This window comes from Acidovorax sp. BLS4 (assembly GCF_032929295.1).
GTDB lineage: Bacteria > Pseudomonadota > Gammaproteobacteria > Burkholderiales > Burkholderiaceae_C > Paracidovorax.
The window spans coordinates 3,137,246-3,190,382 of sequence record NZ_CP136797.1; the positions used below are offsets into that span (position 1 = coordinate 3,137,246).

The 53,137-nt window shown below is 64.5% G+C and carries 62 protein-coding genes, 1 tRNA gene and 1 pseudogene; 44 read left to right on the top strand and 20 right to left on the bottom strand.

All coding sequences use genetic code 11. The features are described from left to right. Positions 1-79: 79 nt before the first annotated feature. Positions 80-1,906: a hybrid sensor histidine kinase/response regulator gene (locus tag R1Z03_RS14520; RefSeq protein ID WP_317352088.1), complete on the bottom strand. Its 1,827-nt coding sequence runs from the start codon at positions 1,904-1,906 to the stop codon at positions 80-82. 862 nt (positions 1,907-2,768) lie between these two features. Between R1Z03_RS14520 and R1Z03_RS14525 the strand changes: the two genes are divergently transcribed. Continuing rightward, positions 2,769-2,860: transfer RNA gene (locus R1Z03_RS14525), tRNA-Leu, on the top strand. A gap of 140 nt (positions 2,861-3,000) precedes the next feature. Next, positions 3,001-4,011 (top strand): site-specific integrase, encoded by a 1,011-nt coding sequence (locus tag R1Z03_RS14530; protein WP_317352090.1) that lies wholly within the window; start codon positions 3,001-3,003, stop codon positions 4,009-4,011. Here R1Z03_RS14530 and R1Z03_RS14535 read toward each other — a convergent pair. The 10 genes from R1Z03_RS14535 to R1Z03_RS14580 form a co-directional block, all read right to left on the bottom strand. After that, positions 3,977-4,210: a hypothetical protein gene (locus tag R1Z03_RS14535; protein WP_317352091.1), complete on the bottom strand. Its 234-nt coding sequence runs from the start codon at positions 4,208-4,210 to the stop codon at positions 3,977-3,979. The two genes, R1Z03_RS14530 and R1Z03_RS14535, sit on opposite strands and share 35 nt — an antisense overlap. After that, positions 4,207-5,061, bottom strand: coding sequence for a hypothetical protein (locus R1Z03_RS14540; RefSeq protein WP_317352093.1), 855 nt, complete (start codon positions 5,059-5,061; stop codon positions 4,207-4,209). Before R1Z03_RS14540 ends, R1Z03_RS14535 begins: the two co-directional genes overlap by 4 nt. Positions 5,062-5,071: 10 nt before the next feature. Next, a complete protein-coding gene (locus R1Z03_RS14545; protein ID WP_317352095.1) occupies positions 5,072-5,521 on the bottom strand; it encodes a hypothetical protein in 450 nt (149 codons plus the stop codon). Positions 5,522-5,565: 44 nt separating this feature from the next. Continuing rightward, a complete protein-coding gene (locus R1Z03_RS14550; protein WP_317352097.1) occupies positions 5,566-5,790 on the bottom strand; it encodes a hypothetical protein in 225 nt (74 codons plus the stop codon). After that, the gene (locus tag R1Z03_RS14555) at positions 5,787-8,261 is read right to left on the bottom strand and encodes a ParB/RepB/Spo0J family partition protein (RefSeq protein ID WP_317352099.1); all 2,475 of its coding nucleotides are present in this window, start codon (positions 8,259-8,261) and stop codon (positions 5,787-5,789) included. Before R1Z03_RS14555 ends, R1Z03_RS14550 begins: the two co-directional genes overlap by 4 nt. 2 nt (positions 8,262-8,263) lie before the next feature. Then, a complete protein-coding gene (locus R1Z03_RS14560) occupies positions 8,264-8,470 on the bottom strand; it encodes a hypothetical protein (RefSeq protein ID WP_317352101.1) in 207 nt (68 codons plus the stop codon). After that, the gene (locus R1Z03_RS14565) at positions 8,467-8,784 is read right to left on the bottom strand and encodes a hypothetical protein (RefSeq protein ID WP_317352103.1); all 318 of its coding nucleotides are present in this window, start codon (positions 8,782-8,784) and stop codon (positions 8,467-8,469) included. The genes R1Z03_RS14560 and R1Z03_RS14565 overlap by 4 nt, the downstream gene beginning before the upstream one ends. A 51-nt stretch (positions 8,785-8,835) precedes the next feature. Beyond that, positions 8,836-9,000, bottom strand: coding sequence for a hypothetical protein (locus tag R1Z03_RS14570; RefSeq protein WP_317352106.1), 165 nt, complete (start codon positions 8,998-9,000; stop codon positions 8,836-8,838). 174 nt (positions 9,001-9,174) lie between these two features. Continuing rightward, entirely contained in the window at positions 9,175-9,528 is a 354-nt protein-coding gene (locus R1Z03_RS14575; RefSeq protein WP_317352109.1) for a hypothetical protein, read from the bottom strand. After that, on the bottom strand, positions 9,525-9,836 hold the full coding sequence (locus R1Z03_RS14580) for a hypothetical protein (RefSeq protein ID WP_317352112.1): 312 nt from the start codon (positions 9,834-9,836) through the stop codon (positions 9,525-9,527). Before R1Z03_RS14580 ends, R1Z03_RS14575 begins: the two co-directional genes overlap by 4 nt. 131 nt (positions 9,837-9,967) lie before the next feature. Between R1Z03_RS14580 and R1Z03_RS14585 the strand changes: the two genes are divergently transcribed. After that, complete coding sequence (locus R1Z03_RS14585) at positions 9,968-10,486, top strand: hypothetical protein (protein ID WP_317352113.1); 519 nt, start codon at positions 9,968-9,970, stop codon at positions 10,484-10,486. Between the two features lie 34 nt (positions 10,487-10,520). On the opposite strand, the gene R1Z03_RS14590 is transcribed toward R1Z03_RS14585, so the two are convergent. Together R1Z03_RS14590 and R1Z03_RS14595 are read right to left on the bottom strand one after the other, a co-directional pair. Beyond that, positions 10,521-10,877: a helix-turn-helix transcriptional regulator gene (locus R1Z03_RS14590; RefSeq protein ID WP_317352115.1), complete on the bottom strand. Its 357-nt coding sequence runs from the start codon at positions 10,875-10,877 to the stop codon at positions 10,521-10,523. 105 nt (positions 10,878-10,982) lie between these two features. Continuing rightward, positions 10,983-11,357 carry a hypothetical protein gene (locus R1Z03_RS14595; RefSeq protein ID WP_317352118.1) on the bottom strand — a complete coding sequence of 125 codons (375 nt, stop codon included), beginning with the start codon at positions 11,355-11,357 and terminating at the stop codon, positions 10,983-10,985. An 80-nt stretch (positions 11,358-11,437) separates the two neighbouring features. Here R1Z03_RS14595 and R1Z03_RS14600 point away from each other — a divergent pair, with 80 nt between their 5' ends. From R1Z03_RS14600 to R1Z03_RS14785, 38 genes and pseudogenes are all read left to right on the top strand, one after another. After that, the gene (locus tag R1Z03_RS14600; protein WP_317352120.1) at positions 11,438-11,899 is read left to right on the top strand and encodes a phage regulatory CII family protein; all 462 of its coding nucleotides are present in this window, start codon (positions 11,438-11,440) and stop codon (positions 11,897-11,899) included. Continuing rightward, positions 11,896-12,189 (top strand): hypothetical protein, encoded by a 294-nt coding sequence (locus R1Z03_RS14605; protein ID WP_317352123.1) that lies wholly within the window; start codon positions 11,896-11,898, stop codon positions 12,187-12,189. Before R1Z03_RS14600 ends, R1Z03_RS14605 begins: the two co-directional genes overlap by 4 nt. A gap of 73 nt (positions 12,190-12,262) precedes the next feature. Further along, positions 12,263-14,947, top strand: coding sequence for a VapE domain-containing protein (locus R1Z03_RS14610; RefSeq protein WP_317352127.1), 2,685 nt, complete (start codon positions 12,263-12,265; stop codon positions 14,945-14,947). 409 nt (positions 14,948-15,356) lie between these two features. Continuing rightward, positions 15,357-15,698 carry a hypothetical protein gene (locus tag R1Z03_RS14615; protein ID WP_317352130.1) on the top strand — a complete coding sequence of 114 codons (342 nt, stop codon included), beginning with the start codon at positions 15,357-15,359 and terminating at the stop codon, positions 15,696-15,698. Beyond that, positions 15,685-16,119: a hypothetical protein gene (locus tag R1Z03_RS14620; RefSeq protein WP_317352132.1), complete on the top strand. Its 435-nt coding sequence runs from the start codon at positions 15,685-15,687 to the stop codon at positions 16,117-16,119. The genes R1Z03_RS14615 and R1Z03_RS14620 overlap by 14 nt, the downstream gene beginning before the upstream one ends. A gap of 103 nt (positions 16,120-16,222) precedes the next feature. After that, a pseudogene (locus tag R1Z03_RS14625) lies at positions 16,223-16,328 on the top strand. A gap of 13 nt (positions 16,329-16,341) precedes the next feature. Beyond that, positions 16,342-16,752, top strand: coding sequence for an HNH endonuclease (locus R1Z03_RS14630; RefSeq protein ID WP_317352135.1), 411 nt, complete (start codon positions 16,342-16,344; stop codon positions 16,750-16,752). A gap of 150 nt (positions 16,753-16,902) precedes the next feature. Next, a complete protein-coding gene (locus R1Z03_RS14635) occupies positions 16,903-17,379 on the top strand; it encodes a phage terminase small subunit P27 family (RefSeq protein WP_317352138.1) in 477 nt (158 codons plus the stop codon). Next, on the top strand, positions 17,339-19,129 hold the full coding sequence (locus tag R1Z03_RS14640) for a terminase TerL endonuclease subunit (protein WP_317352141.1): 1,791 nt from the start codon (positions 17,339-17,341) through the stop codon (positions 19,127-19,129). Before R1Z03_RS14635 ends, R1Z03_RS14640 begins: the two co-directional genes overlap by 41 nt. After that, complete coding sequence (locus R1Z03_RS14645) at positions 19,126-19,305, top strand: hypothetical protein (RefSeq protein ID WP_317352143.1); 180 nt, start codon at positions 19,126-19,128, stop codon at positions 19,303-19,305. Before R1Z03_RS14640 ends, R1Z03_RS14645 begins: the two co-directional genes overlap by 4 nt. A 1-nt stretch (position 19,306) precedes the next feature. Further along, complete coding sequence (locus R1Z03_RS14650; RefSeq protein WP_317352146.1) at positions 19,307-20,590, top strand: phage portal protein; 1,284 nt, start codon at positions 19,307-19,309, stop codon at positions 20,588-20,590. Then, positions 20,587-21,534 carry a S49 family peptidase gene (locus tag R1Z03_RS14655; RefSeq protein WP_317352149.1) on the top strand — a complete coding sequence of 316 codons (948 nt, stop codon included), beginning with the start codon at positions 20,587-20,589 and terminating at the stop codon, positions 21,532-21,534. Before R1Z03_RS14650 ends, R1Z03_RS14655 begins: the two co-directional genes overlap by 4 nt. A 63-nt stretch (positions 21,535-21,597) precedes the next feature. Next, positions 21,598-22,911, top strand: a complete 1,314-nt coding sequence (locus tag R1Z03_RS14660; protein ID WP_317352151.1) for a phage major capsid protein — start codon at positions 21,598-21,600, stop codon at positions 22,909-22,911. 65 nt (positions 22,912-22,976) lie between these two features. Next, entirely contained in the window at positions 22,977-23,294 is a 318-nt protein-coding gene (locus R1Z03_RS14665) for a hypothetical protein (RefSeq protein WP_317352153.1), read from the top strand. A gap of 3 nt (positions 23,295-23,297) precedes the next feature. After that, positions 23,298-23,849, top strand: coding sequence for a hypothetical protein (locus tag R1Z03_RS14670; RefSeq protein ID WP_317352156.1), 552 nt, complete (start codon positions 23,298-23,300; stop codon positions 23,847-23,849). Positions 23,850-23,861: 12 nt separating this feature from the next. After that, positions 23,862-24,200, top strand: coding sequence for a phage head closure protein (locus R1Z03_RS14675; protein ID WP_317352158.1), 339 nt, complete (start codon positions 23,862-23,864; stop codon positions 24,198-24,200). Continuing rightward, a complete protein-coding gene (locus R1Z03_RS14680) occupies positions 24,193-24,678 on the top strand; it encodes an HK97-gp10 family putative phage morphogenesis protein (protein WP_317352161.1) in 486 nt (161 codons plus the stop codon). The genes R1Z03_RS14675 and R1Z03_RS14680 overlap by 8 nt, the downstream gene beginning before the upstream one ends. Then, entirely contained in the window at positions 24,675-25,037 is a 363-nt protein-coding gene (locus R1Z03_RS14685; RefSeq protein WP_317352163.1) for a hypothetical protein, read from the top strand. The genes R1Z03_RS14680 and R1Z03_RS14685 overlap by 4 nt, the downstream gene beginning before the upstream one ends. A gap of 15 nt (positions 25,038-25,052) precedes the next feature. After that, positions 25,053-25,292 (top strand): hypothetical protein, encoded by a 240-nt coding sequence (locus R1Z03_RS14690; RefSeq protein ID WP_317352166.1) that lies wholly within the window; start codon positions 25,053-25,055, stop codon positions 25,290-25,292. A 39-nt stretch (positions 25,293-25,331) separates the two neighbouring features. Beyond that, positions 25,332-26,264 (top strand): phage tail tube protein, encoded by a 933-nt coding sequence (locus R1Z03_RS14695; RefSeq protein ID WP_317352169.1) that lies wholly within the window; start codon positions 25,332-25,334, stop codon positions 26,262-26,264. 95 nt (positions 26,265-26,359) lie between these two features. After that, positions 26,360-26,680: a hypothetical protein gene (locus tag R1Z03_RS14700; protein ID WP_317352172.1), complete on the top strand. Its 321-nt coding sequence runs from the start codon at positions 26,360-26,362 to the stop codon at positions 26,678-26,680. Continuing rightward, complete coding sequence (locus R1Z03_RS14705; RefSeq protein ID WP_317352175.1) at positions 26,644-27,114, top strand: hypothetical protein; 471 nt, start codon at positions 26,644-26,646, stop codon at positions 27,112-27,114. Before R1Z03_RS14700 ends, R1Z03_RS14705 begins: the two co-directional genes overlap by 37 nt. A gap of 2 nt (positions 27,115-27,116) precedes the next feature. After that, positions 27,117-31,841 (top strand): hypothetical protein, encoded by a 4,725-nt coding sequence (locus tag R1Z03_RS14710; RefSeq protein ID WP_317352178.1) that lies wholly within the window; start codon positions 27,117-27,119, stop codon positions 31,839-31,841. A 7-nt stretch (positions 31,842-31,848) separates the two neighbouring features. Continuing rightward, positions 31,849-32,784, top strand: a complete 936-nt coding sequence (locus tag R1Z03_RS14715) for a hypothetical protein (RefSeq protein ID WP_317352180.1) — start codon at positions 31,849-31,851, stop codon at positions 32,782-32,784. Continuing rightward, complete coding sequence (locus R1Z03_RS14720; RefSeq protein ID WP_317352183.1) at positions 32,784-34,169, top strand: pyocin knob domain-containing protein; 1,386 nt, start codon at positions 32,784-32,786, stop codon at positions 34,167-34,169. Before R1Z03_RS14715 ends, R1Z03_RS14720 begins: the two co-directional genes overlap by 1 nt. Further along, positions 34,169-34,444 carry a hypothetical protein gene (locus R1Z03_RS14725; RefSeq protein WP_317352186.1) on the top strand — a complete coding sequence of 92 codons (276 nt, stop codon included), beginning with the start codon at positions 34,169-34,171 and terminating at the stop codon, positions 34,442-34,444. The genes R1Z03_RS14720 and R1Z03_RS14725 overlap by 1 nt, the downstream gene beginning before the upstream one ends. Before the next feature lie 315 nt (positions 34,445-34,759). Next, the gene (locus R1Z03_RS14730; protein ID WP_317352189.1) at positions 34,760-35,266 is read left to right on the top strand and encodes a hypothetical protein; all 507 of its coding nucleotides are present in this window, start codon (positions 34,760-34,762) and stop codon (positions 35,264-35,266) included. After that, a complete protein-coding gene (locus R1Z03_RS14735; protein WP_317352192.1) occupies positions 35,266-35,706 on the top strand; it encodes a hypothetical protein in 441 nt (146 codons plus the stop codon). Before R1Z03_RS14730 ends, R1Z03_RS14735 begins: the two co-directional genes overlap by 1 nt. A 64-nt stretch (positions 35,707-35,770) precedes the next feature. After that, positions 35,771-36,193, top strand: a complete 423-nt coding sequence (locus R1Z03_RS14740) for a hypothetical protein (RefSeq protein WP_317352194.1) — start codon at positions 35,771-35,773, stop codon at positions 36,191-36,193. Then, positions 36,190-36,471, top strand: coding sequence for a hypothetical protein (locus tag R1Z03_RS14745; RefSeq protein ID WP_317352197.1), 282 nt, complete (start codon positions 36,190-36,192; stop codon positions 36,469-36,471). Before R1Z03_RS14740 ends, R1Z03_RS14745 begins: the two co-directional genes overlap by 4 nt. 2 nt (positions 36,472-36,473) lie before the next feature. Further along, positions 36,474-36,932: a D-Ala-D-Ala carboxypeptidase family metallohydrolase gene (locus tag R1Z03_RS14750; protein WP_317352201.1), complete on the top strand. Its 459-nt coding sequence runs from the start codon at positions 36,474-36,476 to the stop codon at positions 36,930-36,932. Then, positions 36,932-37,507, top strand: coding sequence for a hypothetical protein (locus R1Z03_RS14755; protein ID WP_317352204.1), 576 nt, complete (start codon positions 36,932-36,934; stop codon positions 37,505-37,507). The genes R1Z03_RS14750 and R1Z03_RS14755 overlap by 1 nt, the downstream gene beginning before the upstream one ends. A 100-nt stretch (positions 37,508-37,607) precedes the next feature. After that, a complete protein-coding gene (locus tag R1Z03_RS14760) occupies positions 37,608-37,814 on the top strand; it encodes a hypothetical protein (RefSeq protein ID WP_317352206.1) in 207 nt (68 codons plus the stop codon). After that, positions 37,811-38,062 (top strand): hypothetical protein, encoded by a 252-nt coding sequence (locus tag R1Z03_RS14765; protein WP_317352209.1) that lies wholly within the window; start codon positions 37,811-37,813, stop codon positions 38,060-38,062. Before R1Z03_RS14760 ends, R1Z03_RS14765 begins: the two co-directional genes overlap by 4 nt. Continuing rightward, positions 38,059-38,238, top strand: coding sequence for a helix-turn-helix domain-containing protein (locus R1Z03_RS14770; protein ID WP_317352211.1), 180 nt, complete (start codon positions 38,059-38,061; stop codon positions 38,236-38,238). The genes R1Z03_RS14765 and R1Z03_RS14770 overlap by 4 nt, the downstream gene beginning before the upstream one ends. A gap of 111 nt (positions 38,239-38,349) precedes the next feature. After that, positions 38,350-38,592, top strand: a complete 243-nt coding sequence (locus R1Z03_RS14775; protein ID WP_317352212.1) for a hypothetical protein — start codon at positions 38,350-38,352, stop codon at positions 38,590-38,592. Positions 38,593-38,597: 5 nt separating this feature from the next. After that, the gene (locus R1Z03_RS14780; RefSeq protein ID WP_317352214.1) at positions 38,598-38,966 is read left to right on the top strand and encodes a hypothetical protein; all 369 of its coding nucleotides are present in this window, start codon (positions 38,598-38,600) and stop codon (positions 38,964-38,966) included. Next, a complete protein-coding gene (locus R1Z03_RS14785; protein WP_317352216.1) occupies positions 38,963-39,232 on the top strand; it encodes a hypothetical protein in 270 nt (89 codons plus the stop codon). The genes R1Z03_RS14780 and R1Z03_RS14785 overlap by 4 nt, the downstream gene beginning before the upstream one ends. A gap of 426 nt (positions 39,233-39,658) precedes the next feature. Here R1Z03_RS14785 and R1Z03_RS14790 read toward each other — a convergent pair whose 3' ends face one another. Further along, positions 39,659-40,957, bottom strand: coding sequence for a Y-family DNA polymerase (locus R1Z03_RS14790; RefSeq protein WP_317352219.1), 1,299 nt, complete (start codon positions 40,955-40,957; stop codon positions 39,659-39,661). A 21-nt stretch (positions 40,958-40,978) separates the two neighbouring features. Beyond that, a complete protein-coding gene (locus R1Z03_RS14795; RefSeq protein ID WP_317352222.1) occupies positions 40,979-41,416 on the bottom strand; it encodes a translesion error-prone DNA polymerase V autoproteolytic subunit in 438 nt (145 codons plus the stop codon). A gap of 216 nt (positions 41,417-41,632) precedes the next feature. On the opposite strand from R1Z03_RS14795, the gene R1Z03_RS14800 reads away from it, so the two are divergent. Beyond that, entirely contained in the window at positions 41,633-42,265 is a 633-nt protein-coding gene (locus tag R1Z03_RS14800) for a DUF6806 family protein (RefSeq protein ID WP_272564201.1), read from the top strand. Between the two features lie 28 nt (positions 42,266-42,293). Then, positions 42,294-42,848: a M48 family metallopeptidase gene (locus R1Z03_RS14805; protein WP_284428902.1), complete on the top strand. Its 555-nt coding sequence runs from the start codon at positions 42,294-42,296 to the stop codon at positions 42,846-42,848. Between the two features lie 46 nt (positions 42,849-42,894). Here R1Z03_RS14805 and murI read toward each other — a convergent pair whose 3' ends face one another. From murI to R1Z03_RS14820, 3 genes are all read right to left on the bottom strand, one after another. Then, positions 42,895-43,827: a glutamate racemase gene (gene murI, locus R1Z03_RS14810; RefSeq protein WP_317352261.1), complete on the bottom strand. Its 933-nt coding sequence runs from the start codon at positions 43,825-43,827 to the stop codon at positions 42,895-42,897. Positions 43,828-43,957: 130 nt separating this feature from the next. Beyond that, a complete protein-coding gene (locus R1Z03_RS14815; protein WP_272564198.1) occupies positions 43,958-45,511 on the bottom strand; it encodes a fumarate hydratase in 1,554 nt (517 codons plus the stop codon). A gap of 73 nt (positions 45,512-45,584) precedes the next feature. Then, a complete protein-coding gene (locus R1Z03_RS14820; protein ID WP_317352264.1) occupies positions 45,585-47,804 on the bottom strand; it encodes an EAL domain-containing protein in 2,220 nt (739 codons plus the stop codon). A gap of 187 nt (positions 47,805-47,991) precedes the next feature. On the opposite strand from R1Z03_RS14820, the gene fumC reads away from it, so the two are divergent. Then, positions 47,992-49,377, top strand: coding sequence for a class II fumarate hydratase (gene fumC / locus R1Z03_RS14825; protein WP_272564196.1), 1,386 nt, complete (start codon positions 47,992-47,994; stop codon positions 49,375-49,377). Positions 49,378-49,432: 55 nt separating this feature from the next. Here fumC and R1Z03_RS14830 read toward each other — a convergent pair whose 3' ends face one another. Then, complete coding sequence (locus R1Z03_RS14830) at positions 49,433-50,581, bottom strand: DNA topoisomerase IB (protein WP_317352268.1); 1,149 nt, start codon at positions 50,579-50,581, stop codon at positions 49,433-49,435. Positions 50,582-50,862: 281 nt separating this feature from the next. Next, positions 50,863-52,947 (bottom strand): TonB-dependent receptor domain-containing protein, encoded by a 2,085-nt coding sequence (locus R1Z03_RS14835; RefSeq protein WP_317352273.1) that lies wholly within the window; start codon positions 52,945-52,947, stop codon positions 50,863-50,865. Positions 52,948-53,137: the final 190 nt, after the last annotated feature.

The following is a 53,137-nucleotide window of genomic DNA, read 5'->3' on the forward strand; positions in this document are numbered from 1 at the left end:
AGATACTCCTTAGCAAGGGACATAAAAGGATTTAGGTGCGAGCCGGGCCGGTCTCGTTGCGAAACTACCGTGCCAAACGTCATGCGGAGGCTCCAAACCATCGTGTCAGTACCGCATGCAACTGCGCGGGGGCGAGAGGCTTGCGGAAAACGAGGTAGCCTTCTTCCTCCGCCTGGGCGAGCGCGGCCGACCGGTACTCTCCGCTCACGAGCGCGCCACGCGCTGCGGGGCACCGCTGCAGCAACTCCTGCAGCAGCGCGAAGCCACTCTGACCTCCGGCGAGGCGTTGGTCGCACAGGATCGCACCGGGCGCGGGGCCGGCGTCCACGATCTCCAGCGCCTGCTGCGCGGTGATTGCCACATTGACCTCCAGTCCCCACGAGCGCAGTAGCGCTGCCACTGCGGGCGCCACCTGGGGGTCGTCTTCGACCAGCAGGCAGCGCCCCGACAACGAGTCCAGTCGCTCCTGCCATGACACGCCGCCCAGCGGTTCGGCATCCTGGAGCCGGTGATCCAGCGCCGCGTCGAGTGACACCCAAAAACAAGACCCCCGGCCCTCGGTCGACTGGAAACCATGGTCCGCACCGATCAGCCGGGCCGAGCGCGCCACCACCGAGAGCCCTAGGCCGTGGCCGGCCACCTCCTGTGTCCAGCGTGCGGTCCCGCGATAGAACGGGGCATAAAGGCGATGCTGGTCCTCCAGCGGCACGCCAGGGCCTGTGTCACGAACCTCGATGCGCCATTGCCCGCCGCGAGAGCGAACGCCGACCAGCACGCCGCCTCTGCAGGTGTAGCGCAACGCGTTCTGCACGAGATTGAAGACCATCTGCCGCAGCAGCGTGCCGTCGGTGTGCACGATGGGCATGCGCCGGCGCGGCAGGCTCACCCGCAGCCGCAGTCCACGCTGCTGCGCATCTGGACCGAACACCGTCGCCACGTCGCCGAACACAGTGGCCAGAGGGACGGGCTCCCGCCGCACTTCGTAGGTGCCCGACTCCAGGCGCGACAGGTCGAGCAGCGCGTCGAACATGAAAGCAAGCGAACGAGCGCAGTCCTGGATGCCATTCAGTACCGGTACGAGTTGCGTATCGGTATTGCGCTGAATCGCCGTCTCCATCAGCAGGCCCATGGCGTGCAGTGGCTGGCGCAGGTCGTGGCTGGCCGTGGCAAAAAATCGGTTCTTTTCCTCCAGCGCGCGCTCTGCCTCTTCCTTGGCCTCGCGGTAGCGTTCTGCGAGTTGCAATCGCTGGCGCTCCATTTCCACCTGTTGCACGACGAATCGGCGCGACCCCCAGGCATGCCGCAAGATCACGCCGCCGAAGAGGACCACTAGCGCGAGCATGGCCTGCCAGCGCTCGGGGAAATACCACGTCACGGCGGCCAGGATCGGCCCATAGGTGGCCACGAAGAACGGAAAGAACACGCGCGGCTGCGGCGCTAGAAAGGTGGTGCCCGAGGCGATGACCGCGCACATGACGAGGTATACCAAAAGCCGGAAATCCTGGGCCGCCCCCTGCGTGAGCGCGATGGGCACGACCCAGAGCACACCATCTGCCACCGCCAGCACCTGGAAAGTGCGCTCCCAGCGAGGCACCACCTCGACATCGGGCCGAGTGGCGTCTTGGCGAAAGCGCCACTGCATGGTCCACAGCAGGCTCGCAAAGGCGAGGAATGCACCCCACCACCAGAGCATGGGCCCGGATGGCGCTCCGCTGCGCGCATGCAGCCACGTCAGCACCCCCGGGATGACGAGCGCCGGAATCTCCGAGGCGCCGCCCCGCGATGCAAACGATTGGAGCAGCCGCCGCCGTACCGCCAGGTCGAGCGCGGCGTTGGACGTTTGGGCATCCGCCGCGGGCTCGGCGTTCCATGCGTCGGGATAGCGGCTGTCGGGTGTGATCGGCATCTGCGGGATGGGGGATTGGAGATGGGGTAAGGCGGAAAGGCGAGGGAGGGGCTGGAGTTTTAGGGGGCAGGACTCTGTCAGCCTAGCGTGGGGCAAGGCGGCTAGTCGTTGGTCGCCGCTTCGCATACCCCGATCTCCGCTCGGTGAGCCGCGAACTCTGACCTCGGCGCGGCGTCAGCCGGAATGCACGCTACGTGTCGCGCATGGCTTGCGGCTGCGAATCAATCGAACCTGCAGGGCGCCAACGTGCTGACCTCCGCGCTGCTGCATGGCCGCTGCAAGCCGGGCTTCGCGATGTCGGGGCGCACACAGATGTCAGCGGCACTGGGCCACCGTGCAAGTTGCTCACCCGTCGAAACTCCACATGCCGGATCCGGGCTCGGCCGTCTGTGCCCAAACCGGTGACGCACAGGCAGCCATGAAGCCCATCAAGAGCAAGGCAGTGGCAGACGGACTGTTCGATGGTGCGTATCGCATGGCATCCCTTTGGCTTTGGAAGAGCGAAGGTTTTTGGAAAGCAGCACTGGAACACGTCGATTGCGGATTGCCTATCCCTCCATGGTGGGGTAGGGCGCACGGGCGTTACAGCTCGTGCGCTGAGCCGGGTTTGGCCAAGCCCAAAAAAGTAGTACATAATGCAGGTTTTCTGCCCGAGGGGTGTCCGAAAAACCTCTTGTGGATCAAGAAGTTGGGTCGGAAGCGAGCATTCGTTTCCCGCTCCGTTTTGCAAGGGAAGCTTCGGCTTCCCTTTTTTATTGCGCGAGTCGGTTGCTCTTTGGATTGGCCGATCCGCATTGGCAGCGTTGCGCACCTGCGTGGCCCGGGTTACGCTTGAATGCAAGGTGCGCACCGCGCAGCCGGCGCCCCGATGGTGAAATTGGTAGACACTGCGGACTTAAAATCCGCCGCTTCCTGAAAAGGGGCGTGCCGGTTCGACCCCGGCTCGGGGCACCACCATACTGTTTTCGAATGTGCAGCCATTGCACAAAGCTAGACAAATCAACGGTCTAGCGGGGCTGGGAAAGTGTTAGAGTGCGCCCGCTGCACACATATGCACATGCGGCGCCCCCAAATTTCCCCCACCGATCCCCCCAATGGCAACCCCCATTAAGACAGCCGTAGGCACTTGGCGTATTCAGATCGAAGTGCGTGGCGAGCGTGACAGCGGCACTTTCCCGACCAAGCGCGAAGCGGTCGAGTGGGCTGCGCAGCGCAGCACCGAAATGCGTGCAATGGCTGGTGGCCAGGCCGGCACCATCAAGACTCTGGCCGATGCTCTGCTGGAGTACGCCGAGAAGGTTTCTCCCACCAAAGCCGGGGAGGTCAAAGAGGTCATCCGGCTCAAGGCATTTCCAAAGCAGGACTACTTTCCCGCGCGTGTTCGGCTTTCAGAGCTGACGCCGGCGCACCTGGTTGTTTGGAGAGATGCGCGCCTTAAATTGAACTCCCGAGGCGCGGTGCTGCGGGACATGACACTGCTGTCCAGCGTCCTCGAAATTGCGCGAAAGGAGTGGCGGTGGATTGCCGCTAATCCGATGAAGGATGTGTCCAGGCCTGCAGAGCCGGATCATCGCGAGCGTGTGATTACTGGGGTGGAGGTGCGCCGCATGCTGCGGGCACTGCGCTGGCAGCGGCGCAAGCCCGTGCGCAGCGTGTCACACGCCATCGCCAATGCCTTCCTGCTGGCTTTGCAAACGGGTGCACGTGCTGGGGAGATCTGTGGGCTGAAATGGACGGACGTTCGAGCCGACAGCTTTCTGGTGGACGGCAAGACAGGCAAGCGGTTCGTGCCTGCAGTGCCAATGACGATGCAAACCATCGAGGCGATGCGTGGCTACGATGATGAGTTTGTGTTTGGTCTCAAGCCGCAGAGCCTGGACGCCAATTTTCGAAAGTATCGGGACCGCATCGGCCTCAAGGGCTTTACGTTCCACGATGCCCGGCACACAGCTGCGACCCGCCTGGCACAGCTGCTCCACGTCCTCGATCTGTGCAAGATGTTCGGATGGACCAACCCGAAGCGCGCGATGGTTTACTACAACCCCAAGGCGGGCGAGATCGCGCGGCGCATCACTGGCGCTGCTCCCAGTCGATCACTTCACTGAGCAGCCATTTGCCGTCCTTCCCTGGCCTTGGGAAACTTTTGTCTGTGGCCAACCGCTTGGCCAGCGTATTGCGATGCACGCCCATGCGTTCGGCGAGCTGGCCGCGATCAAGACGCGTGCCCAGCATCGACGCCATGTACTGCACGGCCTTTGTGAGCTTGTTGACTTGATCGACAAGCTGCGCTTCGGTTGCTGTCATGCTAAGGGGGCCTCGCCTGCCTGGGATACCGTTGACGCGGCGGGGAAGCCAAGCCCTCCGCACACGTCAAGTAGCATCATCGCCATGTTCGCGACATCTGCGCAGTGCTCAATGATCGCGTCGCCGTTGTTGTGCTTCACTGCTGCAGACAGCTTGGCGGTGTGCCAATAAATCTCAAGCAGGGCCTGCTCAGCCGACAGCTTTAACCAGCCGGGGCGGTCACCTTTTCCAGCGTTCGCGTGCAATTCTTTGCGCATCAATTCCAGGAACGGGAGTAAGGTGTCGTCGTACTTTTCGGCTGGCATTTCGGATGTCGCCGTGGCTTCCATTTCCAGTAGGCGTGCAGCCCAGGTGGCTACATCCCGGAGGATCGCGGCTTCGCCGGCCGGCGACTGTTTTGCAGCGCTTTCAGCCAGTAGACCTTGCACGCGCACCGCCACGCGCCAGTCGAAGAATGATGGCTGACGGTCGGTGGCGGGCGCTCTTGCCTGGCGTGGCAGTGGGTGCGGTGGATCGACAGGTCGCGTGTAATCGAAACTGTGCTGCAAAACTGCCAGCATGTCCTGCCACACCTTGAGTGCGGAAAAATCGCCGGGCTGGCCGTGGTTGCCAGCAATCAGCATCGCTGTGCACGGCTCCAAAGGAACCCATGCCCAGCTTCCGCAGAAAACGGGCGCTCCCGCTCGGGTGGCGCAAGCTGCCCCGTATTCATCAACGGCGGTAAGAAGTTGGTTAATGCCTCGGCCTTCGCTCAACGCCCGGGCTTCTTGGCGCACCCTGTTCCATGCCGCCTCTTCCGTGCCCAGGTCGGCGGTTGCAGCTGGGGCGAATATGTTGTGATCTTCAGCCATGGTCATTCCTTCACGCGGCCAGCAGGCCGAGGTCTTTTTCGGTTACTTGGACCACGCGGCCGCCGGCACTAGCCGTGCGGGCCTTGAGCTTGGTCACGATGTCCTGCAGCTCGCCGGCTGAAAGTTGCTCCAGCTGGTACACGTGCAGGTCGAGCGCCTCGCGGATTGCGTCCAGCTCGTAGAAGTACAGGGCAGTGGGCCGCCAGGTGCCCGTTGCCATGGCGCGGTCGCGGATGGCCTGGCTGGCCTGCAGCGCGGTGCCAATGTGTTCCCGCAGGCCTCGCACTATGCCGCTGGCCTCAATGCAGTCTGCGATCTGCAGGGCGGTGTGCAGCGTGTCGTGCTGCAGTTCGCTGGCCACGCCTGTTCGGAGACGCGCAGCGCACTCGCGTAGCGGTGCCATCAGCTCAGCGATCTCTGCATCCGTGAGGCGAGAGGCCCGCTTTTTTGCGATGTCCATGGGGTTGCCTATGCGGCGTGGCACGCGGGGTTTGCGGCCGCGCGTCATGCTTGCCTCGCTTGTTGCAGCCATAGGAAATGGGGCGGCACGCCGGCCGCGTTGTAGGTGTCCAGCAGGGTCTGGCCCTCGGGGCAGCGATGGCGGGTATCGGGGGCCGTGCCGGCGGCGCAGCATTGCGCGCAGCCGAAGTGATGCAGCTGGTACGCGCGGTCTGCGGCGCACCAGTCCGGCGGTGCATCGACCTGGCCAGGTTGCACGGCCGCGATCATTCGATGGACTCCAGCTCTTCAGTGCCGAAGATTTCGTGGCGAGGGACGCCCCCGGTTTTGCTGTGAAACGCGATTTCCCATCCGTCATCGCGGCAGGCCTTGACGGAGCCGAAGCTCCACAGCAGTTCCTTTCGGCGCGGCGTCAGCCCGGCCTGCAGCACGCGCACTCGCTTGCCGATGATCGGATCTGCCTTGTAGGGCTCTACGTCGCCTGCAGGGATGATCACGATTTCATCGCGTCGTGGCCCAAACCGCAGCGTGAGCTGTGTGCCGCCACTCTCCACCACTCCCACGCGGCCGCAGCACTTGCGCAGCTTCCCGCCGGGGCCCTTCAGGCCTTCTTTGACCCTCACGATTGCACCCCTCGGGAACGATGCGCGCACTGGCTTGCTCGCTGCCGCCCCATTGCTCACGTCTGCACCGCCCTGGCCAACGGGCGCGGCCGGTGCCTGCGCGTCAGCGACAGGCGCCGCATCGATGCCCTGCGCCGCAGGCGCCTTGTCCTTCAGCGTGGGCCGCTCCTTGTCGCTGGCCGCGGGCGCAGCGCTGGCCACCGGCTGCGCGTCAGCGACAGCCGGTGCTTCGTCGCCCTGCGCCGCAGGCGCCTGGTCATTGCCTTCCAGATCCGCCAGCGCCTCGGCGATCTGCGCAGACGCGTGCGCTTTCGAGGTCTTCGGCCCGGTGTCGGTGGCCCGCGCAGCGGGGGTCTTTTGAGCTTTGCTTTTCGCGCGCGTAGTGGTGGCTTGCGCAGCGGGGGGCGGGGTAGAAGCACCCTTCGGGGCAGCAGCTTTCGCGGCCTCGCGGTCTGCTTTGGCTTTCGCGGCCTCGCGCTGGTTGGCTTTGGTCTTGGCCTTCACACCATTGACGTCAACGCCGAAGTCCTCTGCAACCATCAGCAAGCCCTTGTTGGTTTCCGCGGCCTCCAGCCAGTGGCGGTACTCAACGTCCTGAAACATCACCATGAGCTGCAAGGCGTCGCCTGGCGCGTCGGTGTCCGCGATGTATTGCACAAGGCCTTGCACGGGGGCCACCTTGCCCAGGTCCAGCAGCTTGCACAGCTTGCGGGCGCGGTCCTGGTTCAGGGCCTTCGCCATGTCGGTGGCGATGTGGCGCAAAACAGCATCGGCCGGCGCTTCGTGTGAGCCGCCTGAGATCTCGGCCCACGTGGCGGCTAGTAGATCCCAGCGCCATTGCTCTTCGTAGTCGTTCTTGGCCGAGGCCGCGGCTTGCCGTTTCTGCAGCTCTGCGTCGCGCTGTGCTTCCTGTTCGATCTTTGCTGCGGCCTCTCCCTGGTTTGCCGCCTTCAGCAGCACCTCGGCCTGGTCGGCTGTGATCACGGCCACCAGTTCGCCACCTTTGTGAGGGTTGGCCACCAGTGTTGGCTTAATGCCCTGCTGCTCCATGGCCTTTCCGATGAGCTTGCGCAGCGGCTTGTCGGTTGGGCTGTCGTTCTTGTCATCCAGCCGCAGGTAGCCCTTGACCTCGTTGTTCCACGAGTTCGGCATCAGCGCCTTGGCTTCACGGCCTTCGATGATCTGCGCGCCGCTCTCCAGCGCCGCCTTCTTCACGGCCACGCTGTGGGCGTCTTCCTTGGCGCGGTAGCAGGTGGGGTCAGTGCACACGTCTGCACTGTCCACGTCCTGGAACAGGTCGGGGTTGGCGCCGGTGCGCTTTGGGCACTCCTTGCAGCTGCCGGCTTTAGGGATCAGATTTGCATCAGTGATCTTGAACTTGGCGCTGCCCAGCTTGAGCATGTAGTTCTGCTGGACGTAGTTGGCGCACTCTCGGTATCCCGGTCCGTCAGAGCCGTAGTACCCACGGTTACCCAGGCAGAAGTCCAGCGCCTTCAGTTGCAGGCCTTCATCTGGGATGCGTGCAATTAGCAGGCCCTTGCTGAAATCGATCTTGCCTTCGCGTAAGGCCTCGCGCGCTTGGTGGCACAGGTCCAGCACCTTGAGCCGGCCATAAACGTAGCTGCGACTCTTGCCGATCTTGGCCCCCACTTCCTCGGCCGTGATCTTGCCGGTGCGCATCAGCACCTCATAGCCTTCCGCTTCCTCCAGCTCGGTGACGTCCTCGCGCTGCAGATTCTCAATGACCTGAATCTCCAGCGCTTGATCGTCGGTCAGCTCGCGGATCATGGCTGGCACCTCGTGCACCTTTGCGATCTTGCATGCGCGCAGGCGACGCGCGCCGGCTACCAGCTCATAAGCGGGCAGGGGGGCGCCCTGACGGCGGTATCCGAAGGTGTCTGCCAGCCGAGTGCCAGGCAGCGGCCGAAGCAGGATGGGTTGATGCACACCACTGGCGCGGATGCTGTCTGCCAGCTCGCCCAGTTTTTCCTGATTGAAGTGCTTGCGGGGGTTGGTGAGGCTCTCCTCAATGAGGGCCACCTCCACCATGCGCATCTGTGGGCCTGCGCCCGGGGCGGGCAGGATGGCGGTGGCGTTGTCGTGTTGATCGGTGGCCATGGTCATTCCTCCAGTGGTTGACCCTGCAAGCCCGTCACGCGGCCGTCAGGGTGGTGCAGGCGGCGGCCTACGCGGCTGGGCAGGGCGTTGGCCTGGTTGGCCCCTGGGCGGCCCTGGAAGGGGCGCAGTTCGGCGCCCTGGTAGTGGCCCGACTTGACGGCGTGGATGGGCTGCGCAGCCGGGCGGCGGGTGTGGTTGATCCGGCTCATTGCGCGGTCCCTTGCGGCTGCGGGCGTCCGAGGCGTGGAATTCCGAGTACCCCACGTGCCGCTTCGTGGACTTCAAATGGCACGGCATAGCCGTACTGTTCAGGGGTGAGGAGGTCATGCACCAGCTGCAGGGCCTTGTCCTCCCCGGCCCAGTACCGCACGGGGTTCGCGCGCCTAGCGCTCACCGTGAGCAGGTCCAGCGCCAGGGAACCGGCTGGAGTGAGGGGGACGCCGACCACGGGCATGCCTGCGGTGGTGATGATGGAGACAGAGCCGTCGGGCTGGTCTATGACGTGGATGGTGATGGTGGACATGGTTGGCAACGGTCTTGCGATGGATCGGTGTGCACACGTGTGCACGGTGGTTCAGCGGGCCAAGAGGTGGGGGAGCAACACGCCGGCGAGCAGTGGCGGCACGGCCACGCACAGCACGACGGCCACGGCGGTGGCAACGATCAGTGCCGCGGTGCGGCGCCGTCTGCGTGCACGCCGGCCTGCGGTCGGGCGGATGATCTGGATGGGCGCGCTCATGGCTGCGCCTTTCTGTGGCTCGCGCGGCTGATGCACGTGACACTGGCCGGGTGGGCTTGCGGGTAGCGGTCCTGCGCATGGCTGCGGGCTGCGGCCTGGCTGGGAAACACACCGGTGTATGTGCCATGCCCTGGCACGCGGACGCGGTAGGCCTGCGCGGTTGAGGTGGTCGGGCTATGCATTGCTGAGCCTCCGAAAGATCGCGTCCACGTCGCGCCGGTAGGCGCGGTAAATGGCGTGCGTGCGGTCGATTTCGGCATCGCTGGCTTTGAGGATTGCGACCTCGTGAGCGCATGCGCGGCGTTCCACGGTCGAGCGCACAGCGGCGCGAGCCTGAGCGCACAGTGCATCGAGGTCCAGCCGTGGCGGTTGCGACTCTTGAGCCAAGGCCTCGATCAATTTCCGAAAGGCTTGGGGAGTGATGGCGCCGCCGATGGGGGCGGCAGCGGCTTCGTTAGCGACCTTGAATTCGCGCTGTAGGGCGTAGCTGGCTCGCGCGGCGGCTTTGTGGTGGCTTCGGCGCTTCATAGAGCACCGCCAAACGCTTTGAGGTCTTCCCGCGCTGATGCGATGGCTCGGGTTGCTTTTTCAACGTGCCGGCCTTGATGATTCCAGAGCGCCAATGGCACGCCGGACACGAACCGGCGCACGCATTCGCGGGCGACATGCTCAGCGAACTCGCAGGCCGCCCGGTCGCCGAATGGCGCAGGGTTGGCCTGGCTGATGTGCCACAGCTGGGCTAGGTATTCGTCGGTGTAGCCGGCGAGGTTGTCGCGGTTGATCTCAAACGTGATCTTTGTGCACACGTGTGCACTGGGGGTGTCGGAAGCGTCCATTGCGGCCCTCGTTGGTTAAACGTGGCCGAATGATGCATTGATGCATCACCATCTGTCAATGCATCAGTGCATCACCTGTGTGTGAATTTCGTGGAATAGTTGTTTCTTCAGTTCAACAAAGGGAGCGGACGATGGCGTTGGTGATGTGCAAGGAATGCGGCTCTAAGGTTGCGAACTCTGCCAAGGCGTGTCCGGGCTGCGGCTCGAAGAAATTTGGTCGTAAGCACACTAGGCTGCAGTGGGCTTTTCTGGGTGGCGTGACCGTGCTTATTTTCTATGCACTGCTGTCATCGCAAAGCCAACAGGATGAGCGAGCAGCAGCAGCCGCTGCGCTTGAGTCGTCTAAAACTCCAGAGCAGCGTGCTGCCGAGTCGGCCGCTAAAGCAAAGGCCGAAGCTGACTTCGCTTTCTCGGTCAACGCCGCCAGGGGCGTCAAAGCTACTCTGAAAAATCCGGCCTCATTCGAGCTGGTGAGCGCCGTATTGATCCCCAGCGGGGCGCTATGCCTAGAGTTCCGCGGCACTAACAGTTTCAATGCTGTGGTGACTCAGAACGCAGTCGTTGGCAAGGATGGCAAGCCGGGGAACTGGAATCGGGACTGTGGTGGCAAGTCCGGCAAAGACATGAAGTCAATCCGGCACGCGATGTAGCCGAAATTTCGGGCGCGGGGGGCGCTCGGCCTGGTCAATGGCCGTTGGCGCTTCGGGCGTGTCCGTTTCCGTTGTCTGGTTCAGTGAGCGCAGAGCTAGCTGCTACCAGCATGTCCTTTTTGTACTCTGGCATCTGCTCCATAGCCAGGGTCACTACGCGGACCTTCCTGTCTTCGTTGAACGGCGTTTCTCCGATCAGTTGAGAAACGGTCAGGCCGAAATAGTGCGCAATCGTCTGGATGTGCTGGAACTCCAGCGAATCCGTTGCGCCCTTCATGAATCTGTTCAGCGTGCTTTGTGTCATGCCGCAGTCGGAGGCGAGTTGCCGCTCGCTGGTGATGCCGCCTTCGGCCATCAACCTGCGAATGATTTCCCGCGTCTTTTCGTGCATGCGCGCATTTTCGGCATACGCACACGTGCCTTGATGCGCTAGTGCATCGTGCGGCATAATGCATTGATGCATCACTCCGAATTGTGGCCAAAGGTGATCCACGTCTTACAGGCCAAAGGATTCAGCCAGAGAGATCTGGCTGATAGGGCTTGCGTGGATCAGTCCACCATTTGCCGCATTTCTATGGGGCGAGCGGAGCCGCGATTCAGCGCCGGTATCGCTCTTATCGACCTTGCCGGCGGTGTTGAGCAATTGGCGCGGGAACACGGCATCGCCGTGCCCACTGTGAGTGCTTCTTCGGGGGCAGGGGAAGTCACGAATGACTAGACCTGACTCTCCATCTTTTCCACCCACCACGCCCGTAGCCATGCCGCCGGGTTCCTCCAGTTTCTCCCCCAGATGGTGGGCCGCGCGCAGGCAAGCGCGCGGCTCTTCGCATGGTCGCGTGGTGGCGTGTTTTCTTTTCTTCGACTGGCGCATGTTGTGTTTTGTTATCCCTCGGACTGAAGTGTCTGCGGGGTGCGCGTGCGTGTCAGTAACAACGATTCGAGGGGTCTGATATGCATGTGATCGATGCCGCGTACAACTTGGTAGAGCAGTACCCCGGCGGTGCGGCTAGCTTGGGGCCGCGTGTGGGTAAGGCGGGCGGTACGCTCAGCCACGAAGTGACCCGCACGGGGACGGCCAAGCTCGGCCTTGAAACTGCGGTGCGCATGACGGTCTTGTCAGGGGACTACCGCATCCTCGAAGCGTTTGCGGCGCAATGCGGTCGTATGACGCTGCCCTTGCCCGAGGTGCTGCAGGAGGGCGGCAACAACGTGTTGGCCAGGTTGGGCGACATGCTGCGGGAGCAGAGCGATGTCGTGCGAGAGGTCACCATGGCCGCGGCTGACGACAAGATCACGCCCAACGAACGCAAGCGCATCGTCAAGGAGGTGGGCGAGCTGATTGCCACCGGCGCAGCGCTGATTGCGGCCCTGGGCGGCGGCGCCAATGCCCCCACCGAAGGCGGTGGAGCGTGAGGCCGGCGGGAGAGGTGCGCCTGGCACTGCTCCAGGCCTGCGCAGCCCTGGCCACGCCTGAACGTGGGGCCACGCTGCAGGAGATGGCGCGGCATGCCTGCGTGGGCCTAGATGCCGCCCGCCGCACGGTGGGCAACATGAGCCGGGCCGGGCAGTTGTCCATTGCCCGGCCTCGACGGGTCGAGTACCGTAACCGGCCCGTGGCGGAATATGTGCCCGCCCAGGCAGCTCCAGCGCCCTGTGATGCGGGCGCTGGGCTTGCCCGCGTGCTTACCACCTGGGTGGGGTAGCCGATGGCCTTTGCACACGATGCCGCTGGCGGTGGGACGCCGGCTTGTGTAGCCCTGCGCGCGGGGGTGGTCTATGGCGCGTGAGCCGTTGCCCCCTATCAAGTTCGCCGACCTGGCCAATGCTCTTCTAGACCGCGCTGATACGCTGGTGCCGGAGTGGTTGCCGGGTGGTGTGTTCCGAAAGCCTGAGTACGTCTGCGGGTCGCTCGCTGGCGGTAAGGGCGATAGCTGCTCAATCAACTTGGTAACCGGCCTGTGGAGCGACTTTTCGGCGGGTGAGGGCGGGCGCGATCTGCTTGACCTGTACGCCGCAATCCATGGCCTGTCCATGTCCAAGGCTGCGGCCCAAGTGGCGCGGGAAGAAGGGCTGGAGTCCGTTGCAGGCATCGTGACAGCAGCACCTGCAGGCGCGCCACCGCCGAAGCCGCCCCGGCCACCGCCACCGCCGAAAGCGCCTGCAAAGGACAAAGAGACTTGGACGGGCATCAAGCCTGCGCCAGCGCATCACGTTCGTCCTACGTTTTGGCATCACGAGTACAACCCTGATTCAAAGGGCGAGCGGATCGACCACACGGCCTGCTATCAGCTCGGGGGCGATGTGTACGGGTATGTGGTGCGATTTGTCCGCAGCAATGGCGGCAAGCTGCCGATGCCTTACACCTATGCCCGCAGTGACCGCGACGGTAGCGAGACGTGGAAATGGCGGGGATGGGAGGAGCCGCGGCCGCTGTACTTTCCCGCCGGTCAAGCGCCGGATGGCCGCACGGTGGTGTTGGTGGAGGGTGAGCGGAAGGCCGATTGCCTGCAGCAGTTGCTTGATGCCGGTGCACCTGGCGTGTACATGGTGGCGAGCTGGCCGGGTGGGTCGAGTGCTTGGGACAAAGCGGACTGGTCATGGCTTGCGGGTTGCACGGTCATCATGTGGCCGGACTGCGATTCACACCGCGAGAAACTCACTCGCCAGGAGCTGAAAGACACGCCGGACGAATTGGCGCGGGAGGTCCTGCAGCAGGCGAAGCCATACCTTGCATTCGACAAGCAGCCAGGTCAAAAGGCCATGCTCGGCATTGGTGGCGCACTGCGCGACGCGCACGGCTGCACGGTGCAGCTGCTGCCCATCGACAAGCCGGGGGTCAAGCCTTCGGGATGGGATTGTCGTGACGCCATCGAAACGGACGGGTGGGACTTTGCACGCGTGCTTGCGTACTTCGGCACGGCCAGGGCCTTGCTTTCGGACGTGTCTGCTCCTGCGGACGCAGGAGGCGGCCAGGGTGGGGAGCCGCCAAAAAAACGCGATCCCTCGGCTGGCGCCGGAGCTGGGAAAGGCGGCGGAGGTGGGGACATTGATGCGTTCGGTGAGTACCTCGATTGGCTGGTCGATGAGCAAGAGCTAAAGGGTCGCCATCAGGTCTTGCCGACGCGCAGCGTGGTGATTGCTGGTTTGCGCAAGTCGCCTTATCTGGTGGGTTGTGTGGCTTATGACGAATTGCGCGACGGTCCGGTGACGCGCAAGGCGTTCCCATGGCGTGAGTCCACCGGGCCGCTCAAAGACCAAGATGACTTGCGGCTCAGCGACTACATGGTGCGGGAGTACAAGATGCGCGCGCCGTCGCGTGCCGCCCTGCAGGAGGCTATCGAGACGGTCGCCGATGAGAACCGCTTCCACCCATTCCGCGACTGGCTGCGTAGTGCGAAGTGGGACGGCAAACCGCGGCTGGAGAAGTGGCTGATTCACGTGCTGGGCCTGACGCCGGAAAAGCTGTCGAAGAAGCGTCTTCGCTACTTGCAGCTGGTGGGGCGTTTCATCATCCTCGGGCACGTTTACCGCGTCATGCAGCCAGGCTGCAAGTTCGACTATTCGGTGGTGCTGGAGGGCAAGGCCGGCATGGGTAAATCCACGCTGGTGCGCACGCTGGTGGGAGAGGAGTTTTTCTCGGACACCCACTTTGACATCGGCAGCGGCAAAGATGGCATGGAGCAGCTGAGCGGCATCGTGGCCTATGAGCTTTCGGAGATGACGGCATTTCGGCGCGCAGATGCGGAAGCGGTCAAGGCGTTTTTCTCCAGCCAGAAGGACCGATACCGGGGTGCCTATGGTCGCTACGTGCAGGACCACCCGCGCCAGTGCGTGATTTGGTGTACGACGAATAAGCGGCAGTACCTTTTCGACATCACGGGCAACCGTCGATTCTGGCCGGTGAGTGTGGACGGGCCCTTGAATCTGGAGTGGTTGCGCAAGTTCCGAGATCAACTATTCGCCGAGGCGCTGCGCCTGTTTGATGCTGGCGGAGCCGAGGGGCGCAACTACCCCACCCGTGAAGAAGAAAAGGCCTTCTTTGAGCCCGAGCAGGAACTGCGCCTGGTTGAAACCAGCGTGCAGGGCCGCCTGTGGGCGCTGCTGACCCGCGAGGGCGCGCCGGCTGTGGATGGTAAGGCTGCGGCCCAGCTCAACCAGTTGACGGCCTTTGTGACGATTGACGGCCTGGTGCAGGCGCTGGGTGCAGATCCGGGCAAGTCCAGCGCAATGCTGGAAGGCCAGGTGCGCGACTGGCTCATTGAGCAGGGATGGGAGCCAGGCCGGGAAAGTGGAGGGCAGCGACGGCGCGGGTACAAGCAGCCGCCGGTGTGGCCGCCCATTTTTAAAGATGAGGATGACTCTGCACCGTCAGCGGCACAGACGCAGGCTGCAGAACAACAAGACCCCACCGAGCCCGCTGCGGCCCCGTGGGGTGAGGACGATGACCATGCACCGTTTTGAGCAGGGATCGGCGCGCACGACGCCGGAAAAGCCCTCGGTGCAGGAAACGCACGGCACCACCACGCATGCGGGAGGCGCGATTCGCGGCCTGCGCTGTGGTGCCGTGGCGGGGAGGTCATCGCACGGGCCTATGACATAGCCCGACCTGTCACCGGCCGGTGGCTGGAGGTGCACATGCGTGCGATCCGTCCAGCCGTCCAGCGTCCGGCATAGAGCGCACGACGGTGGCCATGGAGCCATACCACCAGTCGAAGCCGCTGCATTGCCTGTGTGTTTCGTGTGTGCCCTTGATGTGGGCGCAGGCGGGTAGGTGCGTGTGTGGGCGCGTGCGCGCGTGATCTCCTGCCTGTGTGTGTGGAGTCAGTAGTAATAGGTGGACGGGTGGACGGCCCGGAAAGGAGCAGCAACGATGTCAGCAACCGAATCGGCGGTGAAGGAGTTGGTGGCCCAGCGCCTGGAGGTCATCAGGCGGTGCATGCCGAACACCCTGGCGTGTATTGAGGATCGAGTGGCGGCCATAGGCACCAAGGCCTATGCACTCGTCCGGCAGGGCCTGCGCGGTGAACCCGGATGTTTCTACGCCATTGAGGCCGGCCATGTGGTTGGTTGCCCGGCCGGGATGGATGTGCAGACGCTGGAGGAGGCCGGCAGATTCATGGTGATCTTTGGCAGTGCACACGTGTGCATATGGCCTGCGTGGGTGTGGAGTGCGGCGCCTGCAGAGGCGGGGAGTGGTAATGGCGCGCATTAGTTGGGTGGTGAAGCGCTTGGAGAACTGGGCGCTGTGGGCATCGCGTGGCGGTGCTGGTAGTGGCGGGTACGCCAAGCAGTCCGTGCTGGCCGACTGGGTGAGCGATGTGTGGGAGCGCGGCAGCTACAACAGCGTGGCCATCCCAGCATTCGAGGAGGAGGCGGCAGAGACGGACCGCGCCATTACATCGTTCAAGGAGACGCGGCCGCATCTGGTGCGCGCACTGTTGGCGGTGTACATCCAAGAGCTTGGCGTGCAGGAGGCGGCGCGACGTGATGGATGCGCTGCATCCACCATGCATGCGCGGCTTGACCAGGCCGACATGGCCATTGCGATGTGGCTCAACGACAGGGCAGATGAAAAGCTACGGTTGCGCGATGCGCTCAAAGCGAAAGGCATCGGGGGGAGTTTTACGACATAGAGACTTTGGGTACATTTCAGGCAACTGGTGTTTGGTGCGTCCCACCCGCTCATGCACCAGTCGGAACCCCGGCAGGCCCCGCGCTTGTCGGGGTTTTGTTTTTGTCGGCGTGCCCGAGAGGACAAAGGGTGACGCGATGCAAGAGGTCTGCGCGGCGCCGTGAGCCGATGCGCTTGACTGCCTGGGTTCGAATCCCAGCGCCGACGCCAAAAGGAAGAAACCATGACGCCCCGACGCGCTGCTGACCGAAAAGACTTCGACGCGCGACGCGGCAGTGCGCACGAACGTGGCTACACGTCGGCCTGGCAGCGAGCGCGCGAAGGATATTTGCGCGCCCATCCGTTGTGTGCGGAGCATGAGCGCCGCGGCGAGATGGAAGCGGCCGTTGTGGTGGACCACATCAAGGCGCCGAGGTTACGCGAGGCCACGGAAAGCGGCGATGCAGCACGCATCACTGCGGCGCGCGAACTGTTCTGGGACCGCGAGAACTGGCAGGGCCTGTGCAAACGGTGCCACGACTCGGACAAGCAGCGCCTGGAGAAGTCCGGGCGACGCGTGGGGTGCGCGCCCGATGGCCGGCCGCTGGACGCCGGGCACCACTGGAACCTCAAAACAGGGGGGAGGGGGGGGTAAAAACTTCCACCTGCACCCACTCAAGACCGACTGCTCCTCTCCGCTCGCAACGCCGGGAAATATGGGGAAGGGGGGGTATCAAGGAAAGGGGGCCATATGGCCGGAAACTCGAATTCGGGCCGGCCTGCGCTGCCGCCCTTTGTGCACCAGATGACCGGCAACGCCAGCAAGATGAACGCGGCCGCGCTGGCGAACGAAACCGCTGCGCTGCAGCTGCAGGCGGTGGAGCCAGAGCGGCCCGACTGGCTGACGCCACGCGCCGTGGCTGAGTGGAAACGAGTCGTGCCCGACTTGCTCACGCTCGGCTGGGTGCACCGCCTGGACCGCATGGCGCTCGCCAGCTACTGCGAGGCAGTGGCCGACTGGGAAATGTTCCGCGAGCGCATCGCAGCGGAGAACGCACGGTTGGCTGACAGCGGCGATGTTCAGACCTTTGCAACCGGGGCCAAGCAGATAAGCATCTGGCGCCAGCTGGCCAACGATGCGGAAAAGCGCGCGAACGCTGCTGGCGCGGGCTTCGGTTTCACGCCTCTTGCACGGCGCAACATGAAGGCCGCCGTGGCGCCGCAGCAGGAGCTATTCCAGAATGCCCACAGCGACGCCGCCAGCCGCTACTTCAATCACTGACCTGGTAGCTGACTACTGCCGGCAGGTTGCAAGTGGCGCGATCATTGCTGGCCCTGATGTGCGCAACGCCGCCGCACGGCATCTTGACGATCTGCTGGTGGGGCATCTTCGGGGCCTGGTGTGGCGCCAGGACCTGGCAGACCGGGCTATCGGCTTTTTTGAAGATGTTCTCAAGCTCAACGGCGGCGAGTACGAAGCCAAGCCATTCCTGCTCGCGCCATGGCAAGCATTCGTGGTGGGCAGCATTTTCGGCTGGTACACAGCCGATGGATACCGCCGTTTCAGCACGGTCTACATCGAGACAGCGAAGGGTTCGGGCAAATCGCCGCTGGCTGCGGGCATCGGGCTGTACGGCCTGGTGTCCGATGGCGAGCAGCGGGCCGAGATCTACGCCGCCGCCACGAAGCGCGACCAAGCGCAGATCCTGTTCCGCGATGCGGTCAGCATGGTCAACCTGTCCAGCGAGCTGCGGAGCCGCCTGGTGCAGTCTGGGCGTGATGAAAAGGTCTGGAATCTTTTCTATCCTGGCACTAACAGCTTCTTCCGAACGATCAGCTCGGACGATGGGCAATCGGGACCGCGCCCGCACATTGGCTTGATCGATGAGGTGCACGAACACAAGTCGCCGACGGTGGTGAACATGATGCTGGCCGGCCGCAAGCAGCGGCGCCGCGCCATGGTGGTGATGATCACGAACAGCGGCTCGGACAAGAACACGGTATGCGGTCAGTATCACGATCTGGGCGTACGGGTCTGCAAGCGCCTGGAGGAAAACGACACGTTGTTCGCGTTCATCTGCTCGCTGGACGAAGGGGAAGACCCGCTCAAGGACGAAGCGTGTTGGCCGAAGGTAAACCCTTCGCTTGACTTTCGGGCGCACGGGCAGGCCGATGGCATCCCTGGCCGCAAGTACCTGCGTGACCAGGTGCGCGATTGCCGAGGAATGCCGGCCAAAGAGTCGGTAGTAAAGCGGCTCAACTTCTGCATGTGGACGCAGGCCGACTCACCTTGGCTCAGCTGGGATGTATGGAGCGAGGCGCAGGAGCGAGTGCCCCTCGCACTGCTGCGCAACCGCCCGGCTGTCGCCGGGTTGGACCTTTCGAGCACGACCGACTTGACGGCGTTTGTGCTCATGTTTTACCCGACGGTAGATGACCCGCATTGGCGGTTGATGCCGTATTTCTGGATACCCGATCACCAGCTGGAGGAGCGCGAGAAGAAGGACCACGTGCCCTATCGCGTGTGGATCAACGAGCGGTGGCTCGAAACCACTCCAGGCCGGGCGATCAGCAAGCTGCACGTGCTGCGCCGACTGGTGCAGATCTGCGAATACTTCGAGGTGGTGCAGATCGCATTCGATCGATGGCGGATTGAGGATCTGCAGCAGCTCATGGCTGACAACAGCATCACGCTGCCCCCCATGCAGAGATTCGGCCAGGGCTTTCAGGACTTTGCGCCCGCCGTCGATGAGTTCGAACGGCGCTTGCTAGGCCTGCCGCCGACCGATGAAAAAGGCGAGCCGCTGGATGTCGAGGTCGAAACCTTGAGGCACGACGGCAATCCGGTGCTGACATGGAACGCGGGTAATGCCGTTGTGGTGAGCGACCCGGCCAACAACCGCAAGGTGGACAAGTCCAAGTCCATCGGGCGCATTGACGGAATCGTGGCCGCCGTGATGGCGGCTGGCATCAGCAGCGGCGGGCGGATCGGAGCCGATGGCTCTGTGTACGACAAAGGAGTGGGAATATGAAATTGGTCATCCTGTCATGGCTGCTCGGCATCTTGGGCTTCGGCCTGGTGGTGGCGGGTGTTGCCATGGTCAATGTGCCTGCCGCGTGTGTCGTCGCAGGCCTCGCGCTACTGGCCTACGCCAAGCTGCTGGACCGCGCGGCCGCGGCCATGCCGCCACCTGAACGGGAGGGTTGAAATGTTCTTTTCCAACGTCCTCGGTGGCAACGGCGAAAGCGTAGGCACCTTGACGGACAGCGATAGCGGCTTCTGGCGTGGCTTGCTCGGCAGGGGCAAGAACAGCAGCGGCGTGAGGGTGACCCCGGAAACAGCGCTGGCGCTGCCCATCCTTCAGAACTGCGTCACCCTGTTGGCGGAGAGTGCCGCCCAGCTGCCGTGCGAGATCTATGAGCGCCAGGAGGGCGGCCAGCGCAGTTCGGCGGTGAACCACCCGGCCTACGACGTGCTGCGCTACCAGCCGAATCCATTTCAGACCCCCTATGAAAGGGTCGAGCTGCTCCAGATGTCCGCAGGGCTGCGCGGCAATGGGTATGAGTTCATCGAGCGGCGAGAGGATGGCAACGTCAAGGCGCTGTGGCCGCTGGCGACACCGAAGGTGCAGGTACTCAAGGGGCCGGACATGCTGCCCTACTACCGCGTCAGCGGTGTGGCAGACCCCTTGCCGATGCGCCTGGTGCACCACGTTCGATGGGTGAGCCACGACGGCTACGTGGGCCTGTCGCCCGTCGAACTGCACGCCGAGGCCGTGGGCTTGGCCCAGGCGGTACGCCAGTACGCGGGCAAGTCATTCTCAAACGGGGCGACGGTCTCGGGGGTCATCGAGCGGCCGAAGGAAGTGGCCGCAATCAAGGACCAGAACACCATCGACAAGCTGGTCGATCAATGGGGGCAGAAGTACGGCGGCATCGACAACGCCAAGAAAGTGGCATTGCTGCAGGAGGGGATGACCTTCAAGCCGGTCTCGATGAACAACGTGGATGCAGAGATCGTCTCCATCCTCAAGCTGTCCGGCGCGGATGCGGCTCGGATCTACAAGATCCCATTGCCCATGGTCAACGATCTTGACGGAGCCAACTACAACACCGTCGAGCAACTGCTCATCATGTTCACGGTGTTTGGATTGCTGCCTTGGATCAAGCGGCATGAGCAATCCATGATGCGCGACTTCCTGCTGGCCGAAGACCGCAAGAGGTACTTCATCGAGTTCAACTTGTCGGGCCTGCTGCGCGGCGACCAGAAGACCAGATACGAAGCCTATGCCATCGGCAGGCAATGGGGTTGGCTGTCGGTGAACGACATCCGCCGATTGGAAAACATGCCGCCGGTGCAAGGCGGCGACACCTACCTGCAGCCGCTCAACATGGTGGATGCCACCAAAGGCATTTGGGATGCAGGCAACCCCAAGGTGCGTGCGCACCTTGAGCAGCACATGCTGGACATTGCAAAGGTTTTGAACCCATGAAAAGCTACCTCCGAACCTCGGGCCTCCTGTTCAATCAGCCCTTGATGGTCACCCCTGACGTGCTGGATCTCGGTGTGCGCTGGGCCAATCAGGTCATGAGCCTCAACATCATCAACCTCGGCCCCGGCGCCGCGGACCGAATCTCGCGTGATGATGACGAAGGGAGTGGCCGCACGGCGGTGGATGACCAGCGCCAGGGCGGCACACCCAATACCGGCGTGGCCGTCATCCCCGTGCACGGCGTGCTGGTGCCGCGTGCGGCGAATCTGGAGGCCTGCGAAACGATGACCAGCTACGAAGGCCTGCGCAACTTTCTGCGGCAAGCCATCAACGACCCGATGGTGGAGCGCATCGTGCTGGACATCGACAGCCCAGGCGGCTCCGTGGCCGGCGCGTTCGAGCTGGCCGCCGACATTCGCAGCATGGCGCAGTCAAAGCCAATCACAGGCCTGGTCAATTTCATGGGCTACAGCGGCGGCTACCTCATCGCCTCCGCCTGCTCTGAGGTGGTGGTGAGCCGCACTAGCGGCGTTGGGTCCATAGGCGTGATTGCCAGCCACATGGACCGTTCGGCCATGGCCGAAAAGATGGGCGTCAAGATCACCACCGTGTTTGCAGGCGCGCACAAAAACGACCTCACTCCCCACGAGCCGATCAGCGACCAGTCGCTGCGGGTGCTCACGGATCTGGTCAACGAGGGCTATGAAATGTTCGTGTCCGCGGTGGCCGATTACCGCGACATGCCCGCGGCCAAAGTCCGCGCCACTGAGGCCGGTTTGTACCGCGGCCAGGCCGCTATCACTGCCGGCCTGGCCGACCGCCTCGCCTCGCCCCAGGATGCCGTTGACGACCTGTCTCGCGCGGTGGCCGAGTCCCGCGCGCAGCGCCAGGCAGGCCGTGTGTCCGTGCGAGCTGCAGCACTGCAGATCCAGTCCCAAATCTGACCGCGTTCGCGGCAGTCCACCAGCCCGCAGTTGCGGGCTTTTTTTATGCCCGAAGGAGGCACCATGTCCCAAGTGTTGAAATTGCGGAGCGAACGCGCCCAGCTGAATGTCGAGCTGCAGGCCCTCGCAAAAAAGGAGTCGGAGGGCGCCAGCCTCTCGGCGGATGACCTCGCCAAGTTCGGCGAGCTGGAGGCGAAGATCAACGCCTTGACCGGCCAGATCACGCGGGCCGAGGCCGCCGAGCGGCTGAACGCCACCAACGCGGTGCCGCTCAACGAATCGGCGCAGGGCAACGCCAGCCCGCCGGCGCACATCAGCGTGAGCGACAACCAGCCCGCAGGCGCCAAGATGGCGCAAATGGCCCGGCTGCTGGCGGCCGCGCAGGGCGATCAGCGCATGGCGGCCGACCTGGCCACGAAGGGTGGCTTTGGCAGCGACGTGGCCATGGCACTCAACACTGTGACCGCCGGAGCAGGCGGCGTGCTGGTGCCTGAGAATTTCGCTTCCTCGGTGATCGAGTCTTTGCGGCCGTTCTCTGTCGTGCGCCGCATGGGTTGCCAGAGCATTCCGCTGAACAACGGCAACATGACCATGCCGCGCATCCTGGGCAACACCACGGTGTCCTATATCGGCTCCGATACCGACATTCCGGTCACCGGGATGACGTTCGGTGATCTGAAGCTCGCGGCAAAGAAGGCCGCGGCCCTGGTCCCGATCTCCAACGACCTGCTGGCCTATGCCGGCGTCAGCCCGCGCGTTGATGCCATCGTGTCGGGCGACCTGCAGGTGAGCATGGGCCTGTCGGAAGATCTGCACTTCATCCGCTCCGATGGCACCGGCTCCAAGCCCAAGGGCCTGCGCTACTGGGCGCTGGCAGGCAACATCGTTGTGGCTCCGGCCGATCCCACCCTCCAGCAGGTCGAGGCCTACCTGGGCGGGCTGATGCTGCGGCTGGAGATGGCCAACGTCAGCATGTCCAGCTGCGGCTGGCTGCTGTCGCCGCGCACCGTTCGCTGGCTCGGCTCCCTGCGTGACGGAAACGGCAACAAGGCATTCCCCGAGATCGAAACAGGGAAGCTCAAAGGCTACCCGTTCGCCCTCACCACTCAGATCCCGGTGAACCTGGGCGCGGGTGGCGACGAGTCCGAGATCTACTTCGTCAACTTCGCCGACATGTTCATTGGCGAAGACATGCAGCTGGTGATCGCGTACAGCACGGAAGCCTCCTACAAGGACGGCAACGGCGAAACGGTGAGCGCATTCCAGCGCGACCAAACCCTGGTGCGTGTGATCGCAAAACACGACTTCGGCCCGCGCCACGTTGAGTCGGTGGTGGTCGGCACTCAGGTCAAGTGGGGTAAGGCCATGCTGGCCTGAAGGCCGCCTGATTCGTCACCAATCCGCCGTGCACACGTGTGCACGGCATCACTCAGGAGTTGCCAATGAGCACGGAAAAAAAGGTCGTCAAGTTCCTCAAGGGCTGGCGCGGTTACAACGCGGGCGAAACCGCAGGGTTTGATACGGAGACTGCCGACACACTCATCGATGGCGATGTGGCGGAAGCGAATGACGGCGCTGCCGCGCCACGTACAGGCGGTGCAAGACGGCGCGCAGGTAAGGGCGGCCAGGGGGAGGGCGCAGGCAAGGCCGATGGCGCTGGCGAGGTTCCGCCGGCCAATAGCGTGGGCGGGGAGGGTGGCGATGGATCTGGCGCGCCAGGCTCTATCGCATCACCTCTTGACAACGCTGATCGTCCGTAAGCCATGGCCAGGCGCATCGGGTACACCGGCGAGCCTGTCCTGACTCCAGCGCAAATCGCCGAGTGGCGCCGCAACGATGCGGTGCTTTTGGAAGCGGCCATGCTGGCGGACATCATCATCCCAGGTGTGGTGGCTCAGTGCGAGTCCCGAACCGGCGCGGCCATCAGAGAGGCCCGCTATGTCGAGACCTGGCCTGCGTCTCGCAGGTCGGGGCATGCCCTCGATGTCGGCCAGGCGCACACCGTCGAATCGGTGGAAGTGCTGGGAGCTGATGGCGCGACAGTCGCTGCTGGATTGGGGCACTACCTGCAGCATGAGCAGCGGGAAAGCATGCTGCACTTTTCTGCAGGCCGACCACCGGGCACGCTCCGCATCACCTACCTGGCAGGGTTGGACCTCGATGCATACCCCGCTGTGCGCAACTGGCTCTTACTCAACATCGGGACCGTGTATGCGCAGCGGGAATCCATGGTCATCGGCGCCAGCGTGGTCGAGTTGCCCTCGGGCTTCTTGGATCACATGCTCGCCGAGATCACCGTCCCGCCCCGGTTTTGAAAGGAGTCCGCGATGCTGCAAGCTGGAAAGCTGGATCAACGCATCGTGCTGCGCAAGCCCACGGTAATCAAGGGCACCTCGGGCGGCGTGGTCAAAGGTTGGGAGGAGCAGCCGGCCATGTGGGCTGCTGCTCGCCACCTCAGCGGCAACGAACGCCCGGCGTCTGCGGCTGCGGGCGGTGTTGTGGCCGTCGCGAGAACGGAATTCACCGTGCCGTTTCGGGAGTCCGTCACGTCGCAATGGTCGCTGATCCACCGCGGCGAGATCTACAACATCAAGCACGTCAACGACTTCATGGGTCGGCGCGAAATGCTGGTGCTGACGTGCGAGGCAGGGGGCAACGATGGCTAAAAAAGAAGTCCTCGGCATCGGCGACCTGAGCCGCAACTTCAAGGCGCTGAAGACCGGCATGGAGACGCGCACGGGCCGCGCCATGGTGGTGGCGGCGGGGGGTGTGCTCAAGCGCAAGGCGAAGGCCAATGCGCAGGCCCTGGGCCTCAAGCGCACGGGCTCGATGATTAAAAACATCGTCATCAAGCGCGAGTCACAAGCGCCGCCAGGCACGGTGCAATACAACCTGGGCGTGCGCCACGGGCGCAACCTCACGAAGAAGCAGAAGTCCACCGGCAAGCTGGCGGTGGGGCGTGGAGGCCGGATCGTCAAGCGGTACGAAGACGACCCGTACTACTGGCGCTTTCAGGAGTTCCGCACCCGCAACCGTGAGGCCACTCCTTTCCTGGGTCCTGCCCTGGAGCAAGGCAAGGAAGAAGCCATCGACGCCATGGCCAAGCGCCTGCAGACGGAACTGGATAAGGCAGGCAAGCAATGACCATCCACGAACTGCTGAATGCGGCGCTGACCCCGGTGCTTGCCAACACGTGGGCCGTCGCGCTGCCGCCCGCACCAGTGTGGCCGGCGGCTGTGTTTGACGTTGACAGCGCACCGGAAGAAGCCTGGTGCATGGGTGGCGGCTACTCGCGCCATGATGTCAATCTGCTGGTGATGGCTCGCACCATCGAAGATCTGGATGCGCTGCTGCCGCTCGATGGCAGCGGCCCCTTCCGCGACGCGCTGGAAGGGCTGGAGGCCTACCAGTACGAAGAAGACGCGGGCGATGGGGACTACGAAGACGACCCCGACATCTACGCCCGATACCTGACCGTGCGCTTGCGCACACCACGCTACTAACCCTCGGAGATCGACATGAACAAACGCACCGCAGACCCTGCGGAGGCGGGCGCAGCTGCGCCCACAGAGCCTGTGCACACGTCTGCACAACCCGCTGCAACAAAGGCGGCCAAGCCAGCCCACCACCAGCCTACGCCGCGCCGGCCGCGCGATGAATTCGCGGGGATCGGCGGCACCTACGTGCGCGATCCGGTGACAGGTAAGCGCACCGTGGCGCCGCCCGTTGCCAGCCCTGCAGCCGAGCCGGACGCGTAACGCGCTGGCTTCCCCCACCCTCATCCTGAAAGGACCACCATGGCCAAGTCCATGAAAAAGATGCTGCTGCTGGCTGCGGTGCAAACCGCATTGGGCACCCCTGCAGCACCCACGGCAGCGGCGAACGCGATCATGTGCCGCGCTCAGAACCCCGAATTGATCGCGGGGGACCAAGTGCCCCGGCAACTGATCCGGCCCTTCAAGGGCAATAGCGGAAAGTTGTTCGCCGGCGAGCACCGTAAGCTGACCTTCGAGGTCGAGCTGGCAGGCAGCGGTGTGGCCGGCAAGGCGCCGGCCTGGGGCCCTGTGCTGCGGGCCTGCGGCTTTTCGGAAACGATCACCGTGGGCCAGGACGTGGTGTACATGCCGGTCAGCGAAGGTGAGCCGTTTCTCACGCTGTGGGGTTACATCGACGGCACCAAGTACGTCATCGAGGACGCCAAGGGCAATGTGTCGTTTGAACTCAATGCCAAGGGCATCCCGGTAATGAAATTCGAATTCATCGGCACTTATTCGCCGCTGACCGAGGGCGCGATGCCTACCGGCGTGGACTACAGCGCGTTCATGCAGCCCAAGACCGTGGGCAAAAAGAACACGCCCACCTTCACGTTCTATGGCCTCGCCGCCTGCACCAGCGCGTTTTCCATTGCCATGGGCAACCAGTTGGCATGGAAGGAGCGCATCAACTGCGCCGGGGCCAGTAGCCCGGATCGGCAACCCACTGGCAGCGTCACTCTGGAAATGCCCAAAGCCACCACGAAGGACTGGGGCGAGGTGGTACGCGAGGGCACGCTGGGTGAAGCCGTCCTCGTTCATGGCACCACGCCTGGCAACATCGTGGAGCTGCAATTGCCGCAGATCCAGTGCGGTCCGTTTTCGATCCAGGACGATGGCGGCGACGCCATGCTGACCTTGCCCTTCGACCTGATGCCCGACCAGGGCGATGACGAGCTGAGCATCATCGTTCGCTGACCTTGGGGCCGCCCGCGCGGCGGCCACATTCATTTTCCTAGCCACCCATTGCGGTGGCTTTTTCGTTTCTGAAATCACTCTTCAAGGGACACTACATGTTCATCCTCACCCCTACCGAAACCTTCAAAGCGACTGTCAAAGTCAACGTGGCCACGCCGTCCGGCGCGTGGCGCGAAGAATCGTTTGTCGGCGTCTTCAAACGCAGTGACGAAGAGCAGCGCGAGGAGCTGCTCGAACTGAAAAACACCGAACTGCTCAAGCGTGTGATGGTCGGCTGGGAAATGGTCGATGAAGAGCGCAAGCCTGTGGAATTCAACGACCAGAACTTCGGCGCCTTCCTGCGGCTCATCGGCGCGTGCCGTGAGGCGGCAAAGGTCTATTGGCAGCACAACTCCGGCGCCAAGCAAAAAAACTGATTGAGGCGGCGCGCTGGTGGGCTGGAGTTCGCACCCCTGATGCGGGTGCTTTCGACGTGGATGAATCCATCGTCGAAGCAATGCAGGCCTGGGGCGCTCCGCCCGAAGACATCGCCAAAGTTCGCGCGCAGTTGCCAGATCCGGATGCGCGATCACTGGACGAGACCTTCCCGGTCCACGCGGACAACGTGCCGGTGATCGAAGCCTTCCGCGCGTTGCAAACGCAGTGGCTCTACGTCACCTCATTTGTCGGGGTGCCCAGCGGAGGTTTCTCGCCGGTATCGCAACGTGTCGGCATCAATTACGCCGCTTTGATTGCCTGGGTGCAACAGCACGCCAGGCCCCGCCGCCGTCGAGCCTTGATCGCTGATTTGCGTGTGATGGAAACCGCGGTGCTCATCGCGGACCAAGAACTAAGAAAAGAGAAGGAATAACCATGTCCGCACTTGGCTCGCTTGTCGTCAGCCTTGGGCTTGACTACGCCCAGTTCACGGGGGGAATGGACAAGAGCGAGCAGGCCGCGCTGGCCGCCAGCAAGCGCATCCAAGACACCATGGACGGGCTCAAAACCAGCCTGGCCACGACCGCCGGCGCCATCGCTGGCGGCCTGGCAGCTGGCTTCACCATCTCCGCATTCAAGGGCTTGCTGAGCGGGGCCATCGAGACCGGCGCCGCGCTCGATGACCTGCGCATGCAGACGGGCGCCACGGTGGAGTCGCTCTCTGCGTTGGTGGCTGTCGGCAAATTCAACAACATGGGCCCCGAGCAGATCGGCGCGGCCATGAACAAGCTGGCCAGCAATCTGGCGGGCGCTACCGAGGAAAGCAAGGGCACAGGCAAGGCCATCGAAGCATTGGGCATCGACTTCGACAAATTCAAGCAGCTGCGCCCCGAGGAGCAAATGCAAACCGTGGCCAAGGCCATGGCGAAGGTTGAGGATGGGACGGGTAAGTCTGCCGTCGCCATGGCGTTCTACGGCAAGCAGGGCGCCGCCATGATCCCCTTCCTCACCGACCTGGCCAGCGTGGGCGAGCTGCAGGCCAAGGTGACCACGGAGCAGGCCGCCGCCGCGGCCAATTTGGATGACAACCTCACGCGCCTGACCACCAGTGGCGATGCTTGGAAAAAGGAACTGGCGAACGGGATGATTCCCGCGCTGGACCTCGGCGCGCAAGCGATCCTCGACGTGATGAACGGGACGGGCGGCATCCGCGAGGAAGTGCGCCGCCTGGTCGCGGACGGCAGCATTGAGCGCTGGACGAAGGCCGCCATCACGGGCCTGACCTACGTTGCCGATGCAGCCACCTACGTCATCCGGGGCGTAAAACTGATGGCCGAAAGCCTGGGGGCCTACGCGGCCGCTGGGGCCGCTTATTTCGGTGGGGTAGGGGAGGCGGTGGGCAAGGTGCTTCGCGGCGATTTCGACGGCGCTCTGAGCAGTCTCAAGTCCGGCGCGTCGCAAGCCGGTGCCATCGTCAAGGATCTGGGTGGCTCCGTGGCTGCGACGTTCAGCGAGGAGACGCTGGGCGGCCGCATTCGCGCGCGGATGGGTGAGATAGAGGCCACTGGTAATGTTGCAAAAGAGGTTCAAAAGAAACTTGATTTCACCAACGTCCTTGAGAAAAACAAGAAGGCCGGGAAGGAGGCAAAAGAGCCCATCGATGCGCTGCTGGACTCCATCAGCAAGCGCACCTCTGCCAATCAACTGGAACTGGCTTCGGGCGAAAAACTGACCGAGGCAGACAAGACTGCATTGGAGGTCTTGGAGCAACTGCGCACCGGCAAAGTCAAGCTCACGGAAGACGAGACGAAGCTGATTGGCAAGCGGCTTGAGGAAATGTATGCCTCTGAAAAGCAGTTGATTGCGCATAGGGAGGAGCAAAAGCAGTTGGAGGCGGCTCGGGCTGAGCGCCTCAAGATGGCAGAGACCATGGAGCAGGCGCTTGCCCCGATGGCCGAGCAGAACAAGACCCTGCGCGAGGAGATCGAATTGATCGGTCTCACCGAGGCCGGGCAGCTCGCCATCATCCAGGGCCGCAACGCGGCCACCATCGCCTCGAAAGAGGCCACGCTGGCCGAGCTGCAGCGCCAGACGGCCATCGGCGAAACGATGACGCGCGAGCAGATCGCGCTGCAGGCCGAAATCGCTCTGCTGAAAGAGCGCAATGACTTGCTGGGCATCAAGTTCGATCGCACCTCGATGGCGAAGGCGGTCGAAGAGCAGGCCGGCGCTTGGAAGGATGCCGTCAAGCAGTACGACGACATTTTCCGGCAGGGCTTCGCCGACATGCTCAACAGCGGCGGCAGCAGCTGGAAGTCGTTCACAAAGTCGCTGGCCACCACGTTCAAGACGACCGTGGCGGACACGCTGTATAGGGCGTTTGCGCAGCCCTTCGTCGTGCGCATCGTGGGCCAGTTGCTGGGCCTGACGGGCGGCGGTGCGGCAAGCGGTGTTGCGGGCGCGGTGAGCGGTGGTTCCTCGCTCCTGGGTGGTGCGTCCAACCTTTCTTCACTGTTCAACCTGGGCGGTTTCGGCGGCGCATTCGGCAGTGGGTTCGGCCTGGCGCTCAACGGCGGCATGGGAATGGCGCTGGAAGGCGGCATGGCCATGCTGGGCAGTGCCTCGGGCTTCTCCAGCGCGCTGGCCGGGATCGGGCAGATTGCTGGGGCCCTGGGGCCTATCGCCATCGGCATCGGCGCCCTTGTGGCGCTCGCGGGATCGTTCAAGGGCGAGACGCGCGTGGGTGGCCAGTTTGGCGTGGCCTATGACGGCGGGGTGACCAACCAGCGCCGCGGCCAGACCTACACGTATGAGGGGCAGCAGTACGACCGCGATTTTTCCAACGGCCAGCGCGTTGCGCTGACCGATGGCCAGGCCTACCGCATGGAGGGCGATCCTGTCGCCCAAGAAGACGCGATTCGCAAGGCCGTCTCGGGCACCGCGCAGAGCATCGGCGACATGCTCAAGGCCTTGGGCTCGCAGGTGACTGTTACCGGGTTCTGGGCGGGATTGGAAACCAGCGAGAAGGGCCGCGGCGGTGTGTTCGCGGGCGGCTCGCTCAGCAACGGCGCGCAGTTCGGGGAGTCAGGGCAGGGCGATAACTACGCCGGCACGCTGTACGAAAAATTCAGTACGAACTCGCCGGATCTGGAAACGGCACTTGCCAATTTCACCCTCGACTTGAAGCAGGGCGCCATCCAGGCCATGCAGTCGGTCACCGACATTCCCGACACGATCAAAAAGATGATCGATGTGGATGCCGAGGCGCTGACCAGTGAAGCGGCCGATGCCTTGCTGCTGGCCATCAATGAGCAGATCACAGGGGTGACACAGTTCAAGGCCTCGCTGAAGTCGATGGGCCTGGATGGCCTGGCGGCCATGTCGTTTGATGCGGCCGCTGGCATCGCCGAGCTGTCGGGTGGGTTCACCCAGCTGCAGAGCAACCTGAGCAGCTACTACCAAAACTTTTTCAGCGAGGAGGAGCAACGCGCCAACCTGCAGGACCAGCTGCGCAACCAGCTGGCCACCATCGACATCGAGCTACCGGACATCGACGCGAGCGACGCGCGCGCGCAGTACCGGGCTCTCATCGAAGCGCAGGACGAAAACACCGAAGAAGGGCGCAAGGCCATCGCCATGCTGTTGCAGCTCAGCGGTGCCTTTGCAAGCCTGACTAAGGAGGCAGCAGACAGCGCCGCGGCCGAGGAAGAGGCAGCGCGCCGCAAGCAGGAGATTGCAGATACACGCTGGGACTTGGAGCAAAAGCTACTGATCGCGCAAGGCAAGCAACAGGAGGCCCTAGAGCTGCGGCGGTGGAAGGAGTATTACGCGCTGCTGGCCCTGGACCCGGCCCTTGCCCTCATGGCCGCCAACATCTGGGCGGCCGAGGACGCGGCCAGCGCTGCGGCCGAGGCTGAGCGCAAGCGGCAGGAGGCGGAGACTGCAGCCCGCGACAAGGTGGACAAGGCCTATGCGGCCCTGGAGCGCGCGACCGAAGCCCAGCGCAAGGTACTGGAGGTCTCGCGCACCGCGGCCGCCGAGGCGGTGTCGATGTGGGGCAAGGTGGTGGATATTGCCCACGGCGCGGTCATCGCGCTGCGCGGCGAGGTGGCCAGCACGGCGGCGATGCAAGCCGCGCAGGGCTGGGTCTTCATCGAGAACGCAGTGCAGCGCGTGCTGGCAGGCGGCCAGGGGCCGGACAGCGGGGAGTTGAGCGAGGCCATCGCGGCGGCGCGGGGCGGGCTCAACGCCAACAACTACGCCACGCAGTACGAACTGGACCGGGATCGGCTGATTCTCGCGGGGCAGCTGGCAACGCTGGAGGCCGCAGGCGGCAAGCAGCTCACGGCGGCGCAGCAGCAGCAGCAGGCGCTGGACGAACAGATCCAGCTGCTCGATGACCAGCTCGACTATTGGAAAGAGCAGATCGCTCTGTCCCGTGGCGAGATTGAGGCCACGCTGTCGGTTGCGCAGGCGCTGCGCGAGCTGCGTGATGCGATGGTCGCTAGCAAAGGAGACAACACCAAGGCGCCCGTGCAAGTCGATGGGCAAACCAGCGGTGGGGCGTCCTGGGGCGGCAGCTCGGGCGGTGCGCAAGTGGCGCAGCCTGCTCGCTACAACCGGGTCATCAGCTTGGCGACCGCCGGCGTGGCGTATGAGCCCATCGTGGACCAGGCAGTCATTGACCGCCTGGACCGCTTGGCGCCCGTGTACCACGCGTATGACGGCACCGGCGATCTGGTGGGCCTGTTCGACGCGTTTCGCGCGGCCGGTGGAACCTTGTATGACTTGCATTTGCTCAGCGGCTTTTATGAGTCCGATTGGGTCAAGGCAGCGGCCAGCGTGGGCATCCCTGCGTTTGCTGCTGGCGGGGACCACCTCGGAGGCTGGGCGGTGGTCGGGGAGCAAGGGCCCGAGCTGGCATACATGCCGCCCGCACGGATCTACACGGCCAGCGATACGCGCAGCATGCTGCGCGCAGGTGGCCAGGTCAGTGGTCCGGACGTGGCTGCGCTGCTGGAGCGGATCGCGTCGGGCATCGACGGGCTGGGCGGAAAGATCGACGGCGGAAACACCAGCCGGGCAGAGATCGCGGACATGTTGGAGCGCAGCTTTGAAGGCTTCGCGTTCCGCATGCGCGCGCTCGATACAACGACTTGAGGGCGCGATGAAATATGCAAGCGTGAGTGTGCTGGTGCCGCTCAAGATCACAGCCGACATGATTAAGCCGGGCACCACGGTGCCCGAGCCTGATCCAGCGCGCGGGGAGGCGGCCTGGGCGTCCGGTGGCAACTATGCACTGTTGGCAGAGCGCGTGAGCAATCACGCGGTCTACACGTGTGTACAGGTGGCCAACGGCCGCAACGTCCCGCCCGAGCGCGATCCTGACTACTGGAAATACAAGGGGCCGAGCAATCGGCATGCACCCTTCGACGACTACTCATCGACTCCAGCGCAGGCACTTGGGACTCTCACGTTTGTCCTGCAGCCGGGTTTCTTTCGGGACGTGCGTCTCGATGGGCTGCAAGGCGATCGTGCAGCCATCACGGTGCGCGATGCGCCGGGGGGGCAGATATTCAAAGCGGTGGATGTGGAGTTGTGGGAGCAGGCCATGGGTCTGTGGGAACTGCTTTTTGAGCCACTGGGCAAGCGCGATCAGCTGGAGCTGCGTGATATCCCGATCTCTCCGCTGGCGGAGCTGACCGTGAAGATCACCGGCGCTGCGACGGCAATCGTGGGCCTGGGGACGATGCATATCGGTGAGTGGCTCGCCCTGGCTGGGACGGGTGACGGCGGCACGGAATACGGCGCCGAGGCTGAGCCCAAAAGTTTCAGCTACATCGAGACCTTCCCGGACGGCACCTGGCGCATCCAGAAACGCTTTGCAGCCACTGACCTTGCGTTTTCCTGCGTGATTAACGCTTCACAGGCGGTGTATGCCAACGCGATCCTGAAACGAATTCTCGACGTGCCTGTATCTGTGTCTGCCACGGACACACCGGGCTATGAATACCTGGCCGGGGTCGGGTTGGTGACAGGCAAGGTCCGGGCCGAAAACGCGAAAGAAGCAAAGCTAACTTTGAAAGTGAGAGGGGCCGTCTGATGGCAACAAATTTAGTACCCGTTCCCGCGCAGTCCGAGATTCCGGAATTCCCGGCCCTTGCTGACCGCGCGGCCGGCACATACAACACTAAGGCCTATGACTGGGCAAGCCGGTGGCGCGCTGTGGTAGCGCCTGAGCTGTATCAGATAGCACTCAGCGCGTTTGCAAATGCGCAGATTGTCGTCTCGCTTGCTGGCGATGCCGCCAGCGCCGCCGGTGCGGCTGCCGAGGCCAAAGGCCAGGCCGAGACAGCGGCGGGCACGGCGACCCAGCAAGCGGGCCTCGCTGCCACAGCTAAGGGTCAGGCGGAGACAGCAGCTGGCGCTGCGATCCAGCAAGCAGGGCTTGCCACTACCGCCAAGGGGCAGGCTGAAGCGGCGGCCGGCACGGCAACCCAGCAGGCCGGGCTGGCGGCCACGGCACGGCAGGGGTCGGAAACCGCGCGCGATCAAGCGGTGAGCGCGGCGGCGTTCGGCTTCACAGCCAACAGCACCACGAACCATGCCGTCGGCCTGGGCGCCAAGACGTTCGCCATCGAGCTGAACAAGAGCTTCGTCCAAACCCAGTATGTCTCAGCCACGAAGCGCGGCGACCCGACGGTGAAGATGTCGGGCACTGTCTCCAGCCATGACCGCACCACCGGCGCGATCGAGATCACTGTGACCTCGGTGTCGAGCGCGGGCACGGCGAACGCAGACTGGGTGATCGCCTTGGCGGCAGATGGCGGCGCGGCCGGCATCCAGACGATCCCCAGTGGAGCCTATACCAATGCCAACAGCATCCCGCTCAACAGCATCACCTGGATGACCGTTGCGAGTTCGGGCGCCGTGGCTGCCAACATGCCGCTGTTGGAGGCCAACAGCGCCAACAGCGCGAACAACGGATACAACACGGCGGAGGTTTGGACCGTGGAAACCTTCGGCTATTTGGCCGGTGCGGAAAATACAGTCACGCAATACGCGACGCCGCATCGTGCCAACGGTGTTTCTTCGCCCGGTCTCAAATTCGTCAGAACGCGCGTCTCGGGAGCGTGGGGGCGGTGGAAACCGCTTGGCGACATGATGCCGGCGAATGTGGTGACCACCGCTACAGCAGGGCAGATTTATGGGTCGGCGAACAGCGACGCGCTGAACCGGGTCAATATTCTGGCATCTGCCCTCCAATCTGCGGCTTGGCAGCAGCAAATGCCAACCAACCCGCAGAACCTGGACCGAATGGTCTTGGTTAACAACTCGCGCAGTGATAACAAGATCATAGCTTCCGACAAGCCGATCCGGGGTAACGCGGTAAATGTTGCTGCTGGCGAAACCTTGGCATTCGACATTCCCTATACCGAATACACGTTTGTCTTTTATAAAGACCTCGATTTTTGGATGGTTCGATAATGGCAAATGCAAATGCTACCTCTTTGGGAATGGGTCTCGTCAAAAGCTTTCAACAGTGCGCGCAGAACGTCACCGGCGGGGTGACCAGCGCCACTTATCCAATCACGCCGGTGGACCCGGCCAAAACGATATTGACTGTTTATTATTGTGATTGCTCTGCAGCGCAGCGAGAGGATTTGCGAGTGACGTTAAATAGCAATGGCCAGTCTGTCTTCGTGGAAAAGGTCCACACCCTTGACGTGGTGTTTTATGTCGAAATCTTGGAGTATTTCTAAATGCCTAATGCTGCAATTACCAAGCTGAGGGAGTCTCCAGTCAAGAGCATGCAGCGGGGCATTGCCACGATTCCGGCCGGGTCAACGGTTGTCAACGTCGCGATATCTCCGGTGGTCATCGGTAAATGTCAGGTTCGAGTCACAGGGACCGAAGGCACTGGGAATACTTTCTCGGGTGCGCGTATGCCGTGGGCGACGTTCCAGAGTACGAGCAGCCTGCAGATATTCATGCGTGGAAACAATACGGATAACTTTGCATATATCCGCTACGTTTCCTACGAAATTCTTGAATTGAAATAAAGGATTGATATGCCGATGTACTGCTATCTGGTCATCAACGATGACATCATCACGGGCGCGCACCATTCTTCGAGTGAACTGGAAAACAATCCGGGGAACTATGTGAAGGTAAGGGAATTTTCGCCAGAATTAATGGGTAAGCGACTTATCTCCGTCAATGAGGAACTGGAACCACTGGTCGAAGACGTGACGCAGCCTGTTGTTCCAGAAGACCCCCGCTGTTGGTGGATCGACGTGGGCCCGTTCTACGACCGCTTCGGCGCCGATGCACTCGCCATTGCTGCCAGCGACCACGGAGCATGCAGGGCGGTGCAGACCCTGACCGGCGTGCGCAAGTACATCGACCTGAAGGACCCGCGCATCGGGCAGATGATCGACATGCTGATCGCCGTGCAGCAGCCGGCCGCGCAGGCGTTTGCACCTGGCAGCGGGCCGATGACCGCGGCGAAGAAGGCCGCGATCCTGGACACTCCGACAGCGGAGCGTGAGCGGCACGTCAAGGGCCTGGTGCAGGACGCGTGATGCGCATCGCCTTCTACAAAGCAACGCGCCCCGGCACGCAGGGGATCTATAGCCGCCTCGTCAAGAGCGTTGATCGCGGCATCTACAGCCATTGCGAAATCATCTTCTCGGATGGCCTGAGCGGCAGTGCCAGCTACATCGATGGGGGCGTGCGCCTTAAGCGCATCGACTACGACCCCGATCACTGGGACTTCATCGAACTGCCTGACATGCTGGAGGCGGCGGCTCGGGCTCTGTTCGAGAAAGAACTGGGCAAGGGGTATGACCTCCTGGGCAATTTGCGCTTCGTCGCATGGATGGTGCGCGAGTCCCAAAAGGACTGGTACTGCAACGAAATCTGCGGCGCGGCAATCGGACAAACCGAACCGTGGCGCCACGGGCCAAACGGTTTCTACGGCTACTGCACGGACCTCGCGCGAGCGTATGGGTCTGCCCCCTGAAAAATGAACCGCCACCCACTCACGAGCCCGCACCAGCGGGCTTTTTTTTTGCCTGGAGCCGCGCATGGCTGAGCCCACTTCCACCACTGCGGCCGTGGCCACGGTCGCCACCGCGGCTCTGTCCACCTCGGCGCTCACGGCCTTCGGCGTGCCGCTCGGCCTTCGCGTGGATCTGCTCATCGCAGGCTTCGCGGGCAGCCTCGTCGCCATCATCCTGCTCGATGCAGTGCCAGGCAGCAGCGACACCTGGCGCGAGCTGCTGCGCACCACCTGCAGGCGCATTGCCGTGGCGGTGGCCAGCAGCTTGACCGCGGGCTATCTCACGCCGCTGGCCATGCTGATTGCGGCTGTGCCCGAGTCGCTCTTGCTGGGCAGTGCCTTCGCCGTCGGCGGGGGCGCGCAGCAAGTGCTGATGTTTGCCATCCGGCGCCTGAGCGGCCAGGCCGGTACGCCGCCAGCGCCACCACCTACGGGGGCCACGCCATGACCACAGCGCTGCTACTCATCCATTGGGCGTGCGGCGTCGTCGTGCTGGCCGAGTCCCTCAACAAGCTGGAGCGCACCGCGCCCTGCAGAGCAGGCCTGCGCCCGCGCGAGCGGGCCACCGAGTGGCTCAAGGCCACGGCCTGGCTGCTGCTTGCCCTGGGCGGCGGCTGCGCCGTTGGCCGCCCCGTCCTGGCCCTCCCGGTGCCAGACCTTGGCGATGCCTGCTTTGCGCTGGGCTTCGCCGTCCTCATCGTTCGTACCCGTGTCAAAGAGGGATAGCCATGCAACTCACACCACACTTCACGTTGGCCGAATTGACGGCCAGCAACACTGCACAACGCGAGGGCCTGGACAACACGCCTGCGCCCGAGATCCTGCCACGCCTGGTGCTGCTGGCGCAGATGCTGGAGCGCATCCGCACCCAGCTCGATGTGCCGATCATCGTCACCAGCGGCTACCGCGCGCCGGCCGTCAACAAGGCTGTGGGCGGCGTCACATCGAGCGACCACCAGCAGGGCCACGCCGCTGACATCGTTGCGCCAGGCTACGGCACGCCGCTGCAGGTTGCGCGCGCGCTTGCGCCGCTGGTGTCGGTGCTGGGCATCGGCCAGTTGATTTATGAGCGCGTGGGCGGCAAATACTGGGTGCACGTGTCCACGCGGGTGCCTGAGCGCCCCGCCAATCGCGTCATCACGATGACGGGGCAGGGCGCCCAGCTCGGCATCCAGGACGGCCACTGATGACCGCCGGCATCTACACCTATGTGGCCACCGCCATCGGCGCCGGCCTGCTTGCGGCTGCCGGCACCTGGCAGGTGCAGGACTGGCGCTGGACCGCCAACACGCAGGCGGCCGATCTGGAGCGGCAAAGCGCGCAGCGCCAGGCCGACGAAGCTCGCGCGTCCGATGCGCGGCAGCAGCGCCGTTTCAACGACACGGCTGCAGGGCGCCATGCGGCGACCGTCGCAGGCATTACCACCCAACTTTTAAAAGCCAATGACCACATCGCTACGCTTTCCGGTGATCGTCAGTGCCTTGGCGGCAGCACTGTCCGGGTGCTCAACACCATCGGCACACCCGCCCGTGGTGTCGGCTTACGAATCCCTGCCGGCCAATCTCCGGGTGCGGCCTCGGCCGCTGCCGGATCTACCGCTGACGATGCCGGCGCCTTCGCAAGCGAGCGAGATACTGCCGCCTGGATCGCCACCTGCCGAGCCCGGTACGGCCAGGTGAGCGACCAACTCAATGAGATCTTGGACATCGAGGATCGCCGGGGTGGTGTGCACACGTCTGCACAATCCCCATCGGAAAAATAGCGCTTGCGTATTGCACGCATTGCGTGCAATATCGCGTCATGGCATTCGTAGTGATTGCCACCGACGCCCGGCGGATTCGGGCTCTCCGAGGAGATTCAAAATGACCCAAGCTGAAAACTACGAAATCCTATTCGATGGTGGCAACCGGGACCAAGCTCGACAGCTGGCAGAAAACATGAGCGTCTGGACGGAGCAGGACTGGGAAAACGAAGTGACAATTTTCGGTTTCGAGGACGGCTCCGCGATTTTTACTTCCGGCGCCGAATTCCGCCAAGCCACGGCCGACGAGATCGCCGCAGCGAAGTGACTGGCAAGCATCACGCCTGGTTCAAGTCTTGGTCGAGAGACCCGGACGGGCATCTCCTGCATTCCAGCGGCCTGCGTGTCCTGGTGCTGCAGGAGGATGGTTACACCGATCTGGAGACCGATGACGCCAGCATGGCCATCTTCCAGGCGCGCGAAGCCTCGCGCGGGGTCCCTGTCCATGACCTTGCAGCGCGCGTGCAGCGCCTTTTGGGAGAGGCGGCGGAATGGCACCAACGAAACCCGTCATGACTGTGCAGCCCACCCCTGAAGCCATCCGCGCTGCCAGGGCGCAGGCCGGCCTGACGCAGACGCAGGCCGCTGCGCTGATTTACTGCACCCTGCGAGGCTGGCAGGACTGGGAGGGTGGCAAGCGCGCGATGCACCCGGCGTTTTTTGAGCTTTTTTTGCTCAAGGCTCCAAAATAGGTTTGTGCAATGCACGCATTGCGTGCATAATTTTTCCATGGTGATCGCAGTTGATCTCCTCCGCAGCATCCGGCAGATGCGCTACACGCCCCAAGCGGGCGGGAGCAAAAAATGCAAGGCACCGACAAGCAAGTCAAGTGGGCTAACGACATCCGCGAGGACAAGATGGCCACGATCAATCCCGAGCTGGACAAGATGGCCGTCCGGCTGTCCAGCAAGCCCGCCGAGCTGGCGAAGGTGGGCGCGCTGCGCGATGCGTTGACCGGCAAGCCTGCCGCGTACTGGATCGAAAACCGCGATGTCTTTGCGCTGGAACTGATGCGCGCGGTGGGTCGAGAAGTGCTCAAGGGCTGATGGCCATGGCAATCACACCCGAGCAGCGCCGTGCCCTTGCCATCGTGGCGATGGGGCCTACCCGCTACGAATACAACTTAGGCGTGTTGTCCATGCTGGGGCATGAGGACTTGGCCATCGCTCACCAGATGGTCAGCGCCAGCGTTGACCTAGCGCGCCAGCAGCTGGATGCGGAGCAATCCGGCAATCCGGGCGCTGACACCTTCGAGGGCCTGATGACTCACTCCGTCCCGCGGTCCGCGCGTCAGGTGGTACTGCGCGCCGAACTGGACGCAGCGCTGCTGCGCCAGGCTGCGGCGTGGTCGCACATCGAGCACATCATCGAGCAGCACCGGCCACTGGCCGATGGTCTGGCTGGGGACTGGCTGCCGTGAGTGCTGCGCAGCGCTCTATCAGCCAGCGGCTGACCAAAGCCAAGAGCGCAGAGGCCAAGGCCGCGACTGCGCACTCTTGGGCGACGGAATGGATGTCCGAGCAGGACGGGCTTTTGAGGGAACTGCGCAGCGCCGTGGAGCGCGATGATCGCCAGCGCATGCTCTCTGTCGTCGATGGGCTGCAGGCCATGTCCAGCAAGCGACACGGCGCACTGCATAAGGTACTGGATGCACTGTTGCTGTTTGAGGCCGGTGATGGCGCGTAAGGCGCAGATCATAGGGCGGGCTACGGATTACAACGGCGTCTTATGGGACGTTCGGGAGGCCCGGGCCACGGCCCATGGATTTGACGTACTAATTGGCTGGCCCCGTGCCGCGCCCCGTGGGCAAGGCGGGCGGGGTGTTGCAGTGATTTTGACGGCCGAGCTAGCGCACTACCTTACCGAAGTTGAGCCACGGCTGTGCAAGATTGATGTACCGATCAGCACGACGACGCTCAAGCGCATGCGCCGCAACCTTGACATGCGTTGGTCCTGGGAAGATTGGTGGAGTGCTCGCGCTACTGACCTTGGATCGCTTACGCTGGAGGCGTTTTGCGCTCTCCATGGTTGCAGCACGGGTGCTGCCAGCCAGCGCCGGGCCATCTTGAGGGCTGACGATCCCGCCGCCTAATAGGTCCAAAAGGGCAAGGCCTACGCCCGTACCACCGGCATTTCGTCCCACCGTGTCGTGTAGCGTGGCGTTCGCCGCTCCTGCCTCATGCCCCACTCGCGGCGGCCATCGTCCAGGCCGGTGGCACCCACGTGCAGGGTGCCTTTGCCATACCGGCCGTTGATCGCATCGAGGGCGCTCATCAGCCGCGTTTTGTCTCGGCCGCTCTCGGTCTCCAGATCCAGCTCGCACTGATGCACTGTGGCGGCCTGCAGATCCAGCAGCATCACCCCCGCCTTGATTAGCTGATACCCCGGCTCGTAGATCTGCCGCATGCCCGCTGCGGCCGCCCCCACCAGCAGGCCGGTGTCTGCTGTCGGCCTGCGCAGCGGCACGACCACGGACCGCGAAAACCGCGGCCCAGCTCGATGCGGCGACGTGTGCGCAAACACCAGCAGCTGCCCGGCCAGGCTTCCTTGCTCGCGTAGCTTTTCGCCGGCCCGCGTGGCGTACTCGCTCACCGCCTCCAGCAGTGGCGCCAGGTCGCTCACAGGGCGGCCGAATGACCTGGTGCACGCGATCTGCTTTTTGGGGGCGGGCACGTCCTCCAGCTGCACGCACGGCGTGCCTTGCAGCTCCCGCACGGTCCGCTCAAGCACCACGTTCCAGCGCCGCCGCACCAGCGCGGCATCCAGCCTGGCCAGGTCCAGCACATTGACCACGCCGGCATCAATCAGCTGCGCGCCGATCCTGCGCCCCACACCCCACACGTCGGTCACTGCCGTGGCGCGCAGCACGTCATCGAGATCCTGGCCGGGTAGGGCGGCCAGGTTGCACACCTGCGCGAGGTCGGCGGGGTAGGTGCCCGGTTTGCGTTCAGCGGTCTTTGCGATGTGGTTTGCCAGCTTGGCCAGGGTCTTTGTAGTACCGATGCCAATGCCGCACGGAATGCCCGTCCATTGCAGGATGCGTGCGCGCACCTGATGGGCTCGCCGCACCAGATCGCCGCGCACCCCGTGCAGCCCGACAAAGCTCTCATCGATGCTGTAAATCTCTTGAGTAGGGCCGAGGCCTGCAGCCAGGCTCATCATCCTGTCGCTCATGTCCCCATACAGGACAAAGTTGGCCGACAGCGCCACTAGGCCGGCGGTCTCCTCCATGTGCCGAATTTGGAACCAGGGCGCTCCCATTGCAATCCCCAGGGCTTTTGCCTCATTGGACCGCGCTATCGCGCAACCATCGTTGTTGCTCAGCACCACCACCGGCCGCCCATTCAATGACGGCCTGAACACCCGTTCACAACTGACGTAAAAATTGTTCCCATCGACGAGCGCGTACATGCGTGTGCACCAGTGCGGGCCTCATCGAAATTGCTTGATGCACGCCGTCACCACGCCCCACACTTCTACTGTCTGGCCGTCTTTGGGCGTGATGTCGGGGTAGGTTGGATTGGCGGCCTTGAGCTTCATGTGCCCGGCCCGCAGCTGCAGGTGTTTGACGGTAAATTCCCCATCCACCACCGCCACCACGATGTGCCCATTGGCCGGCTTGATTGCCCGGTCAACAATGATCGTGTCCCCGTCCCCCAGGCCTGCATCGATCATCGACAGCCCGCGCACGCGCAGCAAGAAAGTCGCCTGCGGATGGGTCACAAGCTCGGACATCAGATCGATGCGGGTTTCGCCGAAATCCGCCGCCGGCGACGGGAACCCCGCGCGCACCGTCGAGTAGGCGAGCGGCAGCAAGCAGATGCCGCGATCAACTCCAAGATGTTCGGCGATGCTCAGAGGGCTGTTCATTCATACAGTATATGGATGCCGGTGTGATTCGGCTGTGGGCAATTCCCGAATTCCACACTGCTGCAACTTTGCCCGTGTGAGAAAATGCCTTCATCCGGCGAAAAATAGATTCGCCAGCGTACAAAGGTTCCCCCCAAATCTCCCCCAAAAAGAGAGCCAAAGCCAGTAGGCACGCGGGTTTTCGACCCCGGCTCGGGGCACCACTACGATTCGATCATGTCAAGTTACAACGCTCCCTTTGAAATCCATGTCCACGGCCAGGTGCAGTTGCGGGCCGATACGGGGTTCGACCAGTTGCAAGAGGCCTTGAAGCCGCTCTGGAAGTACGCCGGGGCCCGTTCCTTGGCCGATGGTGCGGCGAGCGCCTATGAGGAAGAGCCCGGCATCCAGTTCGACGCCAAGGAGCACACCCTGCAGATCTGCTGGACGGTGCGCGGTGACGAGGACTTCCGCCAGTCGCTCGACGAGATGTGCATGAGCCTCAACGAGTTGTCGGAGCAGGGCGCGGCCATCGAGGTCACGTTCTATGACACCGACTTCGACGAGGACGAAGAGGATGACGGCACCGAAGCGCGTGACGACTTCCTCATGCTGTTCGTGGGGCCAACCCCCGCTGCCATCATGCAGGTGCAGCGCGATCTGCTCGTGCAGGATGTCGTGAACATGATGGAGCGCCACTTCGACGGCGCCGAGCTGGGCGGCGTGGTGGCCGAGATCGACAAGCTGTTCTCGCAGCGTTTCGATGCCCTGGTGAACTCGCTGGAGATCGGCAAGCCGCCACGCGGCAGTGGCGGTTCCGGTGGTGGCCATGGCGGCAGTGGCGGGCGCCGTCCCCGCCATCTGCACTGAGAACACCCCCGTTTTTCCGAACGATCCAATGGCCTCTCATCCAGAGGCGGCCAGCGGGTCAGGGCCGATGGCGATCGAACTGCCTTACCTTCGTGCGTACCCGGATGCCTTGCAGGATCAGGTGCGCACGCTCATCGCCGAAGGGGGCCTGGCGGCCCTGCTGCAGCGTCGCTATCCCCAGGCGCATGCCGTGCGCACCGACAAGGCGCTTTACCAATACGCCGCCGACCTGAAGGCGCAGCATCTGCGCAAGGCCGATACGGTGCAGAAAGTGGTGTTCGACAGCAAGATCCATGTGGTGCGGCACGCGCTGGGGCTGCACACCTCGTCGGCGCGCGTGCAGGGCGGGCGCCTGACGGCGCGGCACGAGATCCGCATCGCCTCCATGTTCAAGCAGGCACCGGAAGAGTTTCTGCGCATGATCGTCGTGCACGAGTTGGCCCACCTGCGCGAGAAGGATCACGACAAGGCCTTCTACCAGTTGTGCGAGCACATGGAGCCCCGCTACCACCAGTATGAGTTCGATACGCGGTTGTATCTGACCCACATCGAGCATGCGGGTGAGCGCCTCTGGGGCGTCTGATGGCCTTTGCGTCTGCTATTGTTTTTGTAGCTAGACGCCGGGAGCTTTATTGCGCCGGAGCCCGATTGGCTTCATGAACCATTGCACCTGCACCTGCGCCTGCACCATCCGCCGGCACGGTGGCCGTGCTGCAGCATCGCGCCGGTAGCTGCAGCCAGCGGTGGGCTGCGGCCTGCAGGGGCAGCAGCGAGCCCGTGGTGATCAGTTGCATGCGGTCGCATGCTGCGGTGGGGATTTCGTCGCAGGGGTCCGCCAGCAGGCCGGTCGCCTGCAGCAGGCGGCGGGTTTGCCTGGCAACCGGCTCGCCGGTGTCCACCAGGCGCACCGCCGGGCCGATGAGGGCGCGCAACTCCTCTTCGGCGAACACATAGTGGGTGCAGCCCAGCACCAGGGTGTCGATGTGGCCTGCCGTGGTGCCGAACGCACCCATGGCGGTGATGTAGCGCGTGCACAGTTCGCGCACCTCGGAGGATTCGGCGGCCTCAGGCACCGCATGTTCAGTGCTGCGTTCGATGGCGTAGGCCAGCCCGTCGCAGGGCTGCACCACGAATTCGGCCTGCGACTGCAGCGACCCCAGCAGCAACGCAAACTTGCCGCTGGTGAGCGTGCCCCGTGTGCCGATGACGCCGATGCGCCCGGTCTGGCTGAGCGCCACCGCGGGCTTGATGGCCGGCTCCAGGCCGACGAGGGGCAGGTCCGGGCATTGGGTCCGGACCTCGTGAATGGCGGCGGCGGTGGCCGTGTTGCAGGCGACCACCAGGGCCTTGATGCCGTGCACCGCCTGCAGGTGGCGGGTGATGGCGTGGGTGCGCGCGGCGACATAGGCGTCGCCCCGCTCGCCGTAGGGTGCGTGACCACTGTCCGCCAGGTAGACGAAGCGCTCGTGCGGCAGTTCGGCCTGCAGCGCGCGCAGCACGCTCAGGCCGCCGATGCCGCTGTCGAACACACCGATGGGGCGTTGCTGCGAAGTGGGCGTCATGCGTGCCTTGGTGCGATGTGAACGGAAAAATCAGACAACTCCGGCGGCCCCAGCGGCTGCCGGGCCGACCCGCGGGGCGGGGCCGCCACCAGGCCACGCCTGGAGCCGCCGCCAAGGCCGGAGAGGGCGTTCAAGCGGCGACAAGGTCGATGGACTTGAACTCGCCCGTGGCGATGCGCTTTTGCCACTCCGCCGGGCCTGTGATGTGAGCGCTGGTGCCGCCGGCGTCCACGGCCACGGTCACGGGCATGTCCACCACGGTGAACTCGTAGATGGCTTCCATGCCCAGATCGGCAAAGCCGACGACCTTGGCTTCCTTGATGGCCTTGCTGACCAGGTAGGCGGCGCCGCCCACGGCCATCAGGTAGGCGCTCTGGTGCTTCTTGATGGCTTCGATGGCGACCGGGCCGCGTTCGGACTTGCCGATCATCGAGATCAGGCCCGTTTCGGCCAGCATCATCTCGGTGAACTTGTCCATGCGCGTGGCGGTGGTCGGGCCGGCGGGGCCCACGGCCTCGTCCTTGACCGGGTCCACGGGGCCCACGTAGTAGATGACGCGGTTGGTGAAATCCACGGGCAGCTTCTCGCCCTTGGCCAGCATGTCCTGGATGCGCTTGTGCGCGGCATCGCGGCCGGTGAGCATCTTGCCGTTGAGCAGCAGGGTGTCGCCCGGCTTCCAGCTCGCCACTTCTTCCTTGGTGAGGGTGTCCAGGTTGACGCGGCGGCTCTTGTTGTAGTCGGGCGCCCAGTCGATCTTGGGCCACAGGTCGAGCGAAGGCGCCTCCAGATAGGCGGGGCCGGAGCCGTCCAGCACGAAGTGCGCGTGGCGCGTGGCGGCGCAGTTGGGGATCATCGCCACGGGCTTGGAGGCCGCGTGCGTGGGGTACATCTTGACCTTGATGTCCAGCACGGTGCTCAGGCCGCCCAGGCCCTGCGCGCCGATGCCCAGGGCGTTGACCTTCTCGTACAGCTCCAGGCGCAGTTCCTCGACCTGGTCGAGCTTTTCGCCGCGCGCGGCCTTGGCCTGCAGCTCGTACATGTTCAGGTCGTCCATCAGGCTTTCCTTGGCCAGCAGCACGGCTTTTTCCGCCGTGCCGCCGATGCCGATGCCCAGCATGCCGGGCGGGCACCAGCCGGCGCCCATCGTGGGCACGGTCTTGAGCACCCAGTCCACCAGGTTGTCGCTGGGGTTCATCATGACCATCTTGGACTTGTTCTCGCTGCCGCCGCCCTTGGCCGCGACGGTGATGTCCACGGTGTCGCCCGGCACGATCTGCGTGAAGATCACCGCAGGCGTGTTGTCCTTGGTGTTCTTGCGGGCGAACTGCGGGTCGGCCACGACGCTGGCGCGCAGCGTGTTGTCGGGGTGGTTGTAGCCGCGGCGCACGCCTTCGTTGATGGCGTCTTCCAGGCCGCCAGGAAAGCCTTCCCAGCGCACGTCCATGCCGATCTTCAGGAACACGTTGACGATGCCGGTGTCCTGGCAGATGGGGCGCTGGCCGGTGGCGCTCATCTTGCTGTTGGTGAGGATCTGCGCCATCGCGTCCTTGGCCGCCGGGCTCTGCTCGCGCTCGTAGGCGCGCGCCAGGTGGGCGATGAAGTCGGCGGGGTGGTAGTAGCTGATGTACTGCAGGGACGCAGCAACGGACTCCACGAGGTCGTGGTACCGGATGGTCGTGGTCATGGTGGGGTGTGTTTTTGGGGAAAGAACGAACCGCGCAATTATCGCCGCCCGCTCCGGACGGCGCTGGCGGCGGTCAGCCGCGGGGGGCGGCGTCGAACGGCAGGCTTTCGAGCGCCTCGAGCCCGCCGATCACGGAGGGCGCGAAATCCGCCGAGCCTTCCGGCTTGTCGCCCTGGGCCCAGGCGAGCAGCACGTCCGCCGGCATGGGGCGGGCGTAGAAAAAGCCCTGCAGCTCGTCGCAACGCATGGCCAGCAGGATGTCGCGCTGGCCGCTGGTTTCCACGCCCTCGGCCACCACGCGCAGGCCCAGGGCGTGGGCCAGCCGCACCACGGCATCGACCACGGCGCGGGCGTCTTCTTCATGTTCAAGGTCGTTCACGAAGCTGCGGTCGATCTTGAGCTGCTGGGCCGGCAGCTGGCGCAGGTAGTTCAGGCTCGAATAGCCGGTGCCGAAGTCGTCGATGGACAGGAACACGCCGATGCGCGCCAGGCCTTCGAAGGTGCGCTGCGTGGCCTTGGTGTCTTCCATGGCCACCGATTCGGTGATCTCGCACAGCAGTTGCGATGAATCCAGGCCATGGAACTGCAGGGCGTGCTCGATGCGCTCGGCCAGCCCGCTTTCGCGCAGCTGGTGCACCGACAGGTTGATCGCCACGCGCATGCGCAGGCCGCTGCGCGCCCAGTCGGCCATCTGCCGGCACGCCTCTTCGATGACCCAGGCGCCCAGCTGGCCGATCAGCCCGAAGCGCTCGGCCAGGCCGATGAACACCAGCGGGCTCACCATGCCGCGCTTCGGGTGGTGCCAGCGCAGCAGCGCCTCCACGCCGTTGATGCGGCCGCGCTTGCCGTCGATCTTGGGCTGGTAGTGCAGGGCGAGTTCGCCGCGCGACAGGGCGTGGCGCAGGTCGTTTTGCAGCTCCAGCTGGTCGGATGCGTCGGAGCCCATGTGGGGTTCGAACATGGCGTAGCCGTTGCCGCCCGCGCGCTTGGCGGCATACATGGCGGCATCGGCATTGGCGACCAGCTTGTCGCGGTCGCCGTGGTCGGGGTGCAGCACCACGCCGATGGAGCAGCCGATCTGCACCTGCCGGCCCGCCACCTGGAAGGGCAGGGCGAGCGCTGCCAGGATGCGGTTGGCCACCACGATGCAGTCGGCCGTGTTGCCCACGTCTTCCAGCAGCAGCAGGAATTCGTCGCCGCCCACGCGGGCCACCGTGTCGCTTTCGCGCGCTTCGGCGCGCAGGCGCTGGGCGGCTTCCGACAGGATGGCGTCGCCTGCGGCATGGCCGAAGGAGTCGTTGATGGGCTTGAAGCCGTCCAGGTCCACGAACAGCACGGCCAGGCGGTCCAGCACGCGGTGGTGGTTGGTGCGCTCCAGGCGCAGCAGCGCATGGGCGAGGCGGTCTTCGAACAGCAGGCGGTTGGGCAGGCCGGTGAGCGCATCGGCGAACGCGCGCTTTTGCAGCTCCGCATTGGCCTGCTGCAGCTTGGCGTTGCTGTCCTGGAGCGATTGGGTGAGCCGGCGCGCGACGTTCTGCAGCCGCGCATCGAGGATGGAGATGAACAGCGTGCTGAGCATCAGCAGCAGCGTGAAGATCGCCACCATGGCGGCCAGCCCCGAGCCGCCCAGCGAATCGGCGCTCAGGCACACGGTGCCCTGCGGGAACTGGGCGGCGGCCATGCCGATGTAGTGCATGCCGCAGATGGCCAGCGCCATCACCAGCGATGCCGCGGCCTGGAACATCCTGCGCCGGTGGCCATGCATGCCCCGCAGGGCCTGGAACAGGTAGAGTGCCGTGGCCGAGGCCAGCACCGCCACGGCCACCGACAGGGCGACATAGAAGCCGTTCCACACGATGCCGATGGACAGGTGCATGGCGCGCATGCCGATGTAGTGCATCGCGCTGATGCCCGCGCCCATGGCGAGCGCCCCGACGGCCAGGTGCCGATGCCGCACGCGCTCCATGCTGGCCAGGCCCAGCGCGACGGCCGATGCCGCCACGGCGGCCAGCCAGGACAGGGCGGTGATCGCGGGGGTGAAGCCCAGGGCGATGGGCAGCTCGAACGCCAGCATGCCCAGGAAATGCATGGACCAGATGCCCGTGCCCATCACCAGCGAACCCGCGGCCCACCAGGCCAGTCCGATGCGGCTGTGGGAGGTGCGCACACGGCGTGCCAGGTTGAGCGTGACGTACGAGGCCAGCACCGCCACGGCGAACGACGCCGCCACCACCAGCGGATCGTGGTGCGACGGCAGGAAGCCGGTCAGCGGTGGGGCGAGCGGGGAGGGCATGGAAGGTGCGGCGGCAGCGGGGCGCCAAAGGTGTCCAAGTGTATCCACCGCGGGCTCTCCCGGGGGCCGGGAGGGTCTCTGCGCCACGCGGTCCCCACCGATGAGAATGGTTTTGTTTCGCGTTATGCTTTTGGACGATGCGCACCCTTGTGCGCCCTTCGTTTCTTCACCACCGGACCCGCCAGACATGACCTCCCGCATCGAACGCGACACCTTCGGCCCCATCGAGGTGCCGGCCCATCAGCTCTGGGGCGCGCAGACGCAGCGATCGCTGCAGAACTTCGACATCTCCGGCGAGCAGCAGCCGCGCGAGATCATCCGGGCCCTGGCGCAGGTCAAGCGCGCCTCGGCCGTGGTCAACCAGGCGCTGGGCCTGCAGGACGCGAAGAAGACCGACGCCATCGTGGCCGCGGCCGACGAGGTGATCGCCGGCCGGCATCCGGGCGAGTTCCCGCTCGTGGTCTGGCAGACGGGCTCGGGCACGCAGACCAACATGAACGTCAACGAGGTGCTGGCCAACCGCGCCAGCGAGATCCTGGGCGGCGAGCGCGGCGAGGCCCGCCTGGTGCACCCCAACGACGATGTGAACCGCAGCCAGTCGAGCAACGACGTGTTCCCCACCGCCATGCACGTGGCGGCGGTGGAGGCGCTCACGCACCGGCTGCTGCCCGCCCTGGCCAAGCTGCGCGCCACGCTGGCGCAAAAGGCCGAGGACTTCGACGGCATCGTGAAGATCGGCCGCACCCACCTGCAGGACGCCACCCCGCTCACGCTGGGCCAGGAGTTCTCGGGCTACGTGGCGCAGCTCGATCACGGTGAGCGCCACGTGCGCGCCGCGCTGCCGCACCTGTGCGAACTGGCCCTGGGCGGCACCGCCGTGGGCACCGGCCTGAACGCCCCCAAGGGCTACGCCGAGCAGGCCGCTGCCGAGCTGGCGCGCCTGACCGGGCTGCCGTTCGTCACGGCGCCCAACAAGTTCGAGGCCCTGGCCTCGGTCGATGCGCTGGTGCATGCGCACGGCGCGCTCAAGACCCTGGCCGCCAGCCTGATGAAGATCGCCAACGACGTGCGCTGGCTGGCCAGCGGCCCGCGCAGCGGCATCGGCGAGCTGAGCATTCCCGAGAACGAGCCCGGCTCGTCCATCATGCCGGGCAAGGTCAACCCCACGCAGAGCGAGGCGGTGACCATGCTGGCCGCCCAGGTGTTCGGCAACGACGTGGCCATCAACTTCGGCGGTGCCTCGGGCAATTTCGAGCTGAACGTGTTCCGCCCCATGGTGGCCCACAACTTCCTGCAGAGCGTGCGCCTGCTGGCCGACGGCATGGTCAGCTTCAACGACCACTGCGCCGTGGGCATCGAGCCCAACCGCGACCGCATCACCGAGCTGGTGGACCGTTCTCTGATGCTGGTCACCGCGCTCAACACGCACATCGGCTACGACAAGGCGGCCTTCATCGCCAAGAAGGCGCACAAGGAAGGCACCAGCCTGCGCGAGGCGGCCGTGGCTTCAGGCCACGTCACCGGCGAGCAGTTCGACCAATGGGTCGTTCCGGGGAACATGGTCGGCCGCTGAAGGCCGGCCGCTGAGCGGGCACTGAAAAGGCGCCAGCGTCCCGTCGCCCGCCGGCTCAATGCGTGGTCTTGCGCGCGCGCGGGGCGCGCACCGGGCGGTCCTGGTGCCGCAGGAACGCCAGCAGCCGGCGCTCGGCGGCCTGCAGCGCGCGCGGCGTGTTCGTGCCGCCGATGCGCTCCCACAGCACCTGCATGTCCGGCCCGGCGTCGGAAGTGAGCCGCGATCCCAGTGCCAGCACCGAGGGGTGCACGTACGACTTCTTGCACACGGCCGGCGTGTTGCCCAGCTGCCGCGCCACTTCGATCAGGATGTGCTTGGCCGTCACCGCGGGCGCGCCGGGCTGGGGCGAGCAGGCCAGCCGCGTCAGCTCCAGCGCCTGCACGGTGCCGTGCCAGGTGCGGAAGTCCTTGGCGGTGAAGTGCTCGCCCTCCTGCGTGCCGGTGATCTCGCGCAGGTAGTCGTTCACGTCGCCCGAATCGACGGCATGCAGCGCGCCGTCCTCTCCCTCGTACTGGAACAGTTCCTGGCCCGGCAGCTGCTGGCAGCGGCGCACGACGCGGGCCACGCGCGGGTCGTCGAGCGTGGCCTCCTGCTGCACGCCGCTCTTGCCGCGAAACCGCAGCTGCAGTTGGTTGCCGCGCAGCGCCGCATGGCGGGTGCGCAAGGTGGTCAGGCCGTAGGAGCGGTTGGTGCTGGCGTATTCCTCGTTGCCCACGCGCAGGTAGGTGGTGTCCAGCAGCCGCACCAGCGTGGCGAGCACCCGCTCGCGGGACAGGGTGGGGCCCGACTTGGCCCGCAGGTCGCGCGCCACCCGGGCGCGGATGCGGGGCAGGGCGCGGCCGAAGGCCTGCATGCGTTCGAACTTGGCCTCGTCGCGCTGCAGGCGCCAGTCGGCGTGGTAGCGGTACTGGCGCCGGCCGCGCGCATCCAGCCCCGTGGCCTGCAGGTGGCCGTTGGGCAGCGGGCAGATCCATACCTCGGTATAGGCGGGCGGGATGGCCAGGCGCTGGATGCGGGTGATCTCGTCCGGGTCGGTCAGCCATTGGCCGTCGGGCTGGCGGTAGCGAAAGCCGTCGCCCTTGCGCTCGCGGCTCAGGCCCGGCATCTCGGGGTTGACGTAGCGCAGGCCGCGGGCCAGGCGGGTGGCGGGCGGGCGGGCCGGCGAAGCGGCGGCAGGGGCGGTGGCAGTGGCGGTGCGTGGCATGGATGGGACGGCAGGCAGTGCGGCAAGAAGGGGCGCGAAGCGCGTCCCCCGATCTCAGCCCAGCCGGCGCAGACCGGCTGTAGGAGGCAACCCGCTGCGCCGGTGGGAGTGCATCCGTGCCGCGTCGGTCCGGTGGACACCCGCGCCGCGGTCCATGGGTAAAAATGCCCTGCAGTGCAATATCCACTAGGGCATTGCGCTATTAAAAATATAGCATTCGAGGTGGGTGCAGCGGCGGGCGCCGCGGTGGATGCCGCGCCGCCGCATGCATCGCCCGGGCCTCAGAACCGCGCCGTGGCCCCCACGAAGTAGGTGCGCCCGCCGTTGTCGTAGTTGCTGCCCAGTTCCCGCGTCTGCTTGTCCGCCACGTTGAGGATGCCGGCCCGCAGGGTGAAGGTTTCGTTCAACCGGTAGCTGGTGGTCAGGTCCAAGGTGGTGTAGGCCCTGGCGAAGGTGGTGGCCGCGCCGGTGACGACGAGTTCCTTGCCCACGTAGCGGGCGCTGGCATCGGCGGTCCAGGCCGGGGCGACGCGCCACTGCAGCGACGAATACACGGTCAGGCGCGGCACGGACAGCAGCGAGGCGCCGGTGGTGAGGTTTTTTGACTCGAACATCTTCGTGGCATTGGTGCGCCAGTCGAGCGACGGCGCCAGCGGCACGGTGGCGTTGGCCTCCAGCCCGCGCGTGCGGGCGCGCTGGGCGTTGGCCATGCGCGTCCACCAAAAGCCGTTGTACAGGCCCAGGGGCTGGTAGTCGATCTTGTTCTTGAAGTCGGTGTGGAAGTAGGTGGCGCCGAAGGCCCAGCCGCCCTGCTCGTAGCCCGTGCCCAACTCGAAGTTGGTGCTGGTCTCGGGCTGCAGGTCGGGATTGCCGGCCATGTAGCAGCCGCGCGTGCCGTCGGCATTCACGCGGGTGCTGGTCCAGCCCAGGCCCGCCAGGCTGCGGCAGCCGTTGCCGCCGGACTGCGTGGCGGCATTGGGCGAGTTCTCTTTCAGGCCCGGCGCGCGGAAGCCGCGCGACACGCCGGTGCGCACCGTCCACGCCGAGGCCGGGTGGTAGACGAAGTAGGCGCGCGGGCTCCAGTTGTTGCCGTACTTTTCGTGGTGGTCCATGCGCAGGCCGAGCGTGAGCGCCAGGTTCTCGCGCAGGAAGATCTGGTCCTCGCCGAACAGCGCCCAGGTGGTGGCCGACAGGGACGATCCCGACACCGGCCGCCCGCTGTAGTCGATGGGGGCCAGGCCGATGGTGTCGCGGTTGTCCAGTTCTTCCTGCTTCCATTGCAGCCCGGTGGTCAGCATCTGGTCGAAGCCCAGGAGCTTCAGCGGCATGTCCACGCGGCCGTCCAGCGTGGTTTCGCGCGAGTGGTTGCCGATGGTGTCGCCCAGGTCCTCGTACTCGTGGCGCGACAGGTTGATCTTGGAGCGCACGTCGCCCCAGCGGCCGTCGTGCCCCAGGCCGAACGAGGTGTGCCGCAGCCGGCTCAGGCCCCAGGGGCTGACGACCTGCACGCCGCTGGCGGTGCGCGCATCCGAGCCGGTGGCGCGCTGCGTGGCCTGGGCCGCCTCGAGCGACACCGACTGGTCGGGCGTGAGCTGCCAGCTCAGCAGCGCGTTCAGGCCCTGGTTGCGCGCGCCGGCCGTGGACAGGTAGGTGCCCGCATGCCCGCCCGTGCCTTCATCGGCATCGCGCTCGGTGTAGTTGCCCGACACGCGCAGGCCGATGCGGTCGGTCAGCGGGCCGCTGACGGTGAAGCCCGTCTGCCGCGTGTCGCCGCGCTCCGAATCGGAGGGCTTGGAGTAGTTGACCGTGGCGGAGCCGCCCCAGCGCAGGCCGATCTTGCGGGTGATGATGTTGATCACCCCGCCCATGGCGTCGGAGCCGTACAGCGACGACATCGGGCCGCGCACCACCTCGATGCGCTCGATCATCTCGGGCGAGATCCAGTCCAGGTCCTGCTGGCCCAGGTCGTCGCGGTAGTTCACGCCGGCCGAATTGCCCTGTCGCTTGCCGTCCACGAGGATGAGCGTGTATTTCTCGGGCAGGCCGCGCAGGCGGATCTTGGACTGCGCGCCCGTGCCCGACAGCCCGCCGGTCACGCCGGGAATGGTGGACAGCAGCTCGCCGAGGCTGGTGACGGGCTTGCGCTCGATGTCTTCGCGGGTGATCACGCTGATGCTGGCAGGCGCCTCTTTGATGTCCACGGCCGTGCCCGAGGCCGTGACCACCACGGTGGACAGGGCGGCCTGCGCGGGTTGCGCAGGTTGCGATTCGGACGGCGAGGCGGTCTGGGCGTGGGCACCGGCGCTCAGCGCCAGGGCGATCGCGAGGGACAGGGGCTGGGGGCGGAGCGAAGACGGCAAGATCATGAAAGCAGTTTCCTGTAAAAACTGCAAATGATAGTGATTCGCTTTTACTATTTGACCAATTGGTGGGTTTCAGAAGAAATTTCGGGCTTCGCCGAACGGTGGAAGGAGGTATTGAAAAAGCGGCAAACCGCAGTGTTATAAAGGGTTTTAAGCTATTGAAAAAATAGCAAAATCCTGTGCCATCGGCCAT

Excerpts from the sequence above, each read along its gene's own strand:
- R1Z03_RS14520 (WP_317352088.1), bottom strand. The coding sequence starts at position 1,906 with ATGCCGATCACACCCGACAGCCGCTATCCCGACGCATGGAACGCCGAG.
- R1Z03_RS14530 (WP_317352090.1), top strand. The coding sequence starts at position 3,001 with ATGGCAACCCCCATTAAGACAGCCGTAGGCACTTGGCGTATTCAGATC.
- R1Z03_RS14535 (WP_317352091.1), bottom strand. The coding sequence starts at position 4,210 with ATGACAGCAACCGAAGCGCAGCTTGTCGATCAAGTCAACAAGCTCACA.
- R1Z03_RS14540 (WP_317352093.1), bottom strand. The coding sequence starts at position 5,061 with ATGGCTGAAGATCACAACATATTCGCCCCAGCTGCAACCGCCGACCTG.
- R1Z03_RS14545 (WP_317352095.1), bottom strand. The coding sequence starts at position 5,521 with ATGGACATCGCAAAAAAGCGGGCCTCTCGCCTCACGGATGCAGAGATC.
- R1Z03_RS14550 (WP_317352097.1), bottom strand. The coding sequence starts at position 5,790 with ATGATCGCGGCCGTGCAACCTGGCCAGGTCGATGCACCGCCGGACTGG.
- R1Z03_RS14555 (WP_317352099.1), bottom strand. The coding sequence starts at position 8,261 with ATGGCCACCGATCAACACGACAACGCCACCGCCATCCTGCCCGCCCCG.
- R1Z03_RS14560 (WP_317352101.1), bottom strand. The coding sequence starts at position 8,470 with ATGAGCCGGATCAACCACACCCGCCGCCCGGCTGCGCAGCCCATCCAC.
- R1Z03_RS14565 (WP_317352103.1), bottom strand. The coding sequence starts at position 8,784 with ATGTCCACCATCACCATCCACGTCATAGACCAGCCCGACGGCTCTGTC.
- R1Z03_RS14570 (WP_317352106.1), bottom strand. The coding sequence starts at position 9,000 with ATGAGCGCGCCCATCCAGATCATCCGCCCGACCGCAGGCCGGCGTGCA.
- R1Z03_RS14575 (WP_317352109.1), bottom strand. The coding sequence starts at position 9,528 with ATGAAGCGCCGAAGCCACCACAAAGCCGCCGCGCGAGCCAGCTACGCC.
- R1Z03_RS14580 (WP_317352112.1), bottom strand. The coding sequence starts at position 9,836 with ATGGACGCTTCCGACACCCCCAGTGCACACGTGTGCACAAAGATCACG.
- R1Z03_RS14585 (WP_317352113.1), top strand. The coding sequence starts at position 9,968 with ATGGCGTTGGTGATGTGCAAGGAATGCGGCTCTAAGGTTGCGAACTCT.
- R1Z03_RS14590 (WP_317352115.1), bottom strand. The coding sequence starts at position 10,877 with ATGCACGAAAAGACGCGGGAAATCATTCGCAGGTTGATGGCCGAAGGC.
- R1Z03_RS14595 (WP_317352118.1), bottom strand. The coding sequence starts at position 11,357 with ATGCGCCAGTCGAAGAAAAGAAAACACGCCACCACGCGACCATGCGAA.
- R1Z03_RS14600 (WP_317352120.1), top strand. The coding sequence starts at position 11,438 with ATGCATGTGATCGATGCCGCGTACAACTTGGTAGAGCAGTACCCCGGC.
- R1Z03_RS14610 (WP_317352127.1), top strand. The coding sequence starts at position 12,263 with ATGGCGCGTGAGCCGTTGCCCCCTATCAAGTTCGCCGACCTGGCCAAT.
- R1Z03_RS14615 (WP_317352130.1), top strand. The coding sequence starts at position 15,357 with ATGTCAGCAACCGAATCGGCGGTGAAGGAGTTGGTGGCCCAGCGCCTG.
- R1Z03_RS14620 (WP_317352132.1), top strand. The coding sequence starts at position 15,685 with ATGGCGCGCATTAGTTGGGTGGTGAAGCGCTTGGAGAACTGGGCGCTG.
- R1Z03_RS14630 (WP_317352135.1), top strand. The coding sequence starts at position 16,342 with ATGACGCCCCGACGCGCTGCTGACCGAAAAGACTTCGACGCGCGACGC.
- R1Z03_RS14635 (WP_317352138.1), top strand. The coding sequence starts at position 16,903 with ATGACCGGCAACGCCAGCAAGATGAACGCGGCCGCGCTGGCGAACGAA.
- R1Z03_RS14640 (WP_317352141.1), top strand. The coding sequence starts at position 17,339 with ATGCCCACAGCGACGCCGCCAGCCGCTACTTCAATCACTGACCTGGTA.
- R1Z03_RS14645 (WP_317352143.1), top strand. The coding sequence starts at position 19,126 with ATGAAATTGGTCATCCTGTCATGGCTGCTCGGCATCTTGGGCTTCGGC.
- R1Z03_RS14650 (WP_317352146.1), top strand. The coding sequence starts at position 19,307 with ATGTTCTTTTCCAACGTCCTCGGTGGCAACGGCGAAAGCGTAGGCACC.
- R1Z03_RS14655 (WP_317352149.1), top strand. The coding sequence starts at position 20,587 with ATGAAAAGCTACCTCCGAACCTCGGGCCTCCTGTTCAATCAGCCCTTG.
- R1Z03_RS14660 (WP_317352151.1), top strand. The coding sequence starts at position 21,598 with ATGTCCCAAGTGTTGAAATTGCGGAGCGAACGCGCCCAGCTGAATGTC.
- R1Z03_RS14665 (WP_317352153.1), top strand. The coding sequence starts at position 22,977 with ATGAGCACGGAAAAAAAGGTCGTCAAGTTCCTCAAGGGCTGGCGCGGT.
- R1Z03_RS14670 (WP_317352156.1), top strand. The coding sequence starts at position 23,298 with ATGGCCAGGCGCATCGGGTACACCGGCGAGCCTGTCCTGACTCCAGCG.
- R1Z03_RS14675 (WP_317352158.1), top strand. The coding sequence starts at position 23,862 with ATGCTGCAAGCTGGAAAGCTGGATCAACGCATCGTGCTGCGCAAGCCC.
- R1Z03_RS14680 (WP_317352161.1), top strand. The coding sequence starts at position 24,193 with ATGGCTAAAAAAGAAGTCCTCGGCATCGGCGACCTGAGCCGCAACTTC.
- R1Z03_RS14685 (WP_317352163.1), top strand. The coding sequence starts at position 24,675 with ATGACCATCCACGAACTGCTGAATGCGGCGCTGACCCCGGTGCTTGCC.
- R1Z03_RS14690 (WP_317352166.1), top strand. The coding sequence starts at position 25,053 with ATGAACAAACGCACCGCAGACCCTGCGGAGGCGGGCGCAGCTGCGCCC.
- R1Z03_RS14695 (WP_317352169.1), top strand. The coding sequence starts at position 25,332 with ATGGCCAAGTCCATGAAAAAGATGCTGCTGCTGGCTGCGGTGCAAACC.
- R1Z03_RS14700 (WP_317352172.1), top strand. The coding sequence starts at position 26,360 with ATGTTCATCCTCACCCCTACCGAAACCTTCAAAGCGACTGTCAAAGTC.
- R1Z03_RS14710 (WP_317352178.1), top strand. The coding sequence starts at position 27,117 with ATGTCCGCACTTGGCTCGCTTGTCGTCAGCCTTGGGCTTGACTACGCC.
- R1Z03_RS14715 (WP_317352180.1), top strand. The coding sequence starts at position 31,849 with ATGAAATATGCAAGCGTGAGTGTGCTGGTGCCGCTCAAGATCACAGCC.
- R1Z03_RS14720 (WP_317352183.1), top strand. The coding sequence starts at position 32,784 with ATGGCAACAAATTTAGTACCCGTTCCCGCGCAGTCCGAGATTCCGGAA.
- R1Z03_RS14725 (WP_317352186.1), top strand. The coding sequence starts at position 34,169 with ATGGCAAATGCAAATGCTACCTCTTTGGGAATGGGTCTCGTCAAAAGC.
- R1Z03_RS14730 (WP_317352189.1), top strand. The coding sequence starts at position 34,760 with ATGTACTGCTATCTGGTCATCAACGATGACATCATCACGGGCGCGCAC.
- R1Z03_RS14735 (WP_317352192.1), top strand. The coding sequence starts at position 35,266 with ATGCGCATCGCCTTCTACAAAGCAACGCGCCCCGGCACGCAGGGGATC.
- R1Z03_RS14740 (WP_317352194.1), top strand. The coding sequence starts at position 35,771 with ATGGCTGAGCCCACTTCCACCACTGCGGCCGTGGCCACGGTCGCCACC.
- R1Z03_RS14745 (WP_317352197.1), top strand. The coding sequence starts at position 36,190 with ATGACCACAGCGCTGCTACTCATCCATTGGGCGTGCGGCGTCGTCGTG.
- R1Z03_RS14750 (WP_317352201.1), top strand. The coding sequence starts at position 36,474 with ATGCAACTCACACCACACTTCACGTTGGCCGAATTGACGGCCAGCAAC.
- R1Z03_RS14755 (WP_317352204.1), top strand. The coding sequence starts at position 36,932 with ATGACCGCCGGCATCTACACCTATGTGGCCACCGCCATCGGCGCCGGC.
- R1Z03_RS14760 (WP_317352206.1), top strand. The coding sequence starts at position 37,608 with ATGACCCAAGCTGAAAACTACGAAATCCTATTCGATGGTGGCAACCGG.
- R1Z03_RS14770 (WP_317352211.1), top strand. The coding sequence starts at position 38,059 with ATGACTGTGCAGCCCACCCCTGAAGCCATCCGCGCTGCCAGGGCGCAG.
- R1Z03_RS14775 (WP_317352212.1), top strand. The coding sequence starts at position 38,350 with ATGCAAGGCACCGACAAGCAAGTCAAGTGGGCTAACGACATCCGCGAG.
- R1Z03_RS14780 (WP_317352214.1), top strand. The coding sequence starts at position 38,598 with ATGGCAATCACACCCGAGCAGCGCCGTGCCCTTGCCATCGTGGCGATG.
- R1Z03_RS14790 (WP_317352219.1), bottom strand. The coding sequence starts at position 40,957 with ATGTACGCGCTCGTCGATGGGAACAATTTTTACGTCAGTTGTGAACGG.
- R1Z03_RS14795 (WP_317352222.1), bottom strand. The coding sequence starts at position 41,416 with ATGAACAGCCCTCTGAGCATCGCCGAACATCTTGGAGTTGATCGCGGC.
- R1Z03_RS14800 (WP_272564201.1), top strand. The coding sequence starts at position 41,633 with ATGTCAAGTTACAACGCTCCCTTTGAAATCCATGTCCACGGCCAGGTG.
- R1Z03_RS14805 (WP_284428902.1), top strand. The coding sequence starts at position 42,294 with ATGGCCTCTCATCCAGAGGCGGCCAGCGGGTCAGGGCCGATGGCGATC.
- murI (WP_317352261.1), bottom strand. The coding sequence starts at position 43,827 with ATGACGCCCACTTCGCAGCAACGCCCCATCGGTGTGTTCGACAGCGGC.
- R1Z03_RS14815 (WP_272564198.1), bottom strand. The coding sequence starts at position 45,511 with ATGACCACGACCATCCGGTACCACGACCTCGTGGAGTCCGTTGCTGCG.
- R1Z03_RS14820 (WP_317352264.1), bottom strand. The coding sequence starts at position 47,804 with ATGCCCTCCCCGCTCGCCCCACCGCTGACCGGCTTCCTGCCGTCGCAC.
- fumC (WP_272564196.1), top strand. The coding sequence starts at position 47,992 with ATGACCTCCCGCATCGAACGCGACACCTTCGGCCCCATCGAGGTGCCG.
- R1Z03_RS14830 (WP_317352268.1), bottom strand. The coding sequence starts at position 50,581 with ATGCCACGCACCGCCACTGCCACCGCCCCTGCCGCCGCTTCGCCGGCC.
- R1Z03_RS14835 (WP_317352273.1), bottom strand. The coding sequence starts at position 52,947 with ATGATCTTGCCGTCTTCGCTCCGCCCCCAGCCCCTGTCCCTCGCGATC.